Consider the following 56,318-nt stretch of genomic DNA (forward strand, 5'->3'; position numbering starts at 1 on the left):
ATTATCGGCATACATATGGGTCAACGCCACATCCGGATAGTCAGCGGCAAGGGCGGTGATGGTTTCGCGCCACAGCAGGCCGGATTCCATCACATTGGCTTTTTCCACGCTGGTGAGGCGCTTATCGCGCTGGCGCGCCAAATCGAACGCGACGCGGCCAACGCGAATAATCTCGGCAGTGGTATAGACTTCAGTATTGATGCCGCGCTTCGAGCCATCGGGCAGGGTTTCGATGCCGCGCGGCTCGCCGAAATAAATACCGCCCGTGGCCTCACGCACAATCATCAAATCAAGCCCGCGCACCAAATCGGCTTTCAGCGGACTGGCCTCGATCAGCGCCTCAAACACCGGGGCAGGGCGCAGATTGGCGAATAGACCAAGCTGTTTGCGCAGCTCCAAAATCGCGATTTCCGGGCGATTATCGAACGGTTCACGGTCCCATTGCGGCCCGCCCACCGCGCCAAACAGCACCGCATCGGCGGCCCGGGCCTTGGCGATCACCGCATCGGTAATCGGCGCGCCGAACGCCTCGATCGACGCACCACCAACCAAATCCGTGCTGATCTCGAAGCTGGCGGCACCCGATTGGCTGAGATGATCGATCACCCGGCGCGCTTGGGCCATCACTTCCGGGCCGATACCATCGCCAGGCAGGAGCAAAATTTTCTTGTGCGGGATTGTCATGCGGAGCGCCTTGCGCGTCAGAGGACGGGATTGGTTAGAGGGCCGGAATCACAGGCCGCCAAGGGGCGGCGTCAAGCCGGGATTCATACGCGGTAATCGCGGCTTCATGTTCGAGGGTCAGGCCGATATCATCAAGCCCGTTAAGCAAACAATGTTTGCGAAACGGATTAATCTCGAAGGCGAACGCCTCACCATCCGGGCGCGACACGGTTTGCGCCGCAAGATCGATAATGATGCGGGCATTCGCACCGGTTTGCGCATCCGCCATCAGCGCAGCACATTGGTCGGCGGGCAGCACAATCGGCAGAATGCCGTTTTTGAAGCAGTTATTATAAAAAATATCAGCAAAACTCGGCGCAATCACGCAGCGCAAGCCAAAATCGAGCAGCGCCCAGGGTGCGTGCTCGCGGGACGAGCCGCAGCCGAAATTCTCGCCGGCAATCAAAATCTGCGCCCGCCGATACGGTTCGCGGTTCAGCACAAAATCAGGGATTTCCGCACCCTCATCATCATAGCGCAGGCCGGCAAATAAATGCACACCCAGGCCACTGCGCTTGATGGTTTTCAAAAACCGGGCCGGAATGATTTTATCGGTATCCACATTCGCCATCGGCAGCGGTGCCGCGATGGCTTCAAGCCGGGTAAATTTATCCATCAGGCCAATCTCCGCACATCGGTCAGATGGCCAGCAATCGCCGCCGCCGCCGCCATCGCGGGCGAGAGCAAATGCGTGCGACCGCCCGGACCTTGCCGGCCTTCGAAATTGCGGTTGCTAGTGCTCGCACAGCGATCACCCGGCTTGAGCTTGTCCGGGTTCATCCCCAGGCACATCGAGCAGCCAGCCTCGCGCCATTCAAACCCGGCCTCTTTGAACAAGGAAGCAAGCCCTTCGGCTTCCGCCTGCGCTTTAATCAAGCCAGAGCCGGGCACCACCATGGCGCGGACATGCGCAGCGACGCGGCGGCCTTGGATCATCGCGCATGCGGCGCGTAAATCTTCAATCCGTGAATTGGTGCATGAGCCGATAAACACGGCGTCGATTTTCAGCCCGTCCAGCTTTTGGCCGGGTGCCAAATCCATATAGGTCAACATCCGCTCAAGCTGGGTGCGCTTGGCCGGATCGGCCTCATCGGCAGGGTTTGGCACGGCGCCGGTAATCGGCACCACGGTCTCAGGGCTGGTGCCCCACGTCACGTGCGGTGCAAGATCACTCACATCGAGGGTGACGACGCGGTCATAAACCGCATCCGGATCGGAGGCGAGGCTGCGCCAATAACGGATGGCGTGCTCTAACGCCTCGCCTTTGGGCGCGTGCGGGCGGCTGCGAACATAATCGAACGTCACCTCATCGGGCGCGATCAGACCAGCGCGCGCCCCCGCCTCGATCGACATGTTGCACACCGTCATCCGGCCCGCCATGTCCAGGGCGCGGATCGCCGGGCCGGCATATTCAATCACATGGCCGGTGCCACCCGCCGTGCCGATTTTGCCAATGATCGCGAGAATAATGTCCTTGGCGGTGCAGCCCGGCGGCAAAGTGCCGGTCACCTCGACCAGCATGTTCTTGGCCGGTGCTTGCAGCAAGGTTTGCGTGGCCAGCACATGCTCAACCTCGGACGTGCCAATCCCGAATGCCAGCGCCCCCAGCGCCCCGTGCGTCGAGGTGTGCGAATCCCCACAGACCAGCGTCATGCCGGGCAGTGAAAATCCCTGCTCCGGCCCAATCACATGCACAATGCCCTGGCGAACGTCGGTCACCGGAATATAAGGCACCCCAAACGCCGCGACATTTTGCTCCAATGTTGCCACCTGCAGGGCCGATTCCGGCTCCGCAATGCCTGCCGCCCGATTTTCGGTCGGAACATTATGATCGGCCACCGCAATCGTCGCATCAACCCGGCGCACCGCGCGGCCCGCCAAGCGTAGCCCCTCGAACGCCTGCGGCGAGGTGACTTCATGCACCAAATGCCGGTCGATATACAAAATGCAGGTGCCGTCCGGCATGCGATCCACCACATGCGCCGCCCAGATTTTGTCAAACAACGTCGATGCCATCCGAACCTCCGACGATTAAGGATAAAGGCCGACCGAGGTGGCTGCCCCGGCCTTCCCTTGTCCTTCAGGCCGCCGGTGTTTCGCGCGCAGCTTCAGCGATACGGGCGGATTTGCCACGGCGGGTGCGCAGATAATAGAGCTTCGCACGGCGCACATCGCCACGGCGGGTCACGGCGATCTCGGTCACGTTGGGCGAGTGGAGCGGGAACACACGCTCGACGCCTTCACCGTAGGAGATTTTCCGGACGGTGAAATTGGAATCGATCCCCTTGTTCGACCGGGCGATGCACACACCCTCGAACGCCTGAATCCGGGTGCGCTCACCCTCGGTCACCCGCACCGAGACGCGCAGATTATCCCCCGGCTTAAAGCTCGGGGTCGCGCGGGCGGCGCTCAGCTTGGCGATCTGTTCAGCATCGATCGTTTGGATCAGGTTCATCGGAAAAATCCTTTCGCGGGTGCGTTTTAGGGTGTGGGGTGGATTGTGGCAACATGGCGGGCCCAAAGGTCGGGTCTGCGTTGTTGGGTGATGGTTTCAGCCGCTTGGCGGCGCCAGGCGGCAATGGCTTGATGATCGCCCGACAGCAGGGTGGGCGGCACCGCCCGGTCCTGCCAGGTGGCGGGGCGGGTATAATGCGGATATTCGAGCAAAGGCTGCGAGAATGATTCTTCCACCGCGCTCTCGGCCGCGCCCATCACGCCGGGCAGCAGACGAATCGTAGCATCCAGCACCGCCAGCGCCGCGATTTCACCGCCGGAGAGAATATAATCGCCAATGCTGATTTCTTCGGCGGCATGACGATCAAGCACGCGTTGATCGATGCCCTCATAGCGACCGCAGAGCAAAACCACGCCCGGCCCGGCGGCGAGGCTGCTGATCCGCGCCTGGGTCAGCGGCGCGCCGCGCGGGGTGAGGGCGATCAGCGGGCGCGGCGCATCCGATTGCGCGGCTTTGATGGCCGCATCCAGCACATCCGGGCGCAGCACCATGCCGGCACCACCGCCGAACGGCGTATCATCGACACTGCGATGCACGCCAAGGCCGAACGCCCTGATATCGATCGTCTCCAGCGACCAAATGCCGGATTTCAGGGCGCGACCAGCCAGCGCCTCGCCCAGCGGGCCGGGAAACATGCCCGGAAACAAAGTGATGATCGTGGCGTGAAACCCGGTCATGCGGCGGAGTCCTGCGCGGGCGCTTCGCCAATGATTTCGGTGGGTGGCACAATGGTGATGCGGCTGGTGGCCAAATCAATCATCGGCACCGCCGCACGGGTGAAGGGGATCAGAGCGCCGCTATCCAGCTCCAAGCTGGCGCCCGCGCCATAATCATGCACGGCGGCGATCAAACCGGCCTTGCGCCCATCCGCCAGATAGGCGGTGATGCCGATCAGATCAGCCAAATAGAACTCATCCTCCGCCGCCGGCGGCAATTGATCGCGCGGCAACATCAGCTTGGTATTGGTCAAGCGTGCAGCCCCATCCCGATCGGTCACCGGCATCGGTTTGCCGTTCGGATGCAACGTGACGCGCGCAATCCCATCGCTGACCCAAGTGAGGGTGATAGGCTGGCCGGTTTCATCGCGCAGGGGCAAGCGGGCGAGGGCGTGCAGATCCTCGCCATAGCCATGCACATGCACCGCACCGCGCACACCGTGCGGTTTGCCGATCACGCCCATCAGGATGAGGGGTTCGCTCATCAACCAACCCAGTTAGGCGGCAGCGGCTTTAGCGCGCTCGGCAGCCCGTTCCTGCGCCTTCTTTTTCGGCGCGGACTGGATCGGCTGCTCGCGGAACGCAGGCATCGGCGCGAGGCCGGCGCGGCCCAGGAAGCGGGCGACACGATCTGTCGCTTCGGCACCCACCGAAAGCCAATGCTTCACCCGGTCTTCCTGCAAGCGCACGCGCTCAGCATGGTCGGCGGGCAGCATCGGGTTGTAGCTGCCAATCTTCTCGATGAATTTGCCATCGCGCGGGCTGCGGCTATCGGCCACCACGATATGATAATACGGGCGGCGCTTAGCACCGGCACGGGCGAGACGAATTTTAACGGACATGGTCGAGCGTTCTCCTGGGGTTAAGGGGGGTAAGGGTTAAAAGCGGCGGCCACCACGCGGGGCGCCGGCTTGAGGCATCAAGGCCGCGAGGCCGCCACGGGCGAGACCTTTCTGGCCGAGTTTTTGGGCACGTTTCATCATATCCGCGATCTGCTCGAACTGTTTGAGCAAGCGGTTGACCTCCTGCACCGACGTGCCTGACCCGGCGGCTACGCGCTTTTTCCGGCTGGCTTTGAGCAGATCCGGGTTTTTGCGCTCGGCGCGGGTCATTGATTGAATAATCGCAACCTGACGCTTGAGGATTGAGGTATCGAGATCGGCATCGTTCAATTGTTGCTTGATTTTGCCAACGCCGGGCAACATGCCGAGAATGCCGGTGAGCGAGCCCATTTTGGTGATTTGCTTGAGCTGTTCGGCGTAATCTTCCAGGTCGAACTTGCCCTTCGCCATCCGGGCGGCAAGCTTTTCGGCCTTTTCCTGGTCGACGGTTTCCGCTGCGCGCTCCACCAGCGAGACAATGTCGCCCATGCCGAGAATGCGCCCGGCAATCCGCTCTGGATGGAAGGTTTCCAGCGCATCCAGCTTTTCACCAACACCCATCAGCTTGATCGGCGCACCAGTCACCGCCCGCATCGAGAGGGCAGCGCCGCCCCGTGCATCGCCATCAAGGCGGGTCATCACAATGCCGGTGATGCCAAGCGCCTCATTGAACGATGTCGCGGTGGTCAGCGCGTCCTGGCCGGTCATCGCATCGACCACCAGCAAGGTTTCCGCCGGGGTCACGGCGGCGCTGATGGCTTTGACCTCGGCCATCAGGGCCTCATCGATGCTCAGCCGACCCGCCGTGTCGAGAATGACCACATCAAACACTTCGCGCCGACCGGTATCCATGGCGCGATGGGCGATTTGCACGGGCGTTTCACCCGCAATAATCGGCAATGAGGCAACGCCCGCGCGCTCGGCGAGCTGGGCCAGCTGAAGTTGGGCGGCAGGGCGCTGCGTGTCGAGGCTCGCGAGCAGCACCTTACGGCGTTGCTTGTCCTTGAGAAATAACGCAATTTTGCCGGAGGTGGTGGTTTTGCCGGAGCCTTGCAGGCCGACCATCAAAAACGGGATCGGTGCAACGGCGTTGAGATTAAGCGCCGCCGCACCCTCACCGCCGAGCGCTTCGACCAGCGCGTCATGAACGATTTTAACAACTTGTTGACCGGGCGAGACCGATTTGAGCACTTCCGCGCCAACCGCCTGCAAGCGGACCTTGGCGATAAAATCACGCACCACCGGCAACGCGACGTCCGCCTCCAACAGCGCGAGACGGATCTCGCGCATGGCTTCCATGACATCGCTCTCGGACAAAGCGCCGCGCCGGCGGAGCCGGTCGAACACATCACCGAGTTTGCCCGAGAGGGCGTCAAACATTTTTCTCTCCGCAACGCAAAACGCGCCGCGGTGCGACACTCGCAGCGCGGCGGATGGCGGGTCTTTGCCTGAGAGTCCGCCGCAGGTCAATGCGCGTTTCGATCCTGCCGCATCCGCCCGATCAACGCTGCACGTAAAAGTTGCGCAAAATAAAACTATTTCGTTAAGAGTGTAGTAAGGCGAGTTCAGTATGGTGATCGCAGAGACAGGAGAATATCGTGGCGCGTTTGCATGGATATTGATCAAGAACTGAAGCAAGGGCGTTTTATCCAGCGCTTTGACGCTTCATTGCCCGCGCTTGCGGAAGTTCTTGATCGGTCCGCCCGAAATGCTGCAAAATTGCTGGGTGCATCCGCGGGGATGGTGGTGTTTGCCGGTCGCGAAACCATGTGGCCCCACGAATATGGAGGCGCTGATTGGGCCGGTTTGCCGCATGATGCACGCTTAGGCGCAGGCGCATTTCAGGCCGGGCCAGCGCCGGTTGCATCGGTGCTGCTCAACAATGTGGATGGCCGGTTTTATGCCGGTGCCGCGCTACGCACCGAGGATGGGGTTTGCCTTGGCACAATTTGGGTGCGCATTGATCGGCCCTGGGATGAGGGTGGCGTGTCGCCTTTGGCCACGCTGGAAAATTTAGCAACGACGCTGACGGCAGAAATCTCCTTGCACGCACGGTTGGCAGCACGGGACCGGCAATTGGCCGAATTCGCCTTTTGCCAGGATGTGAACGCGACGATTGCCCGCGCAGGCGATTTTCGTGACGGGTTAACGGGGCTGCTGCAGCGCTGGTGCCAGGATCTCGGCGCGGATTATTTTCTAGTACCGCAGTTGCGCCGAGACGGCGCAACATGCCGCTTCGTCGTCGGCGTCGCCGCACCCGGCGCGAGCGATGCGCTGGAGCAATCACTTGCGGCGTTGCTAGCTCAAGGGCCGGTTTCGATCGATCAAGTTGGGTGCGGCAGCTTGCTCCACGCTACCGACGATCAGGAAGCGCTTGTGGATACCGGCGTGATCGATCCCGGAACGCTGGCGGACGGGGACGTGCTCCGCGCCCTGGCGGCGGCTGGACTCCAGCGTCAATTGGCGGTGCCGCTCCTATTGGAGGGTCGGCGCTATGCCGTCGCGATCGGATTTTCGTGTCTGCCGGATGTGGATCGCGTGGCGGGAATGCTGCGCAAAATGGTGGTGTCGGTCACGCCTTTATTGCAGGGGCAGATGCGCGAATTCGCGCTGGAGCGATCACGATATCAGCTGGGCCGCGCCAATCGGGCGTTGCGGGCCTTGAGTGCCTGCAGCCAGGCGGTGACGCAGGCGGTGAGCGAGGCGGCGCTGATCGAGACGATTTGCAAAATTGTGGTGGAATCCGGTCAATACCGGTCGGCCTGGGTGAGCTTTGCCGAAGGCGGCCCGCAGCGGCGCTTGCGCATGGTGGCTGAGGCCGGCATTGGCGCCGATGATCTGCACCACGCCATCATGAGCTGGGGTGATGACCCTTATGGTCAGGGGCCAAGCGGGGTTGCGGTGCGGGAAAATCGGCCGGTGGTCCTGGCGGATTTGGTGCGCGCGCCGAGCTATGCGCCCTGGCGGCGCTTGGCGGTGGATTATGGATATGATGTGTGCGTGGCACTGCCATTGGCCTACCAGAACCAGAGCGACCATCAACATGGCGCTCAGCATGGCGACCGACCGGGCGCGGTTTTTGGGGCGCTGACGATTTGCGGCACCGCCGCGCATAGGCCGATTGAGGGCGCAGAACTTAATTTTCTGATCGAGCTGGCGTCTCAATTGGCGGCCGGCATCGAAATGCGCCGCGAGCGCGCCCAGGCGGCGCTGGCGATGATGCGCCAACAGGTCGAGCGCGATCGGGCAGAGGCGGCACGGCGGCTGAGCGAGCGGCGGTTAACCCAATTGCTCGATGCTAGCCCCACGGTAATTTACGCCCTGGAACCCGAACCCGGCGAGACCGATCCGGCCTTGTTCCGCGCGGTTGAAATCAGTTCAAATGTTGAGCGGCTGTTTGGCTATCGGGTGGAAGAGGCGCTCAGCACAGGCTGGTGGACGGCGCATATCCACCCGGCGGATCGGGCGGCGGCCATTGAGTGTAACCAACGGCTCCGGCATGTGCGCGCCGTCGTGCATCGATACCGGTTTGCCTTGCCGGATGGCACCTATCGCTGGGTGCGCGATGAAATGACCTTGCTGCGTGATGCGAATGGGCGACCCAAGCGGATTGTTGGGGCCTGGGTTGATATTACCGAGAAGCAGTCAGCGAACGAAGAAATTGATCGGTTGGCCTATTTCGACACGCTGACCGGCTTGGCCAATGAGCATCGCTGGCGGCAAAAACTGGCCAATGCCTTGTCGAGCCACGCGCGGGCCAGCGCGCACGATCCGGCAGCGCCCGAGGACATCACGTCGCAGCGCGCCGCTTGGGGGGTGTTTCTGCTCGAAATCGAGGGGCTGGCGCAGATTGGCGAAGTGTGGGGCCACGCCATTATCGATGCGGTGGAGGTTGAATGTGCGCGGCGGTTGAAAAACGGGCTACGCGCGAGCGATGAGCTCGCCCGGCTGCGATCTGGCCGGTTTGGCGTGATTTTATTTGGCGCATCCGGGCGGCCCGGTGCGCAAGCGGCAGCCCACGCTAGGCTGCGCGAGGTTGCCCGCCAACTCGCGACACAGATTGCAGCGCCGATCCCGGTTGGCGAGCGTATTTGCCACGTGACCGCGACGATTGGGATTGCAGCCTCCCCAAAAGACACAAGCCCGAACGACGCGAACCCAAAAGACGCCAACCAAGTCGAAGCCTTGATCCAATCGGCGGATATCGCGCTGAGTGCCGCGCGGCGCCAGGGCGAGGTGGTGCGCGCGGGCGGATTAATCGCGCAGTTCAGCCCGCCGATGCAGCAGGAGGTCAATGCGCGCTACGCGGTGGAATCCGAATTGCGTAGCGGCTTGGCAGATCAACGGTTCGAGCTTTGGTTGCAATCGCAAGTGGATCATGATGGGCGCGTGGTGGGCGCAGAGGCCTTATTGCGGTTGCGAACCGCCAGCGGTGCGCTAATTTCACCGGCGGATTTTATCCCCGTTGCTGAGGCAACTGGCTTGATCGGGCGAATAGGCGCGCTGGTGCGCGAGCAAGCCTGCGCGATTTTGGCGGCAACACCGATGGCGGTGCTGCCCCGATTATCGGTGAATGTCAGTCCGCGCGAGCTGCACCGCCCTGATTTCGTGCGCAATCTCTGCCAGCAAATCCGAGATGCGGGCGTCGCGCCGGGGCGTTTGGTCCTCGAAATCACCGAAAACTCCCTGATTGAGCGCCCGGAGGAAATCGTCGTCACGCTGGCCGCCTTGCGGGCTTTTGGGCTGAATTTATCGATCGATGATTTCGGCACGGGCTATTCCAGCCTCGCTTATTTGCATCGGCTACCCATCCAGGAGGTCAAGCTGGATCAGCGCTTTATCGGCGATTTGCCGGATCAGCGGCGCGGCGTTGGGCTGGTGGAGGCGATGCTGACCATGGCGCGGCGCTTGGGCTTTGATATTGTCGCCGAAGGGGTCGAGACCGAGGCGCAGGCGCAATTTTTGCGTCTGGCCGGCTGCCCGACATTGCAGGGATATTTGTTCGACCGGCCAACCCCGGCTGACGCGTGGCTCGCGCGGGCGGCCCAGCGCGCGCCCTCGCTCCCGGTGGCGCCGATCCTGGCCGCAATGCCTTGACGAAATCTCGATCCAGGCGGAGATTATTGCAGCACTGAGGAGAGAAACCATGAATGTCACCTTAAAAACAGCACCGCCTGCGGGGATTGATGCGGCGGAATGGAAAATTCGCTGCGATTTGGCGGCCTTATATCGGCTGGTCGCGCATTTTCGGATGACTGACTTCATCTATACCCATATCAGCGCCCGGCTGCCGGGGCCGGAGCATCATTTCCTGATCAATGATTATGGGGTGATGTTCCATGAGATGCGGGCGAGCGATCTGGTCAAGATCGATCTGGATGGCAACCGGGTCGAAACGCCGGGCCAAACCGGCAAACGGGTCAATCAGGCCGGGTTCACCATCCATTCGGCGATTCATATGGCGCGCCCGGATTTGATGTGTGTGGTGCATACCCATACCGCTGCGGGCATCGCGGTCGCCGCTCAGGAGCATGGCTTACTGCCGATCAGCCAGCACGCGCTGAAATTCTATGGCTGCCTCTCCTATCACGGCTATGAGGGCATCGCGCTCGATTTGGATGAGCGCGAGCGCATCGTCGCGGATTTGGGACAGAACAAGGCAATGATTTTGCGCAATCACGGCTTGTTGGTCGGCGGCGGCAGTATTGCCGAGGCGTTTTTGGAAATTTATTTCCTGGAACGCGCCTGCCAGGCCCAGGTCGCAGCCCTGTCGGGCGGCGCAAAATTGGTGGTGCCGCCGCCTGAAGTGTGTGAGCACACCGCCGCGCAATATCGCATGGACGCGCCCAACCGCGCCGGCCACGCCGAGATGGCATGGCAATCAGCCCTGCGTCTGGTCGATGACGGTGCCAGCCGGGCAATCGGCGAGTATTGGACCTGAGACCCCTTCAACAGCATCGGGGCTGGATCGTCAGATCTATGTTTAAATCGGCCTTTGTGTTAACAATAGAGAGCGGTTTTGAGAAGCCGCGTTTGGCGCGCAACTTGATCCGATCAGTTGATTCCACCTGATCGGATGTTGCTTTTTATCGGTTCGCTTTGCTTTATTTTAGGGGAACGGAGATCCATCAATGCTTTACGACAATGTCATTGCGATATTGAAATCGCTTGAAGATCCTTCGCTGTTCGGGCCTCAAATCGGCCCGAAATATGCACTACGGCTGAAAATGTTGTTCGACGAGATGAATAACCGCCAAGCTATCGATCAAGCCGTATCGCTTGGCAATTACCTAGTCCATTCCGAGGCAAACAAACGGCATCGCGCGGCTCTTCGCGCTGTTTTGCTCGGCGAATTCGTGGCGAAACGGCAGCCCGTTGCCATACGTGACACGCTGTTAAGGAAATATCAGAAGTTGACCACCGATCAGCTCAAGCAGTGTTTCCCGCAATTACTGCCGGCATTCGCTGATAACGGAAAGCGTCTCGCTTGGGCGCCGGAAAATTTCTCTGATCCCGCAACACTACGTGACTTCCTCGAGGCAAAAGACTGGAGCAAGGCCACGATTCCGTCGTATATGTTCTTTGTCCATACGGTAAGGCATCCGAGCGTGTGGATCGACAATCCGATCATCACGATGCGTGATTGGACCGCCATCAGCATGAGCGTGTTGAGCAGTCAAAAGCCGCGCGCCTATACCAATCACGGCCTCATCCTCGGCGTTCCCGTCAATAACATTCTATCGGCCTCGCCATCCGACCAATGGTTTGACAATTACGCTGGCACCAACAAGTCGGTGAAGGCCACACCCGGTCACTCGATGGCGCAGCATATCATTGAAAAGAACCTGATGATCGGCGGCTTGCTCACCCCTCAACAGATCGTGCGGATGCAAGGCGGCGCTGAGGCCAGAGATCACTCAGCCGGAACGAGCCTGACCGAACATAACGAAATCGTCGTCACGGGCCTTGCCGGGCAACCACTCCCGTTTGGTACAACAGGATCTCTAACACTCAAAGCCTATTTTATTCAAACCAAAATCGATGGTTCATTTCCGTCAACCTTCTATCGTTCTCAGGGCAAACCCACCGAAATCGAGGCACTTCTCAAAAAATATGCCAAACATTTCAACGTTCCATTGTTATACTTGCCCGCACCCGATGAATATTTCCAGTCGAAAGGCTTGCCGCCAGTATGATCAATCACGATTGGTCGTTCAGCAAAACACGTTGATATCAAATTCGCCTTCCGGGATGATCTCGGCGGACCAGGCCTCAACCATCTAATCGCGGATCGGGGTTGATATTCAACAGCGGTAGAATTCGTTCGGCTAACGCTATGGGGTCGTCCGTCTTGATCCGCTGATCGAGGATCAGCGTGGCGAGGCCATGAACAATCGACCATGATCCCAGCGCAAGAATTTCAGCATTTTCAGCGCCGACGCATCGAGCCGCACGATCAGCCAATACCGCAAACGTGGTCGGGCTGATGGCCGCCCGATCAATGGTTCCGCTGAACATCAACCGTACCAAATTCGGGTTGGCGATGGCGAATTGCACATATGCCACCCCTTGTTGGCGCAGCGCCGTGCGATCATCGGGGTGTTGATCAGCGGCGCGTAGCGCCGCTTCGAGGGCCGCAAAGCCGTCGGCGGCAATGGCGGTGAGCAAAGCTTCTTTATCAGCGAAATGGCGATACGTGGCGGTGGCCGAAACACCGGCTTCGCGCGCCGTCGCGCGTAAGGTGAGTGCCGCAAGGCCGTGCTCGCGCAGTAAGGCTCCACCCGCTTTGATCAAGCTTTGGCGCAAATCACCGTGATGATATTTTGATGTTGACATTGTAAACTTTAGCCTTTATGTTAACGTTGTAAACATGATAGGTGCCACGATGATGGAACAAGCACAAGCTGTCGATCTATCCGATTACCCCAATTTGACCGTGGTGATTTTGGGTATGAAGGTAACGCGGCTGGTTGGGGTTCGCACTTTGCTAGGGCTTGGTCGCTCGATTTCGGCCATGGCACACGCCCGCCCGGACGGGCTGTTGCATCATGAGACGTTCTTATGGCGGCTGGATCATGTTGGCATTCGGCAATATTGGCGGGACTTTGAGGCGTTGGAGCGGTTCACCCGCAGCGAACCGCACAAAAGCTGGTGGCGCAATTTCAGCCGAGATCCGGCCGGCACGGGGTTTTGGCACGAGGCCTATCAGCGCGGCGGTGGGATGGAGGGGATTTATCTCGGCATGCCGCAAAAGTTGGGCCTTAGCACATTCGCCCCGCTCCGAGCGCGCAAGGGCACCTATGCGTCATCGCGCCAACGACTGAACCAGAAACCAGACCACAACATAAATCAAGAACGCGACCAGCCGGACGGCACTACGCTCAGATGATTTCGATATCCGGGAACGGGAAAATCATATGGCCACCGCCAGCGAGGAATTCGGCTTCGCGCTGGATGATCCCCTCTTTGAAATGCCAGGGCAGAACCAGGAAATAATCGGGCCGCATCGCCCGCGCCTCGGCTTCTGAGATGATGGGGATGGCCGTGCCGGGGGTAAAAGCGCCGAATTTATCGGGGTTGACCTCGGCAATCGCTGCCAGCTCGGCGGTGGTGATGCCACAGAATTGCAGCAACACATTGCCTTTGGTCGACGCGCCATAGCCCAGCACGGTTTTGCCATCCGCCGCCAGAGTTTTGAGCAAACGCTGCAAATCCGCCCGATGGCGAAATACCCGGTCTTCAAACTCGCGATAGGGCCGGGGCGTGTTCAGCCCCATGCGCTCTTCCTGGCCCAGCAGCCAATCAATGACCGCGCGTGACCCCTCACGCGGATCATCCTGGCGAACGGCGGTCACGGCAAAGCTACCGCCATTGACCGCGTTCATTTTCACATCAAAAACCCGCATGCCAGCGGCTGCCAGAATATGCACCACCACGCCGAGGGAATAATATTCCAAATGCTCGTGGCAAATAGTGTCATAGGCGTTGGTGCGCAGCATGGACGGCATATAGCTTTGCTCGAAATGCCAAACCCCGCCGGGGGCCAGCACCGCCTCGATCTCGCGGGCAAAGCCGATCGGGTCTTCCAAATCATAGAACATCGCAATCGAGGTCACGATCTTGGCTTGCGCCGCACCGGTAGCGCGGAACGCGGCAGCGGAGAAAAAATCCGGCACCAGCGTGATGTCATCATCATAAAAGGCGCGGAATTTGGCCCCGGTCGGGTCGATGCCGATGCGTTTGAGGCTCGGCGTTTGATAGGCTTTCAGCGAGGTCGCGTCATTACTGCCGATGTCCAGCACCGTGTCATGCGGGGCGAGGCCCGCGAGGCGTTCAAGATTATGGATTTTCTGGGTCAGATGCCGCACCATGCTTTGGTTCAGGCCGGAGCGGTAGCCGTAATTATCGCCATACATTTCGCCGAGATCATAGGAATGATCGAGCTGCACCAGCCCGCTATCGGGGCACCAGACCAGCCGTAACGGGCCGGTGGTAATCGCCGCCGCCGGATCGCGCGGGAACACGCCGGTGAGCGCTTGTTCGCCGAGATCAAGGATAGGGACCAAGGATTTGCTCGCTGACACCCGGCATTTCTGCAAAGCGGTATAATTTCCCATGAGGTCTAGGGCTCCTGTCACGTTGATCCGCGTGATCAATATGCTGATCGCGCGGCGCTGTATATCCTGGACCTATCCGGGCCGGGGCCAGGGCGTTTAGGGTGCATCAAGCAACACGCCTTGGCTGGTGCCGGTAACGGCGGCTTCGCCGGTGGCATCCAACGTCAAAGCGCCGGTGCAGGTGACGATGGTGCCGGTGCCTGGCTTGGCGGTCAAATCCGTAACCGTCCAGGTGATGGTGGCGTGCGCATTCATCGGCACCGGGCGGCGAAAGCGAAAGGTGAACCCCATGCCCACCGTCGGGCCAAATTGGGCGAAATGGCTCGCGGTCAGCCCCATCATCAGCGCCGTGGTTTGGGTGCCTGAGGCAATCAGCCCGCCGAAGCGGGAGTTTTGCGCCGCTGTTTCATCGTGATGCAGCGGGTTCAGATCGCCGGCGGCGCGGGCAAAGGCTTGCGAGGAGGCGGTGTCGAAATAATGTTTGATGCTGAATTGATCGCCGATTTTAACGCGCATGGGGGCAGGGGCTCCTGAACAAGGATGTTTTCAGCCGATATCATGCGTCAAATGTGTTTTGTGAGCAATTTCATGACGTTGATTGGGCATGATGGCCAGCGCCGCCGGGCTTGACGCGCCGACGCGGTGATCTTGCCCGCCACCGCGATAAGTGGCAGTCACGCGACGTGATTTCGCTTTCGCTCACGCGCGCCGATCACGCAGCCGGTTAGGCTGGCCGTCGATCGGGCTGGAGCAAATTTTTAATCTATTGAAGGGAATGGTTGTGGCGTTCAAACCGTTGCGCAAAGCAGTTCTTCCAGTCGCGGGGCTCGGGACGCGGTTTTTGCCGGCGACCAAGGCGATCCCGAAAGAGATGCTGCCAGTGGTCGATCGCCCGTTGATCCAATACGCGATCGATGAGGCGCGCGCGGCAGGCATCGAACAGTTTTGTATGGTCACCGGCCGTGGAAAAACCGCCCTGATCGACCATTTCGATATTGCCTTCGAGGTCGAGCAGAATTTGGCCGCGCGCGGCAAAGACGAGGCCTTGGCTATGCTGCGCTCGGCGGCGATGGCACCGGGGTCGATTGTCACGGTGCGCCAGCAAGTGCCGCTGGGGCTGGGCCATGCCATTTGGTGCGCGCGGGCCTTTATCGGCGATGATCCGTTCGCCATTTTGCTGCCCGATGATTTGGTGCTGAGCGACACGCCGTGCTTGCAGCAGCTTGCCGATGTGTATCGCGAAACCGGTGGTAATGTCGTCGCGATTGAGGAAGTGCCGATGGCGCATGTCAATCGCTATGGCGTGCTGAAAACCGGCGCGATTGAGGGGAGTTTGGTCGAGGTTCTGGGGTTGGTTGAAAAGCCCCAGCCGGAGGTCGCGCCCTCGAACCTGTCGATCATCGGGCGGTATGTGTTGCGCCCGGAAGTGATCGGTCATTTGGCGCGGATGGAGCGCGGGGCGGGCGGCGAGGTGCAGCTGACGGACGCGATGGCGAAAATGATTGGGAACGCGCCGTTCCATGGCCTGAAATTCGATGGCAGGCGGTTTGACTGCGGCGACAAGGTCGGGTTTTTGGAGGCGCAGATCGCGTTTGCTTTGCAACGGCCCGATTTGGCGGCGGCAGTGCGGGAATTCTTGAAACAATATCAGGTGGATTGACGATGGATTTCGCTCATCAGTTTCCGGCGAGCGTGCTGCGCGAATATGATATTCGCGGTATTGTCGGCGAGACGCTGCACAGCGCCGACGCCTTTGCGATTGGGCGGTGTTTTGGCTCTTTGATCGCGCGCGCGGGCGGCAACCGCGTGGCGGTGGGGCGCGATGGGCGGCTATCCTCGCCCAGCCTGTCGGCGGCGCTGATCGAAGGGTTGATGGCGAGCGGCATGCAGGTTTTGGATATTGGCTGTGGGCCAACGCCGATGCTGTATTTCGCCGCGACGACGGAAAATATGGACGGCGCGGTGATGGTGACCGGCAGCCATAATCCGGCCAATTACAATGGCTTCAAGATGATGCGCGGCAAAAAGCCATTTTTTGGCGCGGACATCCAAGCCCTCGGCCAGATGGCCGCCACCGGCGAGGTGGTCGCCCAAACCACTGGCGGTTGCGTTCGCCGCGATGTGAGCGAGGCCTATGTGGCGCGGATTGCGCAGGATTGGCAGGGCGGCACCGCGCGGCTGAAAATCGTATGGGACCCGGGCAATGGCTCGGCGGGCGATGTGCTGGCGGACCTGGTCAAGCGTTTGCCGGGCGAGCATTTGATCATCAACGGCGCCATCGATGGCCGGTTTCCCGCCCACCACCCGGACCCGACGGTGCCGCGCAATCTCGAACAGCTGATTACCGCCGTGCGCAAGCGCGAGGCCGATATTGGCATTGCCTTTGATGGCGATGCCGACCGGATCGGGCTGGTCGATGACACGGGCGAGATCTTATTCGGCGATCAGTTTTTGATTTTGCTCGCGCGCGATGTGCTCACGCGCCATCCGGGGGCGACAATTATCGCCGATGTGAAGGCCAGCCAGACCTTGTTCGATGAGGTCAAAGCGGCGGGCGGCGTGCCGCTGATGTGGAAAACCGGCCATTCGCTGATCAAGGCGAAAATGGCGGAAACCGGGGCACCTTTGGCCGGCGAAATGTCCGGCCATATTTTCTTTGCGGATCATTGGTATGGGTTTGATGATGCGCTGTATGCCGCCGTGCGGGTGTTGAACGCGCTGATCGCGTCCGGCGCCAGCCTGTCCACGTTCCGGCGCGGCTTGCCGCCGGTATTGAACACGCCGGAATTGCGGTTCGATTGCGTGGAAGATCGGAAATTCGCGGTGGTCGAAGAAGTGGCCGCCCGGCTGCGCGCCGATGGCGCCTCGGTCACCGAAACCGATGGGGTGCGGGTGAACACCGAGGATGGTTGGTGGCTGCTGCGCGCCTCAAACACCCAAGCCGTGCTGGTGGCGCGCGCTGAAGCCCATTCGCCGGAAGGGTTGCAGCGGCTGAAAAGCGTGCTCGCGACGCAATTGGCCGCATCAGGACTGGCGCCCGATTTCTCCGGCAGCAATGAGGGGCATTAAGCTAAAAGCGGGCCTAATTTTTGCGGGCCAGCGGCGCGATGAATTGCGGCTCGGTGTCCCACGGGAACAAAATCCAGGTATCTTGCGAAACCTCGGTGATGAAGCTGTCAACCAAGTTTTTGCCCGCCGGTTTGGCATAGAGCGTTGCGAAATGCGCGCGCGGCAACAGGCCCCGCACCACGCGCGCCGTGGTGCCGGTATCGACCAGATCATCAATGATCAAAAAGCCACTGCCATCGCCGGCGGCGGCGGGGAGTTTGGTGATTGCGGGCGTGCCGCGCGCTTCCTCATCATAGGTCACGATGGAAACGGTCTCGATCAGCCGGCATTCAAGCTCGCGGGCAATGATCGCGGCAGGGATCAGCCCCCCGCGGGTGATCGCAACGATGCCGGTGAAGGGTGGCAGGGCCAGCAAGCGCCAGGCGAGAGCTTTGGCATCGCGATGCAGTTGCTCCCAGGAGACCGTGTAATAATGGGTCGCCATTAAAACAGACGGCCGCCATCGGGCACGGCGAAATCGGGGCGGATCAGCACCACAGCACCGTTCTCATCGGGCATGCCCAGCGTCAGCACTTCGGAGAGAAACGGGCCGATTTGGCGCGGCGGAAAATTCACCACCGCGCAAACTTGCCGGCCAATCAGCCGGTCCGGCGGGTAATGCACCGTTATTTGGGCGGAGGAGCGTTTGATACCAATCTCGCCACCGAAATCGATCCAAAGCTTGATCGCGGGTTTGCGCGCCTCGGCGAAGGGTTGGGCGTCGGTAATCGTGCCGACGCGGATGTCGATACGGTCGAAATCATCCATCGTGATCATGTGACGCTGTTCCCCCAAGGCCGTGAGACCCAAGGGATTGGTCAAGGGGGCGCGCTTGTCAATCGCTCGCTCAGGTCTGCCGGAAATAATTGCCGAGAACGAAGCCGAACAGGCCGATCAAGCCAATACTGATGAAGGTTTCCAATTGGCCAAGGATCGCGAAATTAGCCCCAATCGCGAAACCATCCGGCACCGAGGCCAGCATTTTACCAAGGCTGAAGGCAAAACATTGGCTGAGCGTTGCGGGGTGCGCGCCGCCGCTATGGAGCACGGCGATCGCATCGGTGGCCCAATAAAGGAGCGCAAATCCAACGATGGTTGCGAGCATGCTGAGCAAAACCTGCCGAACGCTGGTGCCAAAGCGGCACAGCGCATCCGCAATCAGGAGTTCGAGATAAGTCGGCAAGGCCGCGATCATTTTTCGGCGCAGCGCCGCAGCACTGGGAGGAGATATTTTGTTAATCACCGCCTCGGCGCGGGCGATATGGCGCACCTGATCCGGGCGCAGACTGCGGCGCTCCATCCGTTTGGCCGCGACATAGGCCTCGGCGGAATCGCGATATAATCCATTGGCAGCGAGCAGGGCGGATAGTTTGCGGTAAATCCCCGCGGCCTCGACCGGCGCAATCGCGACATAATGGGCCATGCGGTGCGAAAACCCATTTCTCTCCGCCGGATCGGCGATGCGGGTGGCGGCGCGCTGGAGAAATTTCGCATAGGCAATGGGATCAGCCTGAACGATGGCGTTATCGCCCAGGCTTTCCCATTCAACATCACATCCCGAAAGATCGGCCCGGTGCAGCGAGCAATGATGCAGGCGGGTGCGCTCGAACACCACGTTGCGGCGGAACACCGCGCGATAGAAATCGCAATCGGTGAGGCTTGCGCCGGCGAAGCTGGTTTCATTGAATTCGGCATAGCGAAAATCGCATTGGTCAAGGATCGCATCTCGGAACGCGACCTTGTGAAAGCGCGCAGCGCGGAAATCAGCGTTCTGGATCGGCTGACCGTTTGTGGCGATGCCCGCGATCCGCAAATTGTTCAAGTCGAGATTGGAAAAATCGCCATCACTGAGATCATACGCGGTGAGATCAAGCATGATGGCCGGATCGCGGCTGGCCAACAGCGCAAGCAGGCCGGTACGGTCAAGCTTGGCACGGTCAAGCTTAGTGCGATCATTCATGCCCAATGCTCGGCAAGGATGCGCGGCAGGTCGGTCAGATCCGGGGTGATGATCACATCGGCGGCGCTGCGATCAAATCCCGGTTGCGCGGCCTCGTTATGCCGGTCAACCCAGAGGGTGGTGCAGCCAAGGCGTTTGGCCGCGATGATATCGTCGGTGAAATTATCGCCGATATGAATGATCGCGGCGGGTGCGCAGCCGGTTTGCGCAAACAGGCGCTGGAATATGGCGGGATCGGGTTTGCAGGCCCGCACATCGGAGGAGAAAATGATCGTGCCGAACTGCGCCAAAAAGCCGAATGCGCGCAACTCCGCCATGGTGTAAGCGCGCTGGGTATTTGAGCAAATGGCAAGCTTCCATGACGCGGCGAGGTGCTGAACCGCCGCCAAGGCGCCGGGCACCGGGGTGAGATTGGTGGTAGCCGCGCGCAGCACCAAAGCCGCCTGCGCGAGCAGATTGGCGTTGATCGGTGATCCCAGCGCGGTGGCGAGAATCACCAGAATATCAACATCGGGCGTCAGCGAAGGGTTTGCGGCCAGCGCGCTTTCGGTCAGCGCCGTGACGCGCTGATGCAACGTCTCCGCCGCGATGATGATGCCATGATACGCGAGAAAGCGGGCGAGCAGCGCAAAGGCTTCCGGGCGGTCTTTGTCCTCCTCGATATCGAGCAGGGTGCGGAAAACATCAAACGAGAGCAAGCGTGGCGGAGCGCTCAATCATCCTGCCCTTCGAAGGCGCTGAGCGGGGCGTGCTGGGCGGCGGCGCGGTGTGCGAGATAGGCCATGACTCGCCGATAGCTGGCCGCACCTTTGCTGGCAATCCATTCCTGGCGCATTTGCTCCGGGCCAGACACTTTCAGCAGCGTGGTGGGGGTATAGAGCTGCGTCGGCGGGGTCAAAGCCGCGTGTTTTTCCATCGCGGCGGCAAATTCGGGCGTGAGCAATTTGCCAACGGCGCCGGCTTTGCGGCGTAGCGTGCGGGTGAGCGAACATGTGCCCGGATTGATCGCCATGGCGGTTCGATAAGGCCGGATCACGAAGGGCGCGAGATCAGGCCGGTTTGACCAAATGCCGTTGATGATTTTGGCGTTCTGATCCCATTGCGACATTGGCGGCACGTTGGTGATGGCTTCGATGGTGCGCATCACATCGACCTGCGAATAGGGCTTGGTGATCAGCACGCCGCGCTTGATCCATGGGCCGTAGGCGGTGAGAAATGTGCGATGCGCATCGATATGGTCCGCACCGGATTGAGCGTCATCCTCCGTTACCAACACCGCCATATGGGCCCAGGCTTTGGTGTGGGAGAGGGCCGCGAGGATTTCGCCCGTCGCGTGATCATTGTTCGCAACGAAATAATCCGGCGTGTAATAGCACGGGTTACGCCCTGCCGTGTGATCATCTGGCAGATAAATATAAATAAAGTGCGGCAGATTATTTTGATGCGCCTTGATCCAGCGCGCGGCAATGCCAGCACGGGTGGTGTCAAGGATCATCCGATCCCATTCGGGATATCCCAAATCTGAGGCCGCCTGGATGTTCGGCCTCACATCACCGCCGCGATTGCGGGCGATGAACTCGCCAAAATTCTCGAATGCGACATGGTGACGCGCCAGATCATCAAACAGGAACCGGCCATTTGGATAGGAAATCCAAGGGTTGGTGGCAGGGCGGGCAAGTTTGCCGAGGTCGGTTACGTCCGAATACGGGTTGTCATTATCGTGATGGGCGGCAGGGGCGGCGAGCGGCTGGGTCCAGCCGGGATTCCCCTGCAAGCCACGATTAGAATAATATTGGCCCCAGCTTCGCTGCACAAAATCCGAATCAGCGGCGGCGGTGGTCCATTGATGGCCTTGGGCGGTCACTTCGCCGTCCGCATCAAAATCGGTGAACAAAGCACCGTGACGCGCCATGGCATAAAGGTTTGGCAGTTGCGCCGCGCCATAGAGATTGAGTTTGGGGTCAGCCCAATGACCGAGGCCGGGATAGCGGCCAAATTCCTCATCGAAGGTTTTGTTTTCGCGCAAAATCAGCACGATGGTGTGGATTTTGTGCTGTAATTCGGGGGTCAGCGCCGCGTTGCGCGCCGCTCGGTGCGCGCGTTGGGCTGGCGTGAAGCCATCATTGGTCAGCGCGGCAATGCTGTCAGCCGTGCGAATGGTTGGCGCGGGATCACGCGGGATGCGCTGGAGCAAGCCGTGGATCATATTGCCCACCCATTGCCCGCGCAGGTTTGGCCCGGCGCCGAAACCTTTGGCCGCGATTACCAGCACCGCATGCGGCGTGGCCGCAAGAGCGGTGGGATACCAGCCGGTCGGCGCAAGGCCCAGCACCGCGCCGGATTTGGTATCGATGGTCGCGACATCATCATTGCCGGCATTGGCAACGAACAGCCGCGTGCCGATCAGGGCGAGGCCATCCGGCTCGGTTCCCGCTGCCGCACCTTGGTAGGGGCGCAAATCGATCCGGCGCATGATCCGCCGCGTGGTAGTGTTGATTTCAACCACCGCATCGCCATTCGCCAAGGCCACATAGAGATGCGGCGCAGACCGGCGGGCCGCCAGCGCGATCGGATGCAGGCCGGCCTCGATGGAATGCGCGGTCAGCGCAGGCCCGATTTGCACCCGGCCCAGGCGCACAAACCGCGCGGTATCAATCAGGGTGACAGCGTTAGCCCCCCACAGCGAAACGGCGAGCACGCGGCCATGATCCGCCAGCGCCAGCGCGTTCGGGTAGGGGCCGACATTCAGATAGCGCGTGGTGCCGTTGGTGATGTTGATGCGGGCCACATTATTCGCGAGCAGGCCCGCCACATAAAGATAATGCCCCTGCGCCGCCAGGGCCGCGGGATAAAAATGACGCGGCTTTTTGCTGCGCATGCCTTGATAGACATAAGGATATTGGCTGCGCGGGAAGGGCTGTGCGGCCAGGGTGTAGCGGTGAATGATGGTGGGTGTGCCGTTCGCCAGCTTCATGGCGAGCACATCATTGGTCGCCCCGCCCGCCGCATAGAAAACGCCGTGCTTGGCGATCAGGCCTTGGAAGAAATTCTGGCCTTTAACCACGGCTCCAGCGTCACCGGGCGCGCTCTTGAGGCCCCGCAGCACGCCGGAAACCTGACCCAAACGGGCTAGGGTTTGCGAATTGTAAAAACTGATCGTTTGCGCGCCGGTCGCGCCATTGGACAGCACCGCAACGACATGCTGGGCCACAGCGATGCCGGTGGGAAAATTCGGCGTGCCGGTGATCAGCCCGACCGGCGCGACCAAGCGCCCCGTTGGCAAAATATGACTATAGGCGGCTTGATTTTGCGCGGTGATGCGCACCGGCGCTGGCGGCGTAATGCCCGAATGATCGGGCGCCGCAGCCGGCTTTTGCACAGGCCCGGCCTGCGCAATGCCGGTTAAGGCGGCCACTGACGGCCAAGCGAAAGCGAGCATGGCGATAATCAGACCGGTGCGGCGATTGCGGATCAACATAGCGTCACTGTGCCCCTGAAACGTTAATATTTACTTCAAAAATGATCGGGTGTTTTGGCATTTTGGCGAAAAACGCCGGAAAACGCGAATCCCGCACGGCGGCCAGCGCCGCACGGTTGGCCGCCGCGTAATCGCTCGCGCGCAGCACCTTGGCCGACAGGATTTGGCCGTCGGGCGCCACTTTGAACGCGACAGTCGCCACACCGCTCGCGCCAAGATTTCGCATCGCGGCCGGCACCACCAAATTGCCCAAAATAATACCCCGGATGGTGGCGACGTACCGAGCCTCCACCGATTGCACAACCGCAGGGCTGGGCGCGGGCGCGCTTTGCACTGGTGTTGGCGGTGCGGGCAGGGTTGGCGCCGTCGGTGGCACTGGGGTGGGCGGCGGCGGCCGATGGATGACCGGATGATGGATCACCCGCTTAGGCAACGGCTTGGGAGCAACATGCGGATGATGCGGCAGCGGCGGCGGCGGTTTGGGCAAAGCCGGCACAGGCGGCGGCGGCGGCAGCGGCGCTGGTTTGGGCTTGGGCGGCGCGGGCTGGACCATATGCACAGCGAGCGTCGCCGGTTTCACCACGCGTGCAGGCGGTGGTTCCGGCGCATAGATCAAGGCTGCCAGTGCCAGAATTTCCAGCACCAAAGCCGCAACGATAAAGCGACCGAACCGGGACGAACCCGGCTCGGCCAGAATATCTTGGCTCATCGCATCAATATATCATGAATGATGCAGGATTGACGCAGCACCGATGGCACAAAGCGGGCCATGACTTAAAATAACGCCGTTACGCTGAAATAAACAGCGCGCGGCGCCCCCAGCAACACCGATTGATAATTATTGCCGTTATTATCCTGATAAATATTATCCACAGTGTAATAACGGCGGTTCAAAATATTATCGAGATTAAGGGAGAGCCGCAGCGCACTTACTTTGCCAAGATGCACCTTCACGGTTTTTTGCAGCGTCGCGTTCAGCAGAAAATACGGCGGCGATTGCAGGCTGGTGGGCGTGCCGGCAAATCCTTGCTGCAGATATTCCGAGCCAACATAGCGCGCATTCACATCAGCAAGCCAGCCTTGATGCGCCCAGCTAACGCCTGCACTCAGGAGATTGTTCGGCACATTGGCCAAGGGCTGACCGGCGGTGACAGTGCCCGCATAGACCGAACTAAAGCCCGAGAGAAACACAGCGTTATTGTGTGCGTAGTTGAAATAGCCTGACCATTGACCAGGAACGCTGCCAAGACGGCCGAATTGGCCGACGAGCTGCAACTCCTCGCCATCATAGCGCGATTTACCACCATTGCTGGTGGTGGACGTGCCGGTGATCGGACTCGTCGAGGTGATGAAGGTGTTCGAGAAATCTTCACGATAATAATCGACGGCAGCGGTCACGCCATGCAGCGTATAGCGCAGACCAACCTCGTAATCCTTCACATATTCCGGGCTGACATGCAGCGGCGTGACCACATAATTGCCCGCAGCATTCTGCAAAGCGACATTGCCATAATAAGCGCTGATGTTTGGAAACTTGATGTTCTGGCCGTAGGCCGCGTAAGCGGTGAGGCGCGGCGTGATCGCGAAGCTGGCCCCCACGGTGGGAGACAGATAATGGGCCGTATTCGAGACACTCCCGGCGATTGGATAGAAAAACCCGAGACCATCGTGATCTTTGGTGATCGCGTAGAGATATTTCACGCCCGGCGTAATGGTGAGCCGGTCATTTAAAAGCGAAATTTTGTCTTGAAGATAGACCGAAGCGAGGGTGCGCAAATCATGCTCATTCCAGGCATTATTATAGCCTGGAATTTGCGGTACCGGCGCGGTGCCATACCAATATTCGCGCGAGTGCAAATGGCCCGAGGTTAAATTGCCGCCAAACACAATGGTATTGTGCGGCAAATCGAGCGTGAATTTCGGCTGCACGCCGATCTCGGTGCCATAATACCCATAGAAATGATATTGCGCCCCCACCGGATACGAGCCGAATTGCGCAATTGGATCATAGCTGGTTTGGCCCGGATAAGGCGAGTAGGGGAATGTTGCTGGTGCATTGGGTAGCTGATAGGGCATGGCGGCACCTTGCAGCATATAGGGATTGCTGAACGAGGTGCGCGTATAGTTATCGGCGCCAAAGAAAAACTTCAAATCACCCGCGAAGATCTGAGTAAATTGCTGGCTCGCTCCTAACACCGCTAGATAATTCGTATCGATATTCTCTGAATAAGTGTCGCTGGTCGGAAATTGATAGCTCGGGCCATATTGCGCAATCAGCGCTTCCGGCACGGTATGCGGCGTCAGACCCCGATTTTTATTATAGACGAAATATCCATAAACCTTGCCGGTTCCGCCAAAAATCGGCGCATTGAAATTATAATATAAATGGTTGTTCTGATCCTTGGCATTTTGCAGCCATGAGCCATCGACATCACGCCGGATCGATAAAAGCTGGCGCAGGCCATCAATATCGCCGGTGTCGATCCGCACATGCGTATCGAACGAATTAAAGCTGCCATAGCTCACCCCGGCCTGACCGCCCGCGATGGCGGGTGCCTCACGCGGGACATAGTTGATGGTGCCACCGAGCGAGTTATAGGAATTGACCGCCGGATTATTGACGCCGCGAAACGCTTCGACTTGCTGAAAATCATCAAGCGTGACCAATTGATTGTTGCGCGCCGAGGCCGAATTGACCACACCGGCATTAAAAATATCGTTCAGCGCCACGCCGCCGAATGTTTCGGAAAACTGACCATCATTGAACGCACGGAATTGGATATTGGTGCGCATGCCATTCGGCCCCGCCGACACCGCGACCACCGAGGGAAGCTGATTGAGCAAGGTTTGGGCATTGGTGGCCGGTGAGGCAAGCTTGATTTGCTGCTTGCCGATAATGCTTACCGTATAGGGCGCCTTTTTCGGGATCCGCGATTGTGCCGCACGAGACGCTGATTTTGAAATCGTGCCGATTTTAACGGGTGTTTTGGCATTGTCGCTCACCACGGCTTGCGCCCGAGCATTGGGCGCCACACCAATAATCAAGCCACTCAGTGCCGTGCCGAGTAAGAGCGAAAATTTTGTCATCACGATCCCCTGAAATTATATTCCGTGGGGGGCCGTCTAAACAGTTTTCATGACAGGGGAATGACAGTTTGGTGGCAGTTGGATGAAAACACACAAATCACCAATCACAGAATCTGAGCGTGATCCTGCGGCCACTGCCTTTAATCGGAGCAGAATAATACTTGGAATAATATGCTGTCAACTGTGGTTTATCTGGCAATAAATCACCGATGGCCGCAATTTCAGCAGAGCGTGGCGGGCGGTGAAGATTTCATTGCGCTGGACGTTTTATCGAGCTAGGCTATCGCAGTAAATTTCAAAAGCGTAAAAATTAAGGAGGATCACCATGGCTGCCAATCCGCCACCCCCATTACCGACCGTGCAAGCCTTCAAAATCGCCACCACGGTCAGAAAAGGACCATTCGCCCGGCCACGCAAAAATATTTCCGTTGTTGACGTCGCGCTCGAACATTGCCTGACGCAGATGGCCGGCAATGATGATAAGAAAAAGATCAGCGCGTTGAAGTGGCTAATCGCGATTTGCGATGGCTACAAGACGGCACATGTCGCGAAAGGAGCGACCACGACGAGCGCTGTGCGCTTGCCGCAGGTCAACGCACTTGGCATGCAGGCATTTAAATGGCTGGCGTGGGTTTCATTCGGCAAACGTAAGGCCGAATTCAATGCACACGGCCCAAAGGCCCCCGCCATCGGGCTGAAACCGGGTTACGCGATTGAGCGGACGCAGCGCGTGGCGTTGAAGGCTAATAACGCCGTCAATAAAATGCCAGTCAGCGGCACCTTTGTGCATCAGCAACAAGAAACATATGCGATAGATGCCAATCAGTTTCCCGGGGCGCCACCGCCGGTAATCACCGCACTCCAAAAATCATTCGATCAATTGACTCAGGCGGATTACACGGCGATTGGCGCATATCTAACAACACGTGGGGCCGGTGATGCTGATACCCGCGTCTATATGATGGATAAGCAAACGCGGCTTGAGAATATGCTGATCGTAAAAAATGGTGAATTTTACACAGGTTTTGATCAGCCTCTCGATCCGGGCACCAGAATGATCGTCTGGGCGATGGACCAATATGGATCGATCTTTGGGACGGCTTCGAACACTGATGCATCCGCTCAAGGTGCGACCAATATCAATCATTCCACTATGAATGCGGGCAAAGATGTGATTTGTGCCGGCGAAATCGTGAAAATTGGTCAAAACGACGTGGGCGATCGCCCGAGTGACATTCCTCGCAAATATATCGGCTGGATGAAAATCACCAATGGCAGCGGCCATTATAAGCCAACAGCAGCAAATCTGGTGACCGCCTTGCAGCTTTTGGCCGATGACCATCTCGATTTCTCGAAATGGATTGCCGGTGTCATGACTGCAAATGGTACATTTGAATATGCGTTGGCGAGCGAGATTGTCCGGCTAGGCCGGTGGCAACCGCGCTGGTTTTGATCCTCTCCGCCGCAACCGGTGCAGCACGTGGCGGAGCGGAGCAAATGCGCGCCACATCCGGCTGGTTTCAATCGCGTGTGCGTGATCGGCGAGGTCTTTGCTCTGCGCGGCGAGAAGGCTTGTTTTGGCGTTGAGCGCAGCAATTTCGCCCTGCAGCCGCTCAATCTCACGGCGCAGCGCAACCCGATCAAGCTGATCAATCGTCGGATCAGCGATGGCGCGGTCAACCCGGATTTTCGCTTGGTCCGCAATCCGCGCATGCGCCGCCAGCGCTTCCGCCGCCGGTATCGGGTGCGGCAAAATTGGGGCGAGTTTTTGATGGAGATAGATCGCGTCTTGCACCAGACGTGGAAATGACAAAAACACCACCGGAATATCAGCTTCAATCACGCGTTCCAGCAAATGATGCAGGCCAAGTGCCAGAATGCGGGCCTGATCAAGCGGGTGGAGCGAAAAAACCACGCCGCCAGGCGCCGAACCACGATGCGCCCACGGGCGATCAAGCACAGTCCAGAAATCACTTTTCTCGGCCATGTCGCGCAATTCGACGATGGTGCGGCTGGCACTCGCGCTCGCTAAGTCGCGCAGTGGAATAATCACCGCATCCAGCGTGATGGCGGGGTCTGCGACGATCTGATCGATCAGCTCCGTGGCCCAGGGTGATTTCACCACATACGGCATATCCGGATCGAGTGCGGGCAACGGCAGGTTTTCGGCACCGGCATTGGCCGCCTCATCCCAGCTTGCATAATCACCGAACCGCGAAAAATGCGTGGCGTAGCCAAGCGCATCGAAATATTTGACCAGAAACGAAGTGCCCGAACGCCCAGTCCCGGCGATCAACAAATGATGGCCGGGTGGCGTGTCGCGCCGGTCGGTCACGGAAGCAAAACGGTGCTGCCGGTGGTTTGCCGCGCTTCAAGCGCACGATGCGCCGCGGCCGCTTCGCTGAGCGGGAAGGTTTGATTGACGCGAATTTTCACAGCGCCTTGCGCCACCACATCGAACAAATCGCTGGTCACCGCCAGCAAATCTGCCCGGCTGGCGGTGTAGGTCGCAAGCGTCGGGCGGGTGAGAAACAAGCTGCCTTTGGCCGCGAGCATGCCAACATCTACTGGCGGCACCGCGCCGGAGGCATTGCCATAGCTGACCATCAAGCCCAGCGGTGCGAGACTATCAAGGCTCGCGGTGAAGGTATCGCGCCCGACACTGTCATACACCACCGGCACCATCGCCCCTTCGGTGATCCGCCGGATTTCAGCGGCAAGATTATCATGACCAACAATCACGTGCGCAGCCCCATGCGCACGAGCCAGTTCGGCCTTTTCCGGGGTGGAAACGACGCCAATCACCCGGGCTCCGATATGGCTCGCCCATTGGCATAAAATAAGCCCAACACCGCCCGCAGCCGCATGAACCAGAATGGTCTCGCCGGCGCGCACCCGATAGGTGCGGCGAAGCAGATATTGCGCGGTCATGCCTTGCAGCATCATCGCGGCACCGGTTTGAAAATCAATCGCGTCGGGCAATTTCACCACGCGGTCAGCGGCGATGACCCGTTCGGTCGCGTAAGCGCCAAGCGGCCCACCCGCATAGGCAACGCGATCACCCACCGCGAGGTCGGTGACATTCGGGCCAACCGCTCGAACCACGCCAGCCCCCTCGAGACCAATGGTCGCGGGTAGCTGCGGGATTTTGTACAACCCGGTGCGAAAATAAACATCGATATAATTCAGACCCACCGCTTCATGATGCAGCAAAACCTCACCCGGACCCGGTTCAGGGGTAGGAACATTTTCCCATTGAAGAACTTCGGGTCCGCCTTGGGTATGAATCCGTATGGCCTTGCTGCTCATGCTGGGTCTCCGTGTGAAAGCGTCTGGACTGCGTGCCAGCATTGCTACAATCAGGGTATGATCGCAACTGCGCGAGGTTATCGATCAGCGATCAATCAGCCGGGAGGGGTCACACCCGGATGATGGCGTTGCTGCCAAATTTCCATATAGCGCAACACCGCCGCCGCTGTTTCTTCAATCGAACGGCTAGTGACATTGATCATCGGCCAGCCGCGCTGGGTGCAAAGCCGCCGCGCCCAGAGCAATTCGGCCTTGACATTATCCTCGTCAATATAGCGATCCTGCAATTGGCCCGCGATCGCACCAAGCTCGCCGCTGCCCAGCAAACGCAGGCGATGGCGGCGAATTTCAATCAACGGCGCAAGATCAACGAACAGGCCAATCACCGGGCAGCTATCCGCACACAACGCCTCAGGCAGCGCGGTGTCGGGCACCAGCGGGATATTCGCCGCTTTCACCCCGCGATTGGCCAGATAAAAAGCAGTCGGCGTTTTTGAGGAGCGGGATACACCCACCAAAATCACATCCGCCTTGGCCAGGCCCCGGCTCGCCTGGCCATCATCATGCGATAAGACATAATGCATCGCATCAATCCTGCGGAAATAATCGGCATCGAGCACATATTGCCTTCCAGGGCGCTGTGCCGCCGGCGCGCCGAGCTCATCTTGCAGCAGCGAAAATACCGGGTCGAGCATATGCAGCAGCCGCAAGCCAAGCCGCGCGCAAGCTTCTTCGAGCGCATGGCGCAACGCCGGATCGATCAAGGTGGTCAATACTGGTCCCGGCTCCGCCTGGATCCCCTCAAACACCTGCTCAAGCTGCAACCGGGAGCGGATCAGGCTCCAGCGATGAATATGAATGTCGGCCCCCTCGAATTGGGCAAGGGCCGCCCGTGACACCGCGCTGAGCGTATCGCCCGTGGCGTCGGAAACAAGATGCAGGTTAAGGCGCTTTTCAGGCATGGGGATAGAATGGCGCAAAACCCTGTGGATGAAAAATCGCTACTTACTGCAAAGCGGGGATAAGTTTCGCAGCTTGCCCCCCAGCGTCGGATAGCGGGGATAAGTTCAATCACAAAATCCATGTGGATAATTTTTACAGCCTGATGATAATAAGAGGGGAAAACATATTTTTATTGATTATTATCATATATTTAGCTGTTGGTTTCTGATGTGGAAAACTCTGTGGATTGGGTGGGAGCCGCGATAATCCCCGTGATTAACAACCCTAGAGTCTTCGCTACTCCTTTTAAGTCATTTAATCATTCTATAGTGAGGGTGAGATGAACGGGAAAACAGCGGATCGACGAGTTTTGCGGGTTTTAGCGGGTGAGGCGGTATGGCCGCCGCCAGTGTGGCTGATGCGTCAAGCGGGCCGGTATTTGCCCGAATACCGCAAATTGCGGGCAGAGGCTGGTAATTTCATCTCGCTTTGCACCACACCCGGCTTGGCCACCGAAGTTACGTTGCAGCCGATCCGCCGCTATGGCTTTGATGCTGCGATTTTGTTCAGCGACATTTTAATCCTGCCTTGGGCAATGGGCCAAAGCCTGCGCTTTGCGGAAGGCGAAGGCCCGCGCCTCGCACCGATTGAAACCGAGGCGGACCTCGCGGCCTTGTCGGCGGAACGGCTGATCCCGGCCACCGAGCCGGTGATGGAGACAGTGTCACGGGTGCGCGCTCAATTGCCCGACGAAACCACGCTGATTGGCTTTGCCGGCAGCCCTTTTACCGTCGCGTGCTATATGATCGATGGACGTGGTGGCGATTTCCCGAGGACCCGGGCGATGGCTTATGAAAACCCTGCTTTGCTCACAGCCGTGATCGAGTTGGTCACCTCTGCGACCATTACCTATCTCAGCAAACAGATCGAGCACGGGGCCGATTGCGTCATGCTGTTCGATTCCTGGGCTGGCATGCTGCCGCCTGATTTATTCCGCGCTTATGTAATCCATCCCACCGCACGAATTGTTGATGCGGTGACCAACGCGCATCCCGATGTGCGGATCATCGGGTTTCCACGCCTCGCCGGCATCATGGCACTTCCCTACGCGACCGATACTGGCATTTCTGCTTTGGCGCTGGATACAGCGGCAGACCCGGCTTTAGTCGCGCCGTTGCTCGAAAAACCCATGGCCTTGCAAGGGAATTTGGACCCGCTTTTGCTCCGCTCCGGCGGCGAGGCGTTGCGTCATGCGGTCGAGCGGATTGCGCGCGGCATGGCCGGTCGGCCGCATATTTTCAATCTCGGTCACGGCATCGTGCCCGAAACCCCGCCCGAACATGTGGCAGATTTGGTTAAATGGCTTCGTGCGCTTGAGGATTCGCCGCCAGACCTTATTTCTGCTCCATGAACATGATTCCGATGACCGAACTATCCAGCGACGGGCTGGCCGAGAACCCGCGCGATTCGGGACCGGCTGGCGCCGAGCGCGTTGCCATCGTGCTGTTCAATTTGGGCGGGCCTGATGGCGCTGACTCGATCAAACCGTTTCGGGTGAATTTATTCTCCGACCCCGCCATTATTCGTGCGCCGATTTTCATTCGGTTTTGGTTGGCACGGCTCATCGCTGCCTCGGCGCAAAAAAAGGCAGAAGCCGGCTACGCGCTGATGGGTGGCAAATCCCCACTGTTGGAATTGACCCAAGGCCAGGCGGATGCCTTAGAATCGGTGGTGCCAGGGGCGAAATGCTTCATTGCCATGCGCTATTGGCATCCTTTCGCCGCCGAAGCCGCTGCGGCGGTAAAGCAATTTGCGCCAGACCGCATTTTGTTACTGCCGCTTTACCCGCAATTTTCCACCACCACCACCGGTTCTTCGCTGCGCGACTGGCATGAGCAAGCGGCAAAAATCGGCTTGGTCGCGCCGACCACCACGCTGTGCTGCTGGTTTGATGATCCAGCCTTTGCCGATGCGATTGCCGGTTTGGTGCAAAAAACCCTGGAAACCGCCCGCGCGGAATTGCCGCCGACGCAAAAAATCCGGCTGTTATTCTCAGCCCACGGCTTGCCCGAAAGTATCGTCAAGGCGGGTGATCCCTATCAGGAAGAGGTTGAACGCAGCACCGAGGCGGTGATGAAGGCTTTGCTCGCGCGCACCGGCCGCACCGAGGATTACCAAGTTTGCTACCAATCGCGCGCGACCCCGCAACAATGGCTGGAACCCTCGACCGAGCAGGCATTGGAACGCGCCGCCAAGGATCAGGTCGCCGTGCTGGTGGTGCCGATCGCCTTTGTCTCTGAGCATATCGAAACTCTGGTCGAATTGGACATCGAATATCGCGAAGTGGCCGAGCATTTGCACATACCCGGCTATTACCGGGTGCCAGCACCTAATTCGGACCCTGCCTTCATCGCTGCTTTGGGCCAGATCGTGCAGCGGGCCGTCGCGGGCGGTGATGGCCTCTGCTCGCATCAAGGTGGCCGGGCGTGCTCGCTGGTGCATGGCGATTGCCCATGGGCGCGCTATCGGGCATTGCAGTCGGCATGACCCTTGCCGCCTTAGCGCCGTTTTACCGTTGGGAACTTGCCTTCCATGTCATGTCGGTCATCGCATGGATGGCGGCCTTATTCTATTTGCCCCGGCTCTATGTTTATCACTGCCAGGTCGCACCCGGTTCGGCGGAATCAGCCCGCTTTAAAATCATGGAGCGGCGGTTGCTCAAGCAAATCGCCACGCCGGCCATGATTTCGTCCTGGTTGTTCGGGATTTTGCTCATTCTCACCCCCGGCGCCATTTCATGGTCCGCCCCGTGGTGGTGGGTGAAATTTATCTCGGTCATTCTCATGAGCGGGTTTCACGGCGCTCTCTCGAAATGGCGCAAGAATTTTCTGACTGACCAAAATACCAAGCCCGAGCGGTTTTACCGCATTGCCAATGAAGTGCCGACCATTTTGATGGTGATCATCGTGATCATGGTGGTTGTGCAGCCTTAAAATCTTATGACGCTCAGCGATTGAAAATGCCTTGCGCGATGCGCAGTTGCCCCGCGAGTTCGCCGCTATGCGGCTCGGTGGACACCGCAAGTTTTTCCAAAATAGCGGCCAAACCGGCAGGGTTCAGGGCGATGGTACAATAACCCTCGGCCATAAGCTGCATGGCGCGGGCGCTGGCCTGCCCATAATCATTGGCGGCTTGCGCAAAATGCGCATAAGCGGCGGTGCGATTATTCTGTGCCAGGCATAACGCGCCGATGAGCCACACCGCGTTGCCCCGCTGCATTGGCGATTGGTTCAGTTGTTGCACACAAGCCCAAGAGCGCTCGGCCAGTTTAATTGCCTGAGCAAGCTCCTCATCGGTTCGCGCCGCCGCCGTGTCACTCCACGCCGGCCAAGCATCGGCGGCAGCATTATAGGCGATCCGTTTGATGCTCTTGAGACAATTGACACTTTCCTCATCCGTTACCACGTCCGTTGCACGTCGTTGGTCGATCTGGCCGATGATGCGCTCCGCGAGGCGTAAAATTTTTGGAATATCATTGGATTGGCGCGCTGCATTAAACGCGGCCTCAAGGTCTTTGATCCAATCATTAATGCCGGTCATCAGACGTTCCGATCAATTTTGTTAATGATTGACCATATTTGCCCTTGTTTCGGCGATAATGCTAGATCAAGGTTGGTTGCGGTCGGATCGATAGATCCGCGCAAAATCAATGATATTCATCGCCTAACCAAGGCTGTAACTTGGTTGGTGATGAGCACTCACGCTTCTTGGGTGTGACACTGACAAAATGTAATGGACTTGTGAGGGGCTTTAGCCTAAATTAATGCAATTAGATCAGACGGATATGGACATTCATCATGGCTGACGACACGCCGATAGAGGAACCTACCCCTGAATTTGAGAGCAATGCGCATCAATTCGGGCATAAAAATGCGGATCGTCGCCGTGAGCGTCGGCGTTCGATTGTTGGCCGCGTCCGGTTGATTTTGAACACCCCCGGCGCGCCGAGCCATGAATATTTGCTGCTCGAAGCCTCCGATCACGGCTATCGTCTGTCCGGCGCGCCGCTACCGGCCGTTGCACCCGCCGATGAAGTGACGGTCGAATTGGCGAACGGCACCACCCAGCGCATGGCCGTGCGCTGGGTTGAGGATGGCGAAATTGGCCTCGAGGTGATCGCTGGCTAAATCATAGGGTCTTGAAGCCGGGAACACTGCTCAGCGGCACGGCTTGCGCCAATTTTTGCATATCGGGCAGCGGGCGGCGCAGCGTCGCCTGATGTGTGGTCGCGGCCTCAATCGCCCGCGCTATGGCGATCAAACGATGGTCTTGATGCCGTGGCGCGATCAGTTGGATGCCAAAAGGCATCCCGTTCTGATCGCACCCGAGCGGCAAGGACAAAGCCGGATGCCCCGCCAGCGTGACGGCGTAAACCAAGGCCAGCCAGTGATAATAAGAGCGCGTCGGCACATCATCGATGCTGGCGGGGAATAGCTCGGTCCAGGGGCGCGGCGTGATGGTGACGGTCGGGGTGATCAGCAAATCATAATCCGCGAAAAAATGCTGCCAGCGCTGATAAAGCGCGGTTTGCAAGGCCAGAGCGCGGGCAACATCGGTGGCGCTGTAGCGCAAGCCTTCTTCAAGATTCGCCCGGATATTCGGGCCCACGCTGTTGGGATCGCGCTGATACGGCTCGAGAAACGCGGCGAGGAAATTGACAGCGCGCAGCACCGCGAAACTCTCATCCGCCCCCGCGCAATCCGGTGTCGTTGCCTCCGCCGCACGAAATAACGGGGCCAACAGCGCGAATTTTTCGCTGAAACAATGCCGCACCGCCTGACTGGTCGGCGCAAAACCGAGATCCGGGCTGTAAGCAACCCGAAGGCTCGAAAGATCGATTGGCCCGCCAATGCAGCGCTCGCCTGCGGGTGGATTGAGCATATCGCGTGTGTCGATGGCTTCGATCGCACCTAATAGGAGCGAAAGATCATCAACCGAACGCGCCATCGGGCCAAGCACCGAAAGGCCGGAGGCGCCGAGCAAGCGCTTTTCGGAGGGCACCAAGCCCGGGGATGGCCGCATCCCGACGATGCCGCAAAAAGCAGCGGGGTTGCGCAAGCTGCCGCCCATGTCCGAGCCGGTGGCAAGGCTGACCATCGATGTCGCCAACGCGGCGGCGGACCCGCCGGAGGACCCGGCGGCGGATTTCAGCGGATCGAACGGGTTGCCAGTCGCCCCATAGACCGCGTTGATCGTATTCGCGCCCGCGCCAAATTCCGGCGTATTGGTTTTGCCCAGCACGATGCCACCGGTAGCGCGGATGGTTTTCACCAAAAGCTGGTCCACGCGTGGCACATGATGCGCGAAGCGGCGACTGCCATAGGTTGTGCGCAAACCCTCAGTATCTTCGAGGTCTTTGATGCCGATGGGTAGGCCGTGCAACGCGCCCAGCTTCGCACCGCTGATCACCGCTGCTTCCGCCGCACGGGCGGCGGCGCGGGCGCGGTCAAAATCGCGCGCGACCATGGCATTGATCGCGTGATCGATGGTTTCGATCCGGCTTATACAGCTTTCCACCAGCTCAACCGGCGACAACGCTTTGGCCCCAATCAGCCGCCGCGCCTCAATCGCGCTGAGATCACAGGCCTCGACCATGCTCAATAGCCCATCGCGCAACCATCCTTGCGCGGATCAGAGCCGCCGATGAGCAGGCCGGTTTTCGGATCAATCACAATCGCTTGGCCACCCCCATGCGGACGGTCGGTGACCGGAATGTGATGAATTTTATGACCGCGCGCGATCAAGCCCTCGATGCTGGCCTGCGGCACGCCGCGCTCAACCTCAACCTGCCCGGCATAGGGGAACACCCGCGCGAGATCGAGCGATTGCTGGATATCAAGCCCGTATTGCCGCCAATTGGTGAGCAACCAGGATTGACCCATCGGCTGATAATGCCCGCCCATCACGCCAAACGGCATGATCGCCGTGCCATTTTGCGTCGCCATGCCGGGGATGATCGTGTGCATCGGGCGTTTGCGCGGCGCAATCGCGTTCGGATGACCGGCTTGCAGCGAAAAACCCAGTCCCCGATTATGCAAAATCACCCCGGTATTCGGGGCGAGAATGCCCGAGCCAAAGCTTTCATAGGTCGAATTAATGAACGAGCAGGCATTGCCCTCGGCATCGACCACCGCGAGATACACCGTGTCACGATGCTTAGGCAGCAGATTTTCGCCAGCCCGTGGCAGATTGATCAGCGCGTGGTCATCATTGATCAGATGCCGCAACCCGCCGAGATACGCATCGCTCAACAAATGCTCCACCGGAACCGGAGATTGATCCGGATCGGCCAGCAGCGCATCGCGATCACGATAGACCAGCCGCGCCGCCTCGATATGGCGGTGCAACCGCACCGGGCCAAGCGGACCATCGGGTGCCGGGCCAAACCCCTCCAAAATGCCCAGCAACATCAGGGCCAGAATGCCGGACCCGTTCGGCGGGCATTCCCAGATGGTCAAACCATCGAAATCGCGCTTGATCGGTGTCACGAATTTCGCAGCGAGGCGGCCTTCGGCAAAATCCGCCTCGGTATGCAAGCCACCGCGCTGGCGCAACTCCGCGACCATGCTCGCCGCAATCTCACCCTCATAAAACGCCCGTGCGCCGTGCTGGGCAATCGCGCGCAGGGTGCGCGCCAGATCGGGCTGGTGCAAAATATGCCCGGCGTCAGGCGTCTTACCGTGTGGCAGAAACAGCGTCGCGCCGGTTTTGCGCAGTTTTTCGCCCACCAACGCCCAATCGAACGCGACGCGCGGATGCACCGGAAAACCGTTCTCGGCATAGGCGATGGCCGGGGCCAGGGCAGCCGCCAGATCGCGCTTGCCATAGGCGGCGAGTAAGGTTTCCCACGCGCCGACCGCGCCGGGAATGGTCACGCCATGGGGCGAGGTGGAGTCGAGCGCAGTGATGCCGTGTGTCTGATAATAATCGAGCGTTGCCGCCGCCGGCGCGCGGCCCGAGCCGTTCAGCGCAACGACATCGGCGCTATCCGCTGGCTTATATAAGCAAAAACAATCCCCGCCGATCCCGGTTGATTGGGGTTCAATCACCGCGAGCACGGCGGCGGCGGTGACCGCAGCATCCAGCGCATTGCCGCCCGCGCGCAGCGCATCGAGTGCGGCCAGCGTAGCGGCGGGCATTGAGGTCGCGGCCATGGCGTTGGTGGCCATAACGGGGCTGCGGCCAGGTTGATGAAAATCGCGCATGTTCGCTCCTCAAACAATGAATGGGATGGTTACACCCTTGATCGCGCATTATTCGCGCCGATCCAAGCCCCCGATCACGTTTTTGGCAACACACCACCCAAGCCGGCAGGATTAGCCGCCGTTAATTCGCATAGCTGATATGATATTAATTCGCGAGAACGCGGCACGCATCGCCGCGCCATTTTCGAATCTCAGCGCGTCATCCACGATAAAATCAGCGCGCTGCCTGATCGGGGCGCAGCATATATTCAAGGAGTGAGAATTTTTTGGTGTCATCAAACCATCATTGTGCATTATATCGGCCATTGTGCGGTGCGGCGCTCTTTCGCAGCGCGGCATTTTGGCGCAGACTACTGTCAGGCTTCGTTGACAGCCGAGTTTGGTTGACAGGGACGAACGATAAGGACCGGTGGATGCTGACAGATCATGGCTGGGGCGCGTTCATAAATTATTTACCATTGGCGGCCCATCATTCCGAGATACTCAGTGTCAGGCCCACGCCATGAAATATAGTTTCTATCAATCACAAGATGATCTGCTCGCGCCCTGGCGCAGTGCGGCGCGTAATCTGGCCCCTCTGGTCGAATTATTCACCCCGATGCGGCCGTTCGGGGCGGTCGCCCGCGAAGCCCGCGCCTTGCTCGATTTATTCGCCCGGGGTGGCATGCGCCACCAGCGGCCCGAGTTCGGCATTGATGTCGTGCTGCGCGATGGCCGTGAAATTCCGGTGGTGGAGCAAGTTGTCCGCGCCACACCGTTCGGCGCGTTATTGCATTTCGCGACACCGGATGATCGGGTTGAGCGGCCCCGCGTGCTGATTGCTGCACCCTTGTCCGGGCATTTCGCCACCTTGCTGCGCCATACGGTGCAGGTGATGCTCGCGGATCATGACGTGTTCATCACCGATTGGTTCAACGCGCGCGATATTCCGCTGGCGGCGGGGCGCTTTGGTTTTGATGATTATGTCGATCATATCATGCTGTTTATGCGTGAGCTTGGCCCCGGCGCGAGCGTGGTTGCGGTCTGCCAGCCCGCCGTTGCGGTGTTGGCGGCAACCGCGCTGATGGAAGCGGATAGCGATCCGGCGCGCCCGCACGCCACGGTGCTGATGGGCGGGCCGATTGACACGCGGTGCAACCCCTCAAAAGTCAATCAGCTTGCGAAAACCCGCGATATTGCCTGGTTTGAACAAAACCTGATCGATACTGTCCCCTGGCAGCATCAAGGCGCGGGGCGGCGTGTTTATCCAGGCTTTGTGCAGCTCGCCTCGTTCATGTCGATGAATTTGGACCGGCATATCGGCGCGCATGTGCGCCAATTCCGCTCCATCGTCACGGAGGATGCGGAGGCCGAAGCCGCGCATAATAGTTTCTACGCCGAATATCAAAGCGTGATGGATTTGCCGGCTGAGTTCTATCTGGAAACGGTCGAGCGCGTGTTTCAGCGCCATGATTTGCCCCTCGGTCGGTTGACCCATCGCGGCGATGTGATCGATCTCGGCGCGATTACCGAGACCCAGCTTCTGGCGGTGGAAGGCGAGCGCGATGATATTTGCCCGCCCGGCCAAACCGAAGCGGTGATTGATCTGTGCGCCAAATTGCCCGCGAGCCGCAAACTCAATCATCTGCAAAAAGGCGTTGGCCATTACGGCGTGTTCAGCGGCTCGCGCTGGGCACAGGAAATCTATCCGCTGCTGCGCACCACCATCGCCACGCCACGCACCCGCCGGGCGCCACGGCAAAAATCCTAAGCAGCACATCAATTTCCCGTTATCGCCACGTTGACGCCATGATTAAATGGTTCTTGTATATATGAGCCGATCAGGCAGATTGTTGGCTCCTTGCCATTCTGGCGCAGTGACCAATCTCTTGCCTGGTACTCGTGCTTTCGTGCCGTATGATTATAACTTTTAGGAGAACGCTCATGTCCAACGAATTCAATGAATCGCGCCGTGGTCTGCTGAAGAAGGCCGCTGGCTTGACCGCCGTTGCCGCTGGCCTCGTCGCGGCGGGTGCTGGCACGGCGCAAGCCGCTGGCATGGCACCGGCTTCCGTGCAGTATCAGACCAAGCCGAAGGACGGCCATCAGTGCGATGGCTGCGCCCTCTATGTTCCGGGCGCGTCCGCAACGGCGGTTGGCAAGTGCAAGGCCGTTTCCGGCCCGATCGCGCCGACCGGCTGGTGCACCCTCTGGGCGCCCAAGGGCTAAGCGATCGTCGCAGCCTATCATCAGGATCGCGCAGACTAATCGCGCTTTCGATCAAACGGCACGGAGTTTCGCTCCGTGCCGTTTTTTTGGGCCGTTTTTTATGGGCCATTTTTTATGGGCCGCTTTCAGTTGGGCGCGCGCAGCGTGTCGCTCTTACAACATAAAATCAGAATTTCTCCCGTCACCATCGCGTGACATTGCACCGAAGCATCGCTTCCGATAACACTCCCTTGCGCAGTTTGGCCGTTGGCAAAGAAAAAGCCCCACCGGCGAACCGGCGGGGCAAGTCAACAGGGAGGCTTCACGTCTGGGAGACGTCGGGGCCGGAAAACCAGCCCCTATCCGGCCGTGCAAGGCCGGATCTCGGAGATTGACCATGCGGCGAGAACCGGGGAGAGGGTTTCGCGCACGCACCAACCTTAGAACGCCACATAACGTAAGCATCCTATAGCGCAGTTAAAGGCCCCGCAGCGTTACCATCATGTGAAATTGCTGCATGGTTGACCACGCATTAGAGCGTGGTTGGTTATCATCAATCACGCTTCAGCTTTTGTTTGCCGATTAATTTTATCGGTTTAGCTCGAATCTGCCGATCAAAGCGAAACCCATATTGATCTGATGCAGCATCCACCACCCGTCCTGTCCGCAACCCGTGACACTCAGGGCGCGATCAGCTGCGCCCGATTTCACTCACTAGGAAGTCACGGAACACGCCAACCCGTTTTGAATTTCGCAATTCTTCAGGATAAACAAAGAACATATCAATTTTCGGGGTGCGCGCATGCGGTAAAATCCGGGTCATCCCCTCGCTATGATCCACCAGATATTCCGGCACCGCGCCAATGCCCAGGCCGCTGCGAATGGCAATCAACATCGCTTGCAGCGAATTAACCTCCAGCGCGCCAGCCCGGCGCGGCAACCCATCCGCCCGGCCCAAATCAGCCAGCCAGTTAACATCGGTAACAGGCGGTTTCCGGTCACCGAACAAAATCAGCCGGTGCTTGTCCAAATCCTCCGGCTTTTCCGGCAAATGCCCCGCCGATTTCAAATACGCGTCAGACGCCCAAATCTGCCAGCGAATTTCGCCCAGCGAGCGCTGCACCAAATCGGGCTGACGCGGCGGATGCATCCGGATCGCGACATCGGCTTCCCGCATCGCGAGGTCGAGATCAACATCATCGAGCAACAGCGTAATGCTGACATCGGGATAGGCTTCCAGAAAGCGCTTGAGCCTCGGCGTCAACCACGCAACGCCGAAACTATGGGTGGTGGTGACTTTAAGCCGTCCCGCCGCACGCTCTTTGCTCTCCGTCAGCAAGGCTTCGGTCATCGCCAGCTTGGCGAACACATCGCGCACCGTGCGGTTGAGCTGCTCGCCCTGCTCGGTCAGGATCAGCCCACGGGCATGGCGGTGAAACAGCGGCACCGCCAGCGCTTCTTCCAGCGCTGAAATCTGCCGCGACACCGCCGATTGCGAGAGGTTCAGCGTATCGCCGGCATGGGTGAAGCTGCCCGCCTCAGCCACCGCATGAAACACCCGCAACTTGTCCCAATCCATATGATTATTGGTCATTCCCTGTGCCATCCCTTAAGCGGCTACCGCCGCGCCCCTGTCTAAACCCGCCGTGTGAGCCAAATAGCGCTCAGCTTCGAGCGCCGCCATACATCCGGTTCCGGCGGCGGTGACCGCCTGGCGAAACACCCGATCCGCCACGTCCCCCGCCGCAAACACCGCCCGGTGCGAGGTTTGCGTCGAGCCTGGAACAATTTTGATATAGCCATCCGCGTCAATATCGATCTGACCCCGGAACAGCGCCGTTGCCGGATCATGGCCAATCGCGACGAACACACCATCAACCTCAATCGCGCTGAGTGCCCCGGTTTTGGTATCGGCCAGCCGCACACCCGTCACCCGTGGCGGATTTTGCTCACCGAAAATTTCCTCCACCCGCGCATTCCAAATCACCGAGACTTTGGGATTGGCGAACAGCCGGTCTTGCAGGATTTTTTCCGAGCGCAACTGATCGCGCCGGTGGATCAATGTCACTGACGCGGCGTGGTGGGTCAGGAACAAAGCCTCCTCAACCGCCGTATTGCCACCGCCTATCACCGCCACGCGCTTGCCGCGAAAGAAAAACCCATCGCAGGTCGCGCAGGCCGAAACGCCGCCGCCCTGAAATTGCCGCTCCGAGGGCAAGCCAAGCCAGCGCGCCTGCGCACCGGTCGCAATCACCACCGCGTCCGCCTGATAGAGCGTGCCGGAATCGCCAATTGCGGTCAGCGGCGTTTTCGAGAAATCGACCGAGACAATCACATCCTGAATAATCCGCGTGCCGACATGGGCCGCCTGCGCTTGCATTTGATCCATCAGCCAGGGGCCCTGGATCGCCTCCGCAAAACCGGGATAATTTTCCACATCGGTGGTGATGGTCAGTTGCCCGCCTGGCTGCAAACCCGCCACCAAAACCGGGGCCAAATTCGCCCGCGCCGCATAGATCGCCGCCGTATAGCCAGCCGGCCCCGCGCCGATGATCAGTAATTTGGTGTTGATGGTCTCAGCCATGGTGTTTCCCTGTAAACGATATCAATAAATCGGCAAAACATTTTATCGCCTAATCGGCGCGATAGGGCGCTCGGCCACTGACCAACGTTGCATCCAGCAAGGTCAGCCGATCTTGGCCCCAGAATAACTCGCCATCCAACACATAGGTCGGCGCGCCAAACACACCTGCTTCCAACGCCGCCGCCAGATTTTCCTCATAGCGCGCCAGGGTCTCGGGCGCATCCGCCGCCGCAAGCAGCGTGGCCGGCGCTTCGGCCGCGTCCAACAACGAAGCGATCACCGCAGGGTCCGCCAAATTGCGCTCCTCCTGCCAAATGCCCGCGAAGGCCAGCGCCATAAAGCGATGAGCATCCTGCCCGGCCAGCGTCATCGCCACCACCACGCGATCGAGGAGTGACACATCGAACGGAAAAAATTGTGGCCGAGGATTGAGCGGAATCCCCAGCGCCGCGGACCAACGCTGCAATTCCACCAACCGATAACGCTGTCGCGTCGGGTGTCGGCGCGGCGCCGGCAGGCCGCCAGTTTCCGGAAACAGCCGCAGCAACGGGGTCGGGCGCAGCACCACACGCAACCCATGGCGCTGCGCCAGCGCGATGAACCGGCCATGACCAAAAAACGTCCAAGGCGACGACATCGAGAAGAAATAATCGATGCTGCGAGACGGTTGCGACATGGCAGACAAATCCTCTTAAATCATCGACAATGAATCAGACGATGCAACATGCAGCGTCAAGCCCCTCACGCCATCGGCACCGTCTGATCGCTCAGCCAGGCGGTCATCATCCGATTGACCAAATCCGGCGTGTCCTGCTGCACCCAGTGCGAGGCGTTGGGAATGGTGCGGAGGGTAAAATTTCTCACCAACTGCTCAGTCCCCTCGGTAAGTTCGAGCCCGAGCGCGGTATCATGCTCACCCCAGATCATCAGGGTCGGCGTATCGAGCGTTTTCGCGGGCGGCAATGTGCGAAACGGATTGCGGAAATTGGCGCGATACCAATTGATCATCGCGGTCAGCGCGCCGGGTGCCAAGGCGTTGGTGCGATAAACATCCAGCACCGCGTCCGAAAATCGCTCCTTGTTGATCGCGGAGCTGCGAAACGCCCGGGCGATCCAGGCGGCGTTTTTGGCGGCCAGCGTCCGCTCCGGCCAATACGGAATTTGGAACCAAAAAACATACCAGGATTTGCGCAATTGCCGCAGCGTTTTAAGCCCACGCGCGAAAATATCCGGATGCGGCAGGTTCATCACGATGAAACGATCCACCGGGCGGATATGGTTCAGCACAAAGAACCAACCGAGCGCACCGCCCCAATCATGGCCGATCAAAACCAGCTTGCCGGTTTTGCCCTCAGCGCGGGCCACATCGATCAAGGCCGCGACATCTTTCAGCAGTTCGGACGCGCGGTAGGCGGCAACGCCGTCGGGGCGCGAACTTTGGCCATAGCCGCGTAAATCAGGCGCCCAGACCGTATAGCCAAGCTGCGCCAGGGCCGGGAGTTGATCGCGCCAAGAATACCGCGATTCCGGAAAACCATGCAGGCACAGCGCAAAATCCTCGCCCTCGCCCAGGCAATCAACCGCAAACTCAAGGCCGTTCGCCGCGATGCGGCGGGTGGTGATCATGAGTTACAGCGGCACGCCGGGCTGCATGATCAAGGTTCGGATGGTTTGCAATGTTTGCACTTTGGCGACTTGCGGTGCCGCGATCAGCTTTTCGGTGATTTCATTCTCATGCGCGGCATCGCGCGCCAGAAAACGCATCAGAAAATCGCCGCCACCCCGGATCATATGGCACTCGCGCACTTCTTCCCACGTCGCGATCATGCTGGTGAAGCTATCGAGCACCGTTTGCCGTTGGCTCTCAAGGCCGATAATGGCGAAAAACTGGATTTGCCAGCCGAGTTTTTGCGGGTCCGTATCGGCGTGATAGCCGCGAATCAGGCCAGATTCCTCAAGGCGGCGCACCCGGCGCAAGCAGGGCGGCGGTGAAATGCCCGCCCGGCCCGCCAACTCCACATTGGTCATCCGCCCGTCATTTTGCAGCTCGGTCAGAATCCGGCGATCAATATCGTCAAGTTGCGGGGCAGTATTTCGCATTGTATTGCCCGGTTGGGCAGTCGGCGCGAAAGAATCGGTCATGGACATCACCGGCGTTGGGGTTCTTGTAATATTATTACATATCAAGTCACGGGGATGAAGCGCAAGGGGTATCGGTCGATTGCCTCGCTGCTTGGTTGCCCCGCGCGCGGCGTGTTTCTATACCGGCTTCAACGCCTTTAACGATTGGGACACCGCAGCATGGCCGCTTATCAGTATGTTTATGTGATGAAAGACCTCACCAAAGCCTTTCCGGGCGGGCGTGAAGTCTTCAAAGGGATCACGCTCTCCTTCCTGCCCGGCGTCAAAATCGGCGTGCTCGGCGTCAATGGTGCCGGTAAATCGACGCTGCTGAAAATCATGGCCGGCATCGAGAAAGAATTTGGCGGCGAGGCCTGGGCCGCCGAGGGCGTGCGGGTTGGCTATTTATCGCAAGAGCCGCATCTCGATGCGGATAAAACCGTGGGCGACAATGTCGCGATGGCCTTTGCCGAGCTGCGCAGCGCCATCGCCCGGTTCAACGCGATTTCCGAAGAATTCGCCGAGCCGATGGATGACAATAAAATGAACGATCTGCTGGCCGAGCAAGCCAGCTTGCAGGAAAAAATCGACGCCGAGGATGGCTGGGATCTCGATCGGCGCATTGATATCGCGCTCGATGCCCTGCGCTGCCCACCGGCGGAAGCGTCCGTCACCAACCTGTCCGGCGGCGAGCGGCGGCGGGTGGCCCTCTGCCGGTTGCTGCTGGAAAAGCCCGATCTTTTGCTCCTCGATGAGCCAACCAACCATCTGGACGCGGAATCGGTGGCCTGGCTCGAAAAGACGCTGCAAAACTTCGCCGGCACCGTGATCGTGGTGACCCATGATCGGTATTTTCTTGAAAATGTCACAAACTGGATTCTCGAACTTGAGCGCGGGCGCGGCTATCCGTTCGAGGGCAATTACACCTCATGGCTGGAGCAAAAGCAAAAGAGGCTGGCGCAGGAGGAGAAGGAAGAATCCGCCCGCCAGCGCGCCTTGCGTGAGGAGCGCGAATGGATCAGCGCGAGCCCGAAAGCCCGCCAAGCCAAAAGCCAGGCGCGCATCACCCGCTATGAAGACATGCTGGCCAAATCCCAAGAACAGGTCTCCGGGGTTGCCGAAATCATCATCCCGCCCGGCCCGCGCCTCGGCGGCATCGTCATCGAAGCCAAGCAGTTGCGCAAAGGCTATGGCAATAATTTATTGATCGATGATCTGAGCTTCAAATTACCACCCGGCGGCATCGTCGGCGTGATCGGGCCGAATGGCGCCGGCAAAACCACGCTGTTTCGGATGATTACCGGCAAGGAAACGCCGGATGGCGGCGTGCTCGATATCGGCGATACGGTCAAGCTTGGCTATGTCGATCAGTCGCGTGATAGTCTGGATGGTGAAAAAACCGTGTGGGAAGAAATTTCCGGCGGCACCGATGTTATTCATTTGGGCAAGCGCACCGTCCAATCGCGCGCCTATGTCGGCGCGTTCAATTTCAAAGGCTCTGACCAGCAAAAGAAGGTTGGCATTCTCTCAGGCGGTGAGCGCAACCGCGTGCATTTGGCCAAAATGCTCAAGGGCGAACATAATGTCATTCTGCTTGACGAGCCGACCAATGATTTGGATGTCGATACGCTCCGCGCCCTGGAAGAAGCCTTGATGGAATTTCCCGGCTGCGCGGTAATCACCTCGCATGATCGCTGGTTCCTGGATCGGCTGGCCACCCATATCCTCGCCTTTGAGGGCGATTCCCACGTCGAATGGTTCGAAGGCAATTTCCAAGACTACGAAGAAGACAAGCGCCGACGCCTCGGCGCGGACGCGACCGAGCCGCACCGGATCAAATATCGGCCCCTCAGCCGGTAGGATGGGTGCCGGTAGGATGGGTAAATGAATCCGTCCTGGACCATCAGCACGGCGCGGCTGCGCATGACGCCGGTGGGGTGGGCGGATTTGGAGGATTTGGTCGCGCTGAAAACCGATCCTCGGGCTTTCGGCCTGATGCTGGGCGGCGTGCGCACGCGCGAGCGGGTGGGCGAAGAACTCGCCGCCGAAGTCAAAGATTGGGGGCGTGACGGCTTTGGCATCTGGGGCGTGCGCGGCCTGCGGCTCGGCGCGTTTTTAGGGATCACCGGCCTGCAAGAGCGCCCCGATGGCCTCGGCGTTGCGCTCCGCTTCGCCCTCTGGCCCGAAGTGCGCGGCGCCGGCCTCGCCCGCGAAGCCGCAGGCGCCGCCCTGCGCTACGGCCACGAACAAGCAAAATTGGAACGAATCGTCGCCGTCGCCCGCGCCGATAATTTCGCCTCCCGCACGGTGCTCGGCGCCATCGGCATGGTGGAGGCCACCGGCTTCATCCGCATCGGCGTGCCGATGCTGGTGTATGAAAGCGTGCGAAAACACTGAATGTCGGGTGCGCGAGGGAAGCAAATTTTTCTTTTTGAAAAAAGAAACAAAAACTTTTGCTCTTAAAGGTGACTCGTTCTGTCTCACCCCCCTACCGCCGCCGCTCAATCTCCACGCCGGCGGATACCGCATCGGCGAACACGTCGAGCTTTTCCACCATCACCCGCACCCGTGCCACGCGCCGGTCATCGAGGCATAATTCGGCCAGCCGCTCCGCCAGCGTCTCCACCAGCTGCACATGCCCCGCCGCCACCAAAGCGCGCACCGCCACCACAATCCGCTCGTAATCGACCACCCGCGCCAAATCATCCCGGCCCACCGCCGGGCGCGACAGGCCCACCGCGCCATCATCCTCAACAGCTAAATCTAAATTAATCCGCACCCGTTGGCTGCGCTCCTGCTCATGCGCATACACACCGATGCGCGCCTCCAGCACCAGATCGCGTATGAACATCCGCCGCAGATTCAAGCCAATATCGCTCAAGCGTGCCTGTTCCATCGGCCCAGTCTGGTGCGCCGCAACACAAAAAATTGCAAGCAGAGATTCTCCTTGGCCCGAGAATGTCGCAACCCCGCCATGTTGCAGCCACAACTTCCCACCATATATGCCTCATCGGCAATTCGCCGTTTTTTAAGGGAGTTTCTCTATGCGTCTTTCTCTTCGCTCCGCGCTGCCGCTGGCAGGCCTTGCTCTGATCGCCGCGACCGGCGTGGCCTCGGCCAAAGTCATCAAGCTGCACGCCGCCCTCACCCCGGAAATGCATGTCATGGCCAAAGGCACCGGCGAAATGACCGGCACGTACAACACCGTGACCCACATCCTGACCTATAAAGTCACCGATAGCGGCATGTCCGGCCCGGTCATCGCCGCCCATATCCACGGCCCGGCCAAGCCCGGCGGCGATTATATGCTCTCCGCGCCGATCCTGGTGCCGCTGCATATCAGCAAAACCGGCGTGATCGCCGGCCACGCCAAGCTGACGCTGAAAAAGGCCAAGATCATCGAAATGGGCGATTCCTACGTGAACCTGCACACCAAAGCGAACCCGAAAGGCGAGCTCGCCGGTCAGGTTTCCGAAGTGAAGTAAGTCGCGTCCCAACCGACGCCGCAAACGCCCGGCCCGCAAGGACCGGGCGTTTTTGTTTCTTCCCTCCGGCCTCAGCCTTGCGCCAACCCGCTTTGCGCAATCCGCGCCTGATACGCGGCCACCAGCTCCGCCTTGCCAATACTCGGATTGCCTGCCGTCCGGCTCTTCACGCCGCTCCAATCAATCGAGGCCAAAATCCCCGCCACATCGCGCGCCCGGTTTCGCACCGCAATGAAATAATGCGATTGCGCCGCCCGCGCTAACCCCTCAACCGAGACCAAACCCGCCCGCACCCCAACCCGCTGAAACGCAAAATCCGCCTGTTCAGGCGTGCGCAAAAACGCGAAATCCGGATGCACCAGCGGCCCCGCCACACGCACCCGCGGCACCGCACTCCGCCGCCAAATCTGAAAAACAACCGGCACAGCATAAGGCTCACCACGATGGGTGAACGAGTTCGCGGATAACGCCGTTTCGCTCACTAACGAAAACCCAGCATCCACCCGCCGCTGGATCGTCGCTTTCTCAAAACTGCGCGGCAAAATACTCGCCACCACCTCGGCAAACTGTGCGGCATGATTAACGAACTTCACCGCGAGTGACGCATTTTTGCCAAACGGAAAATTACTCACCACCACATAGCGCGTGGCCGGCAGGCTCGGCCACCAGCGCAGGAAATCCGCCCGCTCAATGTCCGCGCGCGCCGGCGCAATATCAAGCCCAATCCGTGGCGCGGGCAGCGCGTCCAAAAACGATCCAGCACCCGCCGCCGGTTCGATGAACACGGTGCCCTCCTGGTCACCAATCACCGCCAAAACCCGGGCCACGCAGTCACGCGCCACCGCCGGGCGGGTGTAAAACTGATCCAGCGCGCGCGGTCCCGCCCGCCCGCTCTTGTGAACCGGCGGCTTCAATGCAAAAACGATTGCAATGGCGTCATGTTGAAACTCTCCCCTACTGCTCCGCCCGCGTCAACCGGATTGTCCCGCCGATGACCCTGCTCCGCTGGTATTTCGCGATCGATGCACCCGGCAGCACCGGCCCGGTGGGCGATCATGCGCGCCTCGCCGTGCTCTCGGCGCGCATGGTCGGCGGGCTTGACCCGTTCATGCTTTATCACGGCGCGGAGGGAGAGTTTTGCGCCTGGATGCGCGCGCAGGGCGTCACCATCATCCACGCCGAACCCCCAGCACTCGATGCGATGAGGGCAGCGCGCACCCAAGGCCATTTCACCGCCCATTCCATCGGTCATTGGCTGCGCCTCGCTATTCCGCATATCGATCATGATGCCACCCTCGCCCTCTACACCGATTGCGACGTGGTGTTTCTCCGCCGCCCGCGCTTGGGCGAGCTTACCCCCATTTTCTTCGCCGCCGCCCCGGAATTCGCGCCCGATCGTTGGAATTATTTCAATTCCGGCGTCATGCTGCTCAACCTCCCGGCCATGCGCGCCAGCGCCCCCGCGCTGGAGAGTTTTCTCCGCAACCGCCTCGCCGATCCCGCCGCCGCCGCCCAGCTCGATGACCAAATTCTGCTCAACCACGCCTATCGCGGCCATTGGGACCGGCTCAATCCGCTCTATAATTGGAAACCCTATTGGGGCTTCGCGCCAGACGCCGCCATCCTGCATTTCCACGGCGCGAAACGCGGCGTGATCGACGCGATTTGCGCCCAGCAATGGAATTGGAACGATCCTGTCGCCGCCAGCATCGGCGCCTTGTTCGATGCGCACCGCGCCGCCTACCAAACCTGGCTGTCCTATCTGGGCGACCAGCTGCAATCGACCGATTTCACCGCCGCCTTATCGCTCCACGCCACCGCCAGCGCCATCGCCCACTATGCCCGCAACACCCCACCACGCCCGCATGATTTGCGCTTCACCGAATTTCGGATGTTTCCAGACTAACAACGCATCTTCATAGCTCAAGCCCAATCAACCAGGCCGCATCATCCCCTGCATCATCGCCGGCATCCCGTTTTTGGCAAACCCGTCCAGCTCGCGGGCATGCGCGACAATCACCTTGACCATCGCCGGATCATCCGAGGTCTCGGTCACCTCAATCCCCGTCGGCAATAGCTTATACGAGCGGCGATACGCGGTCGGGTGCGCAAACATCACGCCCACACTCGGGCTGGCCGGATAGGCAAAAGGCCGGTTCTCATCGAGCCGCCGATACATCTCCACCACATGCGCCTGGATCAGCTTCGCCACGCGCGGATTATCCGATACGGTGGTGTCGATAATCCCGTTCGGCAAATAATCCGTGGCCCGGGTAATTTCCGCATGCCGCTCGAAAAGCTGCATCCCGGTCATCATCGGCCCCATCATGTTACCATGCGCCATCATCGAGCCGCCGCCCATCATTTCCGAGCCGCCACCCATTCCCGGCCCCATCTGCGCCGCCGCACGCCGCCAACTCAACCCGGCCAGCACGGCACTCACCATCGCCATGATCGATCGCCGCTGCATGACCGCACTCCTCAATATTTTCGCTCCTACGCCTAATCGCTTCCCCCAGGGCAAGGTCAATGACTGCGCGGGCCATCTCTCCCGGCCAAATCCATCAACCCATCATCGGCTCAAAGCGCTGCCATTCCAGCGCGCCAGCATACTGCCATGCCATCCGGCCCGCATCATCAAGCGCGAATAAATGCAGCCAGCCATGATCGAACAGGCGGCGCACCGCCGGATGATTTTGCAAAACCCCGATGATCGCCTCTCGCGGTGCCTCGATGCACACGCTCAAGCGCAGCGGCTCATGGATCAACCGCTCGCCATCATGCACCGATTGCCACGGATGCCCGGCCCGCAGCACCCCGCCATTGCCTTCCACCACGCCAATCCCGCCGGTCACATTATGCAGCAGCTTGTTGCCGGCACCAAACACCGCAGGGGCCACCACCGCGCCATAATAAGACAAACTGATCCAACTCGCGACGATAACCGGCGCGGTCAAAATCAGCTCCAGAACCCCGAACCCCGGATCACGCCGCCAATCATATTCATGCAAAAATGCCTGCCCATCGAGCGTCTTGCCCGCCGTGCGCGAACGCGGTGCGGCGATGAAACTGCGGCAACCCGCCAGCGCCCATTCCGGGCGGGTCTCGGCCCAATCACGCGCCCGCCGCAACAAAGCCTCACCATCCACCGCCCGCGGCAAGCCTGCCGCCCGCTCCGCCCGCGCCATCCACCCGGCGACGGCAAGCCATTGCTGCGCTTGCGCCAGCGCCGCCCGATGCGCGGCAAGCAGCGCAGGCGGCACATCACCCTCGTCATACAGCGTCACCTGATCGGTGGTGGTGTCATGCAGCGCCGCCACAAACAGCGTGTCAGGCGGAATTTCGATACCCGTCGCACCCAAACCGGCGCGCACCGCCGGATCATTGAGCAGGCGCGCGATCAGCCGCGCATTCACATCCCCCGGATAGCCCCCGCACGCGCCACAATGCAGCCCGCTCGCCTGCGGATTATTCACCACGCTCGCCCCATGGCCCACCAGCAGCACCAGCGGCGCAAAATCGCCGGTGAGCGACATCGCCCGCAAAATCGTCGCCGCCATCTCGATCCGGCCCGTTGGCGCGCCGTCAGGCTCACCCTCGGCCACGAGGCACGGCGCCGGATCGGCAGCGGGGGACGCACCCGCCAAACCCAGCGCATCCGCGATCAGCTTGAACGCATAAAGCGGCCCGGTCGCTTCCACGAACGCGAAGGAGGAAATCGCCGCGAGCTTGAACCGGCCCCAGGCCCGCCGCGCGCGGGCATTGATCCGCGTGGCCTGATCCGCGGCCAGCATCGGCCCGGCACCCGAGCATGAGCGCAAAGCAGGCTTAAAGAGAGCCGGGCCTCGCAATTCCTCCACATCCGAGCCAAAGCGCCGATGTGCGGTGGCGAGACCGAAAAACCCGGCAAACCCCAGGGTCTGGATTGCCGGGCTCACCTGTTCCAACGCCCGCCGGAACCGTTCGGAGCGCACATCGATGCAAAACGCCGCCTGCAAAGCCGGGCGCTGATCCGCACGCTGACCCGCGCGCATGTCGTCCGGCGCAACAGGCGCGGCCAACATCGCCGCGAGCCGCCGTTGCGCTGCGCGCTCGGCCGCCGCCTGCAAAATCTGATCGAGCCGCAAATCATCACTCGGCTCAAGCGCCTGCGCGTGGCGTGCGCGCACCGCCGCCCAATCATCCCCAATCGCGGGCTCATAGCGGATCAACAGCGCCTCTTCCCAGATCAGCCGGATCGCCAATAAATCGGTCAGCGTCGCGTCCGCCGCACCGCGCTGATCCGCCTGCCACAGCAAATAGCGGGCATATTGCGCCCAGCCGCCCAGCGTCATCAGCATTTGATGCAAATAGGTCTCCAGCGCATCCGCCGCTAACCCCAGCCGATGGATCGCGCGCGTCATCGCCGCCAAGGGATGTTCCGGCGTGTCCGCCACATGGCGAGCAAACCCGGCGAGGCCCAGAATTTCCGGCGTCAAATCATGGGTCGCCACCGCCCGCCACGCCCCATAGGCGCTCGGCCCGCGAGGTGCCGCCCACAGCGCCTGACCCGCATCGAAATAACCGCCCGCCCAGGCGCCAAACCGCTCAGCGATCACGCAAGGCCAATCAATCCCCGAAACCGACGCCGCCAAATCGGCAATGCTCGGCAGCGCCAGGGGCGCGGGCGCATCGCGGCGGATCGCCGCGTGCAATGCCGCCTCATCCACCGGGCGCTGATGCGCGGGCGCAGCCTCCCACGCTGCCCGCAAATCCCCGGCGGTGATCTGCCCGGCATCGATCTGCGCGCGATACCAAGCCCGGTTCATCATCACCTTCACCCCGGCAACCCGGGCGAGCCGCGCCCCAGCCATCGCCAAATCTTCGCCCGCCTGGCCGAGAAACGGATTAACCGCAACGCTTGCGGCCAGGGGCCAAAGTGGGGGTATCGCCTGCCCGGCCTGCGCCGCCCGCTCGGCAATCAGCGTGTCAGGAATCAGCGTGTCAGTAATCGGGGGTGTGTGTGTGCTGTCGATCATCGCACACCCCGCACCGATCCCCGGCTCGACCAAGTGCCCACCAGCCGGTCGATCACCGCGTTGGCATACCAGCCGTTCGAGAGATGCACCCGCAACCCGGCAGCGGCAGGATGATAGGCCCAGAGCGGAAACATCGCCTGCACGATCGCAACGAGCCCGAAGCTGATCACCGCCAGCCCGATCAACATCCATTGCAGCGCGCCCGGTGTCGGCGGCGGCGGCAAAACGCTCGCCGTCATCTGGGTTACCGCCGCTTGCAGCGCGAAATAACTGATCGAAACCGCAAGCGCATATAAAGCCGTGCGCCGGGTCAGCGCCCTCGGCGCGGCGTCGGCAAAGCCTTGCGCCAGCATATAGGCCACGCCGAAAATCAGAATCGCCCCCAGCGCCACCGCCTGCGGCGATTTATCGGCAAAGCCGAACGCAAACCCCACCAGCCCGTATAAAATCAGCGCGACCAAAAACGCCCGCCCCACCGCCCCGGCATTCGGCGTTGCGACCGGACCGGGCCGTTGGATCGCCGCCACCCGCTCGACCGCACCGCCCGAAGCCAAAAACGAGTGCGCCTTATAGAGCGAATGGGCCAGAATATGCAGCAGCGCGAGCGCAAATAACCCAAGGCCACACTCGAAAATCATGAATCCCATCTGCGCCACGGTGGACCATGCCAGCGAGGTCTTGACCATCGGCTGCGTCAACATCACCAGGCTCGCGTTCAACGCGGTAAACCCGCCAATCAACACCAGCGCCCCCAGCGCCAGCTTGGCATGGATCATCACGGTCGCGAACCGGATCAACAAAAACCCGCCGCCATTAATCACCCCGGCATGCAGCAACGCCGAAACCGGCGTCGGCGTTTCCATCACCTCGGTGAGCCAACCCTGGGTGGGCATTTGCGCCGATTTCAGGCAGGCCGCGAGCCCGAGCAGCCATGCCGCGCCGGCCACCCAACGCCCGCCTGCGCCTGCGCGCGCCGCCGCTAAAATCGCGCCGAGATCATCGGTGTGGAACGCGCCGAGCAGCAACAGGCACGCGCCCAACAGCGCCAGATCACTACCCCGCGCCATGATGAATTTTTTGCGCGCCGCCCGCCGCGCCCCCGCACGCTCAGGGTAAAACAACAGCAAACGCTGCAAAAACCAGCTTGAGGCCATCCACGCCGCCAGCAATTGCACCAGCGTATCGGCGGTCACCAGCAACAAAACCGCCACCAGCGTCAAACACAGCCAGAAGGTGAACCAGCCCTGCCGCGCCTCGCCATCGAGATAGGTCGCGGCATAGCGCAGCACCACCCAGCCAATGAACGTCACCAGCCCCATCATCGCGACACTCACCGGATCGAGCCGATCCAGACCCAGCGGCGCCACCAGCCGCCCCGCTTGCGCCGTGGCCACCACCGCGAGCATGGCCAGCCCAAACGCGATCAGCGCCGCCAGCTCCGCGAGCCGAGGCACCGTCTTGGGTCGGCAGCCAGGGCGCAGAAACCCGGCCAGCGCCGCCAGCAGCAGCGGGATGATCGCGAGCCAGGGCAACAAACGGATCAACATCGGCGCAATGCTCCTTGCTTGATGAACCCAACAGCGTGAGCACCTGCATAGCTGGGCTGAAGCATCGAATAAATTTCATTGTTTGTTTCAAATCGTTCTGTTTAATAGAACGATATGCGAAATCTGAATTACAACCATTTGCGCTATTTCTGGGTCGTCGCGCATGAGGGCAGCCTCACCAAGGCCGCCGAGCGGATCAATCTGTCGCCCTCGGCGCTCTCGGTGCAGATCCAAAAACTCGAGCACCAGCTTGGCCATCCGCTGTTCGAGCGCACCGGCAAGCGCCTCCTGCTCACCGAAGCCGGGCGGATCGCGCTCGAATATGCCGATGGCGTGTTCCAGGCCGGTGACGAGCTGATCGGCACGCTGCGCGGCCAGCCCCGCGCCAACCGCCAGCCCTTGCGCGTCGGCGCGCTGCCCACCCTGTCGCGCAATTTCCAGCTCGAATTTCTGCGCCCGCTATTCGGGCGTGACGATGTCGAGCTGATTCTGCGCTCCGGCCATATTCGCGATCTCCTCGCCCAACTCGAAGCCCATACGATCGATCTGGTGCTCGCCAACAGCCCCGCGCCGCGTGATGCCCGCACCGCCTGGCGCAGCCATTTGCTCGATGAGCAGCCGGTCAGCCTGATCGGCCATCCGCGCCCGCGCGCCAAACCATTTCGCTTCCCCGATGATCTGCGCACCGAGCCAATCTTGCTGCCCAGCCTCGATAGCGGCATTCGCATCGCGTTCGACCGGCTGATGGAAGCGGCCAATATCCTCCCGCTGATCGTGGCCGAAGTCGATGATATGGCGATGCTGCGCCTGCTCGCCCGCGAGCGCGACGCGCTGACCCTGGTGCCGCCAATCGTGGTGCGTGACGAGCTGGAAGCGGGCCTGCTGGTCGAACAGTGCCAAATTCCAGAAATCGCCGAGCGATTCTACGCCATTGTGCAAAAACGGCGCTTCCCCAACCCGCTACTCGCCCCGTTGCTCGCCGGTCACTGACAACAGGCCACGAATAACCAACCCGTCAAATCGGTGGCGCACTCGCCTTTAATCGCTCCATCGCAAAGCGCGAACTCACATTGCGCAGCGGCACCAGCGCAATCAATCGCCGGTAAAACGCATCATAGGCGGCAATATCCGGCACCATCACATGCAGCAAATAATCAACATCGCCACTCATCCGCCACGCCCCCACAATCTCCGGCATTTCCGCCAACATCGCCGCAAACCGTGCGAGCCACGGGGCCGAATGATCGGCGGTCTCCACCGAAACAAACACCGAGACCGGATAGCCCAGCGCCTCCGGCGAGAGCGAGACCACCCGCCCGGTAATCACCCCGGTATCCTCCATCCGCTTGATCCGCTTCCAGCACGGGGTCGCGGATAACCCGACCTGCTTGGCAATCGCCGCCAACGGCGTGGTCGCATCCGCCGCCAACAGCCGCAAAATCGCCCGATCGATCGCATCCAACCCTACCGCCGCCATCTGTTTTCTCCGCCAATTTTAGATTTCTCTCCTGTCATAGCCGACAATAAGAGAAAATCAATCTTATTTATGTGGGTAAAAAGCATTTTCATAGAAAAATATTTTCTTAAGCGACCATTCCGCCTATATCCACGCCATGACCAACACCGCCCCCAGCCTGACCCATCCCGATTTCGCGCCCGGCAGCGTCTGGCTCGCCGGCGCTGGTCCGGGCGACCCGTCTTTGCTGACCTTGGCGGCGCTGCATGCGCTGCAAACCGCCGATGTCATTCTGCATGACGCGCTGGTTGCCCCGGAA

General features: G+C 60.0%; 54 protein-coding genes (2 of these 54 cut by a window edge). 19 read left to right on the forward strand and 35 right to left on the reverse strand.

Annotated elements, in window-relative coordinates; all coding sequences use genetic code 11:
* The 8 genes from leuB to ffh all read right to left on the reverse strand — a co-directional run.
* Window positions 1-684, reverse strand: partial view of a 3-isopropylmalate dehydrogenase gene (leuB, locus tag ACYUCQ_RS08155; RefSeq protein WP_460254023.1) — the 5' portion only. Its footprint begins 426 nt before the window's first position; the window shows 684 of its 1,110 coding nt (coding positions 1-684); its start codon is at window positions 682-684; its stop codon lies off the left edge, out of view.
* Window positions 685-718: 34 nt separating this feature from the next.
* Entirely contained in the window at window positions 719-1,339 is a 621-nt protein-coding gene (gene leuD / locus ACYUCQ_RS08160; protein WP_460254024.1) for a 3-isopropylmalate dehydratase small subunit, read from the reverse strand.
* Complete coding sequence (leuC, locus tag ACYUCQ_RS08165; RefSeq protein ID WP_460254025.1) at window positions 1,339-2,739, reverse strand: 3-isopropylmalate dehydratase large subunit; 1,401 nt, start codon at window positions 2,737-2,739, stop codon at window positions 1,339-1,341. The genes leuD and leuC overlap by 1 nt, the downstream gene beginning before the upstream one ends.
* A 64-nt stretch (window positions 2,740-2,803) precedes the next feature.
* Window positions 2,804-3,178: a 50S ribosomal protein L19 gene (rplS, locus tag ACYUCQ_RS08170; protein ID WP_460254026.1), complete on the reverse strand. Its 375-nt coding sequence runs from the start codon at window positions 3,176-3,178 to the stop codon at window positions 2,804-2,806.
* Window positions 3,179-3,204: 26 nt separating this feature from the next.
* On the reverse strand, window positions 3,205-3,915 hold the full coding sequence (gene trmD, locus ACYUCQ_RS08175; protein ID WP_460254027.1) for a tRNA (guanosine(37)-N1)-methyltransferase TrmD: 711 nt from the start codon (window positions 3,913-3,915) through the stop codon (window positions 3,205-3,207).
* Window positions 3,912-4,439 (reverse strand): ribosome maturation factor RimM, encoded by a 528-nt coding sequence (gene rimM / locus ACYUCQ_RS08180; RefSeq protein WP_460254028.1) that lies wholly within the window; start codon window positions 4,437-4,439, stop codon window positions 3,912-3,914. Before rimM ends, trmD begins: the two co-directional genes overlap by 4 nt.
* A 12-nt stretch (window positions 4,440-4,451) precedes the next feature.
* Complete coding sequence (gene rpsP / locus ACYUCQ_RS08185) at window positions 4,452-4,796, reverse strand: 30S ribosomal protein S16 (protein ID WP_460254029.1); 345 nt, start codon at window positions 4,794-4,796, stop codon at window positions 4,452-4,454.
* Between the two features lie 36 nt (window positions 4,797-4,832).
* Window positions 4,833-6,215, reverse strand: a complete 1,383-nt coding sequence (ffh, locus tag ACYUCQ_RS08190; protein ID WP_460254030.1) for a signal recognition particle protein — start codon at window positions 6,213-6,215, stop codon at window positions 4,833-4,835.
* Window positions 6,216-6,446: 231 nt separating this feature from the next.
* Here ffh and ACYUCQ_RS08195 point away from each other — a divergent pair, with 231 nt between their 5' ends.
* The 3 genes from ACYUCQ_RS08195 (at window position 6,447) to ACYUCQ_RS08205 (ending at window position 12,031) form a co-directional block, all read left to right on the forward strand.
* Entirely contained in the window at window positions 6,447-9,932 is a 3,486-nt protein-coding gene (locus ACYUCQ_RS08195; protein ID WP_460254031.1) for an EAL domain-containing protein, read from the forward strand.
* 49 nt (window positions 9,933-9,981) lie between these two features.
* Window positions 9,982-10,776, forward strand: coding sequence for a class II aldolase/adducin family protein (locus tag ACYUCQ_RS08200; RefSeq protein WP_460254032.1), 795 nt, complete (start codon window positions 9,982-9,984; stop codon window positions 10,774-10,776).
* Window positions 10,777-10,966: 190 nt separating this feature from the next.
* Entirely contained in the window at window positions 10,967-12,031 is a 1,065-nt protein-coding gene (locus ACYUCQ_RS08205) for a hypothetical protein (protein WP_460254033.1), read from the forward strand.
* 76 nt (window positions 12,032-12,107) lie between these two features.
* On the opposite strand, the gene ACYUCQ_RS08210 is transcribed toward ACYUCQ_RS08205, so the two are convergent.
* Window positions 12,108-12,671, reverse strand: a complete 564-nt coding sequence (locus ACYUCQ_RS08210) for a TetR/AcrR family transcriptional regulator (protein ID WP_460254034.1) — start codon at window positions 12,669-12,671, stop codon at window positions 12,108-12,110.
* A gap of 49 nt (window positions 12,672-12,720) precedes the next feature.
* Between ACYUCQ_RS08210 and ACYUCQ_RS08215 the strand changes: the two genes are divergently transcribed.
* Window positions 12,721-13,224, forward strand: coding sequence for a DUF4188 domain-containing protein (locus ACYUCQ_RS08215; RefSeq protein WP_460254035.1), 504 nt, complete (start codon window positions 12,721-12,723; stop codon window positions 13,222-13,224).
* Here ACYUCQ_RS08215 and ACYUCQ_RS08220 read toward each other — a convergent pair.
* Both ACYUCQ_RS08220 and ACYUCQ_RS08225 read right to left on the reverse strand, forming a co-directional pair.
* Window positions 13,217-14,452 (reverse strand): class I SAM-dependent methyltransferase, encoded by a 1,236-nt coding sequence (locus ACYUCQ_RS08220; RefSeq protein ID WP_460254036.1) that lies wholly within the window; start codon window positions 14,450-14,452, stop codon window positions 13,217-13,219. The genes ACYUCQ_RS08215 and ACYUCQ_RS08220 overlap by 8 nt on opposite strands.
* A 96-nt stretch (window positions 14,453-14,548) precedes the next feature.
* The gene (locus ACYUCQ_RS08225; RefSeq protein WP_460254037.1) at window positions 14,549-14,968 is read right to left on the reverse strand and encodes a MaoC family dehydratase; all 420 of its coding nucleotides are present in this window, start codon (window positions 14,966-14,968) and stop codon (window positions 14,549-14,551) included.
* Between the two features lie 259 nt (window positions 14,969-15,227).
* Here ACYUCQ_RS08225 and galU point away from each other — a divergent pair, with 259 nt between their 5' ends.
* Window positions 15,228-16,112, forward strand: a complete 885-nt coding sequence (gene galU / locus ACYUCQ_RS08230; RefSeq protein WP_460254149.1) for a UTP--glucose-1-phosphate uridylyltransferase GalU — start codon at window positions 15,228-15,230, stop codon at window positions 16,110-16,112.
* Window positions 16,113-16,114: 2 nt separating this feature from the next.
* The gene (pgmG, locus tag ACYUCQ_RS08235; protein ID WP_460254038.1) at window positions 16,115-17,521 is read left to right on the forward strand and encodes a phosphoglucomutase/phosphomannomutase PgmG; all 1,407 of its coding nucleotides are present in this window, start codon (window positions 16,115-16,117) and stop codon (window positions 17,519-17,521) included.
* A gap of 13 nt (window positions 17,522-17,534) precedes the next feature.
* Here pgmG and gpt read toward each other — a convergent pair whose 3' ends face one another.
* The 7 genes from gpt to ACYUCQ_RS08270 all read right to left on the reverse strand — a co-directional run bounded on the left by gpt (window position 17,535) and on the right by ACYUCQ_RS08270 (window position 26,085).
* Window positions 17,535-18,005, reverse strand: a complete 471-nt coding sequence (gene gpt / locus ACYUCQ_RS08240) for a xanthine phosphoribosyltransferase (RefSeq protein WP_460254039.1) — start codon at window positions 18,003-18,005, stop codon at window positions 17,535-17,537.
* Window positions 18,005-18,337, reverse strand: a complete 333-nt coding sequence (locus tag ACYUCQ_RS08245) for a tRNA-binding protein (protein WP_460254040.1) — start codon at window positions 18,335-18,337, stop codon at window positions 18,005-18,007. Before ACYUCQ_RS08245 ends, gpt begins: the two co-directional genes overlap by 1 nt.
* 70 nt (window positions 18,338-18,407) lie before the next feature.
* The gene (locus tag ACYUCQ_RS08250; RefSeq protein WP_460254041.1) at window positions 18,408-19,520 is read right to left on the reverse strand and encodes a pentapeptide repeat-containing protein; all 1,113 of its coding nucleotides are present in this window, start codon (window positions 19,518-19,520) and stop codon (window positions 18,408-18,410) included.
* Window positions 19,517-20,236: an HAD family hydrolase gene (locus ACYUCQ_RS08255; RefSeq protein WP_460254042.1), complete on the reverse strand. Its 720-nt coding sequence runs from the start codon at window positions 20,234-20,236 to the stop codon at window positions 19,517-19,519. The genes ACYUCQ_RS08250 and ACYUCQ_RS08255 overlap by 4 nt, the downstream gene beginning before the upstream one ends.
* Window positions 20,233-22,998 (reverse strand): bifunctional YncE family protein/alkaline phosphatase family protein, encoded by a 2,766-nt coding sequence (locus ACYUCQ_RS08260; RefSeq protein ID WP_460254043.1) that lies wholly within the window; start codon window positions 22,996-22,998, stop codon window positions 20,233-20,235. Before ACYUCQ_RS08260 ends, ACYUCQ_RS08255 begins: the two co-directional genes overlap by 4 nt.
* 4 nt (window positions 22,999-23,002) lie before the next feature.
* The gene (locus ACYUCQ_RS08265; RefSeq protein ID WP_460254044.1) at window positions 23,003-23,707 is read right to left on the reverse strand and encodes an energy transducer TonB; all 705 of its coding nucleotides are present in this window, start codon (window positions 23,705-23,707) and stop codon (window positions 23,003-23,005) included.
* Between the two features lie 65 nt (window positions 23,708-23,772).
* The gene (locus tag ACYUCQ_RS08270) at window positions 23,773-26,085 is read right to left on the reverse strand and encodes a TonB-dependent receptor (protein ID WP_460254045.1); all 2,313 of its coding nucleotides are present in this window, start codon (window positions 26,083-26,085) and stop codon (window positions 23,773-23,775) included.
* Window positions 26,086-26,410: 325 nt separating this feature from the next.
* On the opposite strand from ACYUCQ_RS08270, the gene ACYUCQ_RS08275 reads away from it, so the two are divergent.
* Window positions 26,411-27,538 carry a hypothetical protein gene (locus ACYUCQ_RS08275; RefSeq protein ID WP_460254046.1) on the forward strand — a complete coding sequence of 376 codons (1,128 nt, stop codon included), beginning with the start codon at window positions 26,411-26,413 and terminating at the stop codon, window positions 27,536-27,538.
* On the opposite strand, the gene ACYUCQ_RS08280 is transcribed toward ACYUCQ_RS08275, so the two are convergent.
* The 3 genes from ACYUCQ_RS08280 to ACYUCQ_RS08290 form a co-directional block, all read right to left on the reverse strand.
* Window positions 27,509-28,420, reverse strand: a complete 912-nt coding sequence (locus ACYUCQ_RS08280; protein WP_460254047.1) for a hypothetical protein — start codon at window positions 28,418-28,420, stop codon at window positions 27,509-27,511. The two genes, ACYUCQ_RS08275 and ACYUCQ_RS08280, sit on opposite strands and share 30 nt — an antisense overlap.
* Window positions 28,417-29,394, reverse strand: a complete 978-nt coding sequence (locus tag ACYUCQ_RS08285) for a quinone oxidoreductase family protein (protein ID WP_460254048.1) — start codon at window positions 29,392-29,394, stop codon at window positions 28,417-28,419. The genes ACYUCQ_RS08280 and ACYUCQ_RS08285 overlap by 4 nt, the downstream gene beginning before the upstream one ends.
* A gap of 95 nt (window positions 29,395-29,489) precedes the next feature.
* Window positions 29,490-30,356: a pyruvate, water dikinase regulatory protein gene (locus ACYUCQ_RS08290; RefSeq protein ID WP_460254049.1), complete on the reverse strand. Its 867-nt coding sequence runs from the start codon at window positions 30,354-30,356 to the stop codon at window positions 29,490-29,492.
* Window positions 30,357-30,676: 320 nt separating this feature from the next.
* Between ACYUCQ_RS08290 and hemE the strand changes: the two genes are divergently transcribed.
* Genes hemE through hemJ form a run of 3 tightly spaced genes read left to right on the forward strand, consistent with a single transcriptional unit; the run spans window position 30,677 to window position 33,329 of the window.
* Entirely contained in the window at window positions 30,677-31,747 is a 1,071-nt protein-coding gene (gene hemE, locus ACYUCQ_RS08295; protein WP_460254050.1) for a uroporphyrinogen decarboxylase, read from the forward strand.
* Between the two features lie 11 nt (window positions 31,748-31,758).
* Entirely contained in the window at window positions 31,759-32,883 is a 1,125-nt protein-coding gene (gene hemH, locus ACYUCQ_RS08300; protein ID WP_460254051.1) for a ferrochelatase, read from the forward strand.
* Window positions 32,880-33,329 (forward strand): protoporphyrinogen oxidase HemJ, encoded by a 450-nt coding sequence (hemJ, locus tag ACYUCQ_RS08305; protein WP_460254150.1) that lies wholly within the window; start codon window positions 32,880-32,882, stop codon window positions 33,327-33,329. Before hemH ends, hemJ begins: the two co-directional genes overlap by 4 nt.
* A 13-nt stretch (window positions 33,330-33,342) precedes the next feature.
* Here the strand turns inward: hemJ and ACYUCQ_RS08310 are convergent, their stop codons facing one another.
* Window positions 33,343-33,936 carry a hypothetical protein gene (locus ACYUCQ_RS08310; protein WP_460254052.1) on the reverse strand — a complete coding sequence of 198 codons (594 nt, stop codon included), beginning with the start codon at window positions 33,934-33,936 and terminating at the stop codon, window positions 33,343-33,345.
* 257 nt (window positions 33,937-34,193) lie between these two features.
* On the opposite strand from ACYUCQ_RS08310, the gene ACYUCQ_RS08315 reads away from it, so the two are divergent.
* Window positions 34,194-34,523 carry a hypothetical protein gene (locus tag ACYUCQ_RS08315; RefSeq protein WP_460254053.1) on the forward strand — a complete coding sequence of 110 codons (330 nt, stop codon included), beginning with the start codon at window positions 34,194-34,196 and terminating at the stop codon, window positions 34,521-34,523.
* 1 nt (window position 34,524) lies between these two features.
* On the opposite strand, the gene ACYUCQ_RS08320 is transcribed toward ACYUCQ_RS08315, so the two are convergent.
* Both ACYUCQ_RS08320 and ACYUCQ_RS08325 read right to left on the reverse strand, forming a co-directional pair.
* A complete protein-coding gene (locus ACYUCQ_RS08320; RefSeq protein ID WP_460254054.1) occupies window positions 34,525-35,991 on the reverse strand; it encodes an amidase in 1,467 nt (488 codons plus the stop codon).
* Between the two features lie 2 nt (window positions 35,992-35,993).
* Window positions 35,994-37,601: a gamma-glutamyltransferase family protein gene (locus tag ACYUCQ_RS08325; protein ID WP_460254055.1), complete on the reverse strand. Its 1,608-nt coding sequence runs from the start codon at window positions 37,599-37,601 to the stop codon at window positions 35,994-35,996.
* Window positions 37,602-38,103: 502 nt separating this feature from the next.
* Here ACYUCQ_RS08325 and phaZ point away from each other — a divergent pair.
* On the forward strand, window positions 38,104-39,351 hold the full coding sequence (gene phaZ / locus ACYUCQ_RS08330) for a polyhydroxyalkanoate depolymerase (RefSeq protein WP_460254056.1): 1,248 nt from the start codon (window positions 38,104-38,106) through the stop codon (window positions 39,349-39,351).
* 173 nt (window positions 39,352-39,524) lie between these two features.
* Window positions 39,525-39,809 carry a high-potential iron-sulfur protein gene (locus ACYUCQ_RS08335; protein WP_460254057.1) on the forward strand — a complete coding sequence of 95 codons (285 nt, stop codon included), beginning with the start codon at window positions 39,525-39,527 and terminating at the stop codon, window positions 39,807-39,809.
* Window positions 39,810-40,479: 670 nt separating this feature from the next.
* Here ACYUCQ_RS08335 and ACYUCQ_RS08340 read toward each other — a convergent pair.
* From ACYUCQ_RS08340 to ACYUCQ_RS08360, 5 genes are all read right to left on the reverse strand, one after another.
* On the reverse strand, window positions 40,480-41,367 hold the full coding sequence (locus tag ACYUCQ_RS08340; protein ID WP_460254151.1) for a LysR family transcriptional regulator: 888 nt from the start codon (window positions 41,365-41,367) through the stop codon (window positions 40,480-40,482).
* A gap of 30 nt (window positions 41,368-41,397) precedes the next feature.
* Entirely contained in the window at window positions 41,398-42,372 is a 975-nt protein-coding gene (gene trxB, locus ACYUCQ_RS08345) for a thioredoxin-disulfide reductase (protein WP_460254058.1), read from the reverse strand.
* Between the two features lie 49 nt (window positions 42,373-42,421).
* Window positions 42,422-43,048 carry a DsbA family protein gene (locus ACYUCQ_RS08350; protein ID WP_460254059.1) on the reverse strand — a complete coding sequence of 209 codons (627 nt, stop codon included), beginning with the start codon at window positions 43,046-43,048 and terminating at the stop codon, window positions 42,422-42,424.
* A 65-nt stretch (window positions 43,049-43,113) separates the two neighbouring features.
* Complete coding sequence (locus ACYUCQ_RS08355) at window positions 43,114-43,998, reverse strand: alpha/beta fold hydrolase (protein ID WP_460254060.1); 885 nt, start codon at window positions 43,996-43,998, stop codon at window positions 43,114-43,116.
* 3 nt (window positions 43,999-44,001) lie between these two features.
* Entirely contained in the window at window positions 44,002-44,472 is a 471-nt protein-coding gene (locus tag ACYUCQ_RS08360; RefSeq protein ID WP_460254152.1) for an Lrp/AsnC family transcriptional regulator, read from the reverse strand.
* A gap of 201 nt (window positions 44,473-44,673) precedes the next feature.
* Here ACYUCQ_RS08360 and ettA point away from each other — a divergent pair, with 201 nt between their 5' ends.
* Together ettA and ACYUCQ_RS08370 are read left to right on the forward strand one after the other, a co-directional pair.
* A complete protein-coding gene (gene ettA / locus ACYUCQ_RS08365; RefSeq protein ID WP_460254061.1) occupies window positions 44,674-46,353 on the forward strand; it encodes an energy-dependent translational throttle protein EttA in 1,680 nt (559 codons plus the stop codon).
* Window positions 46,354-46,377: 24 nt separating this feature from the next.
* Window positions 46,378-46,890, forward strand: a complete 513-nt coding sequence (locus tag ACYUCQ_RS08370; protein WP_460254062.1) for a GNAT family N-acetyltransferase — start codon at window positions 46,378-46,380, stop codon at window positions 46,888-46,890.
* Window positions 46,891-46,981: 91 nt separating this feature from the next.
* On the opposite strand, the gene ACYUCQ_RS08375 is transcribed toward ACYUCQ_RS08370, so the two are convergent.
* On the reverse strand, window positions 46,982-47,389 hold the full coding sequence (locus tag ACYUCQ_RS08375; protein WP_460254063.1) for a dihydroneopterin aldolase: 408 nt from the start codon (window positions 47,387-47,389) through the stop codon (window positions 46,982-46,984).
* A gap of 148 nt (window positions 47,390-47,537) precedes the next feature.
* On the opposite strand from ACYUCQ_RS08375, the gene ACYUCQ_RS08380 reads away from it, so the two are divergent.
* Window positions 47,538-47,978 carry a CHRD domain-containing protein gene (locus ACYUCQ_RS08380; protein WP_460254064.1) on the forward strand — a complete coding sequence of 147 codons (441 nt, stop codon included), beginning with the start codon at window positions 47,538-47,540 and terminating at the stop codon, window positions 47,976-47,978.
* A gap of 71 nt (window positions 47,979-48,049) precedes the next feature.
* On the opposite strand, the gene ACYUCQ_RS08385 is transcribed toward ACYUCQ_RS08380, so the two are convergent.
* The gene (locus tag ACYUCQ_RS08385; RefSeq protein ID WP_460254065.1) at window positions 48,050-48,892 is read right to left on the reverse strand and encodes a hypothetical protein; all 843 of its coding nucleotides are present in this window, start codon (window positions 48,890-48,892) and stop codon (window positions 48,050-48,052) included.
* Between ACYUCQ_RS08385 and ACYUCQ_RS08390 the strand changes: the two genes are divergently transcribed.
* Window positions 48,892-49,884: a glycosyltransferase gene (locus tag ACYUCQ_RS08390; protein WP_460254066.1), complete on the forward strand. Its 993-nt coding sequence runs from the start codon at window positions 48,892-48,894 to the stop codon at window positions 49,882-49,884. The two genes, ACYUCQ_RS08385 and ACYUCQ_RS08390, sit on opposite strands and share 1 nt — an antisense overlap.
* Window positions 49,885-49,911: 27 nt before the next feature.
* Here ACYUCQ_RS08390 and ACYUCQ_RS08395 read toward each other — a convergent pair whose 3' ends face one another.
* From ACYUCQ_RS08395 to ACYUCQ_RS08405, 3 genes are all read right to left on the reverse strand, one after another.
* Window positions 49,912-50,448, reverse strand: coding sequence for a hypothetical protein (locus ACYUCQ_RS08395; RefSeq protein ID WP_460254067.1), 537 nt, complete (start codon window positions 50,446-50,448; stop codon window positions 49,912-49,914).
* A 94-nt stretch (window positions 50,449-50,542) separates the two neighbouring features.
* Window positions 50,543-52,996, reverse strand: a complete 2,454-nt coding sequence (locus tag ACYUCQ_RS08400) for a YbcC family protein (protein WP_460254068.1) — start codon at window positions 52,994-52,996, stop codon at window positions 50,543-50,545.
* Window positions 52,993-54,543, reverse strand: a complete 1,551-nt coding sequence (locus tag ACYUCQ_RS08405) for a proton-conducting transporter transmembrane domain-containing protein (RefSeq protein ID WP_460254069.1) — start codon at window positions 54,541-54,543, stop codon at window positions 52,993-52,995. The genes ACYUCQ_RS08400 and ACYUCQ_RS08405 overlap by 4 nt, the downstream gene beginning before the upstream one ends.
* Before the next feature lie 114 nt (window positions 54,544-54,657).
* Between ACYUCQ_RS08405 and ACYUCQ_RS08410 the strand changes: the two genes are divergently transcribed.
* Window positions 54,658-55,533, forward strand: a complete 876-nt coding sequence (locus ACYUCQ_RS08410; RefSeq protein ID WP_460254070.1) for a LysR family transcriptional regulator — start codon at window positions 54,658-54,660, stop codon at window positions 55,531-55,533.
* Between the two features lie 25 nt (window positions 55,534-55,558).
* Here ACYUCQ_RS08410 and ACYUCQ_RS08415 read toward each other — a convergent pair whose 3' ends face one another.
* Window positions 55,559-56,020: an Lrp/AsnC family transcriptional regulator gene (locus ACYUCQ_RS08415; protein ID WP_460254071.1), complete on the reverse strand. Its 462-nt coding sequence runs from the start codon at window positions 56,018-56,020 to the stop codon at window positions 55,559-55,561.
* A 136-nt stretch (window positions 56,021-56,156) separates the two neighbouring features.
* On the opposite strand from ACYUCQ_RS08415, the gene cobA reads away from it, so the two are divergent.
* Window positions 56,157-56,318: the beginning of a uroporphyrinogen-III C-methyltransferase gene (gene cobA / locus ACYUCQ_RS08420; RefSeq protein WP_460254072.1), read on the forward strand. Its footprint extends 648 nt past the window's final position; only the first 162 of its 810 coding nucleotides appear in the window; its start codon is at window positions 56,157-56,159; the stop codon falls past the right edge of the window.

It is taken from the genome of Acidiphilium sp. MT5 (assembly GCF_054767495.1).

Excerpts from the sequence above, each read along its gene's own strand:
- leuD (WP_460254024.1), bottom strand. The coding sequence starts at position 1,339 with ATGGATAAATTTACCCGGCTTGAAGCCATCGCGGCACCGCTGCCGATG.
- leuC (WP_460254025.1), bottom strand. The coding sequence starts at position 2,739 with ATGGCATCGACGTTGTTTGACAAAATCTGGGCGGCGCATGTGGTGGAT.
- rplS (WP_460254026.1), bottom strand. The coding sequence starts at position 3,178 with ATGAACCTGATCCAAACGATCGATGCTGAACAGATCGCCAAGCTGAGC.
- trmD (WP_460254027.1), bottom strand. The coding sequence starts at position 3,915 with ATGACCGGGTTTCACGCCACGATCATCACTTTGTTTCCGGGCATGTTT.
- rimM (WP_460254028.1), bottom strand. The coding sequence starts at position 4,439 with ATGAGCGAACCCCTCATCCTGATGGGCGTGATCGGCAAACCGCACGGT.
- rpsP (WP_460254029.1), bottom strand. The coding sequence starts at position 4,796 with ATGTCCGTTAAAATTCGTCTCGCCCGTGCCGGTGCTAAGCGCCGCCCG.
- ffh (WP_460254030.1), bottom strand. The coding sequence starts at position 6,215 with ATGTTTGACGCCCTCTCGGGCAAACTCGGTGATGTGTTCGACCGGCTC.
- ACYUCQ_RS08195 (WP_460254031.1), top strand. The coding sequence starts at position 6,447 with ATGGATATTGATCAAGAACTGAAGCAAGGGCGTTTTATCCAGCGCTTT.
- ACYUCQ_RS08200 (WP_460254032.1), top strand. The coding sequence starts at position 9,982 with ATGAATGTCACCTTAAAAACAGCACCGCCTGCGGGGATTGATGCGGCG.
- ACYUCQ_RS08205 (WP_460254033.1), top strand. The coding sequence starts at position 10,967 with ATGCTTTACGACAATGTCATTGCGATATTGAAATCGCTTGAAGATCCT.
- ACYUCQ_RS08210 (WP_460254034.1), bottom strand. The coding sequence starts at position 12,671 with ATGTCAACATCAAAATATCATCACGGTGATTTGCGCCAAAGCTTGATC.
- ACYUCQ_RS08215 (WP_460254035.1), top strand. The coding sequence starts at position 12,721 with ATGATGGAACAAGCACAAGCTGTCGATCTATCCGATTACCCCAATTTG.
- ACYUCQ_RS08220 (WP_460254036.1), bottom strand. The coding sequence starts at position 14,452 with ATGGGAAATTATACCGCTTTGCAGAAATGCCGGGTGTCAGCGAGCAAA.
- ACYUCQ_RS08225 (WP_460254037.1), bottom strand. The coding sequence starts at position 14,968 with ATGCGCGTTAAAATCGGCGATCAATTCAGCATCAAACATTATTTCGAC.
- galU (WP_460254149.1), top strand. The coding sequence starts at position 15,228 with ATGGTTGTGGCGTTCAAACCGTTGCGCAAAGCAGTTCTTCCAGTCGCG.
- pgmG (WP_460254038.1), top strand. The coding sequence starts at position 16,115 with ATGGATTTCGCTCATCAGTTTCCGGCGAGCGTGCTGCGCGAATATGAT.
- gpt (WP_460254039.1), bottom strand. The coding sequence starts at position 18,005 with ATGGCGACCCATTATTACACGGTCTCCTGGGAGCAACTGCATCGCGAT.
- ACYUCQ_RS08245 (WP_460254040.1), bottom strand. The coding sequence starts at position 18,337 with ATGATCACGATGGATGATTTCGACCGTATCGACATCCGCGTCGGCACG.
- ACYUCQ_RS08250 (WP_460254041.1), bottom strand. The coding sequence starts at position 19,520 with ATGAATGATCGCACTAAGCTTGACCGTGCCAAGCTTGACCGTACCGGC.
- ACYUCQ_RS08260 (WP_460254043.1), bottom strand. The coding sequence starts at position 22,998 with ATGTTGATCCGCAATCGCCGCACCGGTCTGATTATCGCCATGCTCGCT.
- ACYUCQ_RS08265 (WP_460254044.1), bottom strand. The coding sequence starts at position 23,707 with ATGAGCCAAGATATTCTGGCCGAGCCGGGTTCGTCCCGGTTCGGTCGC.
- ACYUCQ_RS08270 (WP_460254045.1), bottom strand. The coding sequence starts at position 26,085 with ATGACAAAATTTTCGCTCTTACTCGGCACGGCACTGAGTGGCTTGATT.
- ACYUCQ_RS08275 (WP_460254046.1), top strand. The coding sequence starts at position 26,411 with ATGGCTGCCAATCCGCCACCCCCATTACCGACCGTGCAAGCCTTCAAA.
- ACYUCQ_RS08285 (WP_460254048.1), bottom strand. The coding sequence starts at position 29,394 with ATGAGCAGCAAGGCCATACGGATTCATACCCAAGGCGGACCCGAAGTT.
- ACYUCQ_RS08290 (WP_460254049.1), bottom strand. The coding sequence starts at position 30,356 with ATGCCTGAAAAGCGCCTTAACCTGCATCTTGTTTCCGACGCCACGGGC.
- hemE (WP_460254050.1), top strand. The coding sequence starts at position 30,677 with ATGAACGGGAAAACAGCGGATCGACGAGTTTTGCGGGTTTTAGCGGGT.
- hemH (WP_460254051.1), top strand. The coding sequence starts at position 31,759 with ATGACCGAACTATCCAGCGACGGGCTGGCCGAGAACCCGCGCGATTCG.
- hemJ (WP_460254150.1), top strand. The coding sequence starts at position 32,880 with ATGACCCTTGCCGCCTTAGCGCCGTTTTACCGTTGGGAACTTGCCTTC.
- ACYUCQ_RS08310 (WP_460254052.1), bottom strand. The coding sequence starts at position 33,936 with ATGACCGGCATTAATGATTGGATCAAAGACCTTGAGGCCGCGTTTAAT.
- ACYUCQ_RS08315 (WP_460254053.1), top strand. The coding sequence starts at position 34,194 with ATGGCTGACGACACGCCGATAGAGGAACCTACCCCTGAATTTGAGAGC.
- ACYUCQ_RS08320 (WP_460254054.1), bottom strand. The coding sequence starts at position 35,991 with ATGGTCGAGGCCTGTGATCTCAGCGCGATTGAGGCGCGGCGGCTGATT.
- ACYUCQ_RS08325 (WP_460254055.1), bottom strand. The coding sequence starts at position 37,601 with ATGCGCGATTTTCATCAACCTGGCCGCAGCCCCGTTATGGCCACCAAC.
- phaZ (WP_460254056.1), top strand. The coding sequence starts at position 38,104 with ATGAAATATAGTTTCTATCAATCACAAGATGATCTGCTCGCGCCCTGG.
- ACYUCQ_RS08335 (WP_460254057.1), top strand. The coding sequence starts at position 39,525 with ATGTCCAACGAATTCAATGAATCGCGCCGTGGTCTGCTGAAGAAGGCC.
- ACYUCQ_RS08340 (WP_460254151.1), bottom strand. The coding sequence starts at position 41,367 with ATGGATTGGGACAAGTTGCGGGTGTTTCATGCGGTGGCTGAGGCGGGC.
- trxB (WP_460254058.1), bottom strand. The coding sequence starts at position 42,372 with ATGGCTGAGACCATCAACACCAAATTACTGATCATCGGCGCGGGGCCG.
- ACYUCQ_RS08350 (WP_460254059.1), bottom strand. The coding sequence starts at position 43,048 with ATGTCGCAACCGTCTCGCAGCATCGATTATTTCTTCTCGATGTCGTCG.
- ACYUCQ_RS08355 (WP_460254060.1), bottom strand. The coding sequence starts at position 43,998 with ATGATCACCACCCGCCGCATCGCGGCGAACGGCCTTGAGTTTGCGGTT.
- ACYUCQ_RS08360 (WP_460254152.1), bottom strand. The coding sequence starts at position 44,472 with ATGCGAAATACTGCCCCGCAACTTGACGATATTGATCGCCGGATTCTG.
- ettA (WP_460254061.1), top strand. The coding sequence starts at position 44,674 with ATGGCCGCTTATCAGTATGTTTATGTGATGAAAGACCTCACCAAAGCC.
- ACYUCQ_RS08370 (WP_460254062.1), top strand. The coding sequence starts at position 46,378 with ATGAATCCGTCCTGGACCATCAGCACGGCGCGGCTGCGCATGACGCCG.
- ACYUCQ_RS08375 (WP_460254063.1), bottom strand. The coding sequence starts at position 47,389 with ATGGAACAGGCACGCTTGAGCGATATTGGCTTGAATCTGCGGCGGATG.
- ACYUCQ_RS08380 (WP_460254064.1), top strand. The coding sequence starts at position 47,538 with ATGCGTCTTTCTCTTCGCTCCGCGCTGCCGCTGGCAGGCCTTGCTCTG.
- ACYUCQ_RS08390 (WP_460254066.1), top strand. The coding sequence starts at position 48,892 with ATGCAAAAACGATTGCAATGGCGTCATGTTGAAACTCTCCCCTACTGC.
- ACYUCQ_RS08395 (WP_460254067.1), bottom strand. The coding sequence starts at position 50,448 with ATGCAGCGGCGATCGATCATGGCGATGGTGAGTGCCGTGCTGGCCGGG.
- ACYUCQ_RS08400 (WP_460254068.1), bottom strand. The coding sequence starts at position 52,996 with ATGATCGACAGCACACACACACCCCCGATTACTGACACGCTGATTCCT.
- ACYUCQ_RS08405 (WP_460254069.1), bottom strand. The coding sequence starts at position 54,543 with ATGTTGATCCGTTTGTTGCCCTGGCTCGCGATCATCCCGCTGCTGCTG.
- ACYUCQ_RS08410 (WP_460254070.1), top strand. The coding sequence starts at position 54,658 with ATGCGAAATCTGAATTACAACCATTTGCGCTATTTCTGGGTCGTCGCG.
- ACYUCQ_RS08415 (WP_460254071.1), bottom strand. The coding sequence starts at position 56,020 with ATGGCGGCGGTAGGGTTGGATGCGATCGATCGGGCGATTTTGCGGCTG.